The following is a 57671-nucleotide window of genomic DNA, read 5'->3' on the forward strand; positions in this document are numbered from 1 at the left end:
GTGATGTTATGGAAGATTTGATAGAGAAAAAGACACTGACTAAATATTATTGGAAGGCTCGTTATCCTTATTCTCGGAAGGATGACGGTTCTATTTCCCTGCAAAATGACGGAATTGAAGGAATTCCAGAACAGGCAATTGGTTATACCGAATTTGGTTCTGATTCTATTAATGATTTCAGTGCTAAAAATCAGAAAAATTTATTTACTATCACTATTTCTCTTGAGGGGCTTACAAAATGACTAGACCCAGCACTCAGCAATATGCCGCAACAGTCGCCCGTCAAAACATAAAGCCGTCTGCAAAAGGCAGGTTGGCTGTTTCCCGAGTGAGTTTATAATTAAGCCGTTTGAATGTTGTTCAGACAGCTTAATTATCCATTCATAAAGAAAAGGTGCTTTATGAAACGCATTGTTTCCCTATTAACTTTATCCTTATTATGCGCCGCAAATTTGAGTGCTTGCAGCGAGCCGGAGAATGGTATGAGTAGTATCCAAGAGCAAACGGAAAAGCGCTTTCAGCTAAATCCCCATCCCAAGCAGGCCTATCGGATTAAAATCAAAATCAACGATGCGCCCGGGCCATTGAAATTAATGCAGGATATGACTATCCGATACATGGCTAGAAACTGTTCATATATTATCAATAAATTTGAAGGAGCATCTACCGAACCAACAAAGCGTATTTCAACTAAGCTGCATCAAATTGGGCAGAATGAGTATGAAACGGTTGTTTACTTTGATGCAATGCAAGATGAAAATTATTTTGGACAAGGGGTGTGTCAATGGCAGCCAGATGGTTTCGGTACTTCGTTTAAAGCAACAGGCAAGCCAGAGGAAACGACATTTAATGTCAGTGATTTGATGGAACATCTGACAGAGAAAAAAGCGCTGACTAAATATTATCTTAAAGACCGTTATCCTTTTCCTATTACTCGTCAGTATGACTACACAGATTTTGGTAGTGGTTCAATTGATGATTTTAGCGCAAAAAACCAGAAAAATTTGTTTACTATAACGGTTTCACTTGAGGAGATTAAATCATGAGTAAGCCAAATGCCCAAAAATGTGCGGATCTTGCAGCAGATGCTTATAATCCGCGTAAGGAAACCACTGGTGACGATACAATTAAAATTGGTGGACATGAATATAAAGTTTTAGCTGTTCATAATAATGATAAAACAGGCTATTACGGTGCGGTTTATCAAGATGTTAAAACCAATGAAATTATTGTTGCCCATCGAGGAACACAATCTATTCGCGATGGTGCGGTAGATGGCGTTATGGTTTCCAGCCGTTACAACCTGCAAGCCGATGATGCAATCATATTAACTCGCAAGGCCATGGAGAAAGTAACAGAGATTCAGCAAAATAATCCTGATTTACCCAAACTCACCTTTACCCACACAGGCCACTCCCTCGGCGGTACACTCGCCCAAATCAGCGCCCATTATTTCAACCAGGAAGGCATCACCTTTAATGCCTACGGCGCTGCCAGCCTCGGCCGCCTGCCTAGAGGCGGCGATAAAGTCATCAATTATGTGAAAGCCACCGATGCCGTATCGGCCGCCAGCCCGCATTACGGCAAGGTGGTAACACTGGCGGATAAAAGCGATCTTCTGATGTTGACTAGCGCGGGCTATACCAACAGTAAAGTTGCCAATGCGCTGTTGCCGCATAATACGGTTGGCACGGCAGTTACTTCTGCTTTTTCCGCCCATTCGATTAGCAATTTTACCGGCCCCCATTCCATCTTATCCGATCCGAATGCGCGCAAGCTGGCTGAGGATAACAAAGTGCAGATTGATGCTTACCGTTCGGGTGTCGAGCATACCCGCATCGGCATCAGTATTTTGGGCATCTCGCCTAAGAATGTGGTTGATTTCTTCAGCCCCGAGCGGCGCCCGGGCGAGCCGGCTGAAAAAAACCTGCCGCCGTTAACGCAGGATATTACGCAGCCGCTGCCTAAAAATGCTTCGGGTCAGGAATTTACCGATTACGGCTTTGCCGCGCTGTTGTCGGATGATGACGATCACCGTTTCGCCGCTTTGGATAGCCTGATGGATTCGCAGGTTGGCCAGCAGCTACAACAAGACGCCCGCAATGCAGCTTTGGCTTTCGACCGAGAACAAGAGCAACTGCGGCAGCAAAATGCGCCGGTAATGAAAATCTGATTGGGATCGTTAGCCTCAAACCCGTCAAATGCCTGTCTGAAAACATTTTCAGACAGGCATTTGAATCTTCACATGTGCTGCCGCTTCATTTCTGCGCTTTGCCATAATTGTTGCCGTAGCCATTGGTGGCCGGCGCTATGGTGCGTGCGTTCATGCCATACCATCAATTTACTGAATCCGGGTACTTCCAGCGGCGGCGCGCATCGGAAAAGCCCGGGGCTATCCCATACCAAGCGCTCGGGAACCGTGGCAATCCAGTCGCCGGACCGCAGAATGTCAGGCAGAATGAGAAAGCTGCTTACCGAGAGGCTGACGCGCCGGCGTCTGCCAGATTTAGCCAGCATATCGTCGATCAGGCCGTTGAAAGGTTCGCCCTGATAAGACACCAGTGCGTGATCCGCCTCGCAAAAGCGGTCTAAATCCAAGCGGCCTGCCAGCGGATGATCCGCGCGCATCACGCAAACATAACGCTCGTCATACAAGCGGCGTGTGCGGAAATCGGCGAAACGCTCGTTCGGCGTAACCAGTGCCACGTCCAATTCGCCTTTACCCAGTTGCAACGATACGGCTTCCGAAGAACCAAGCGGCAATAAGGCGATTCTAATGTTCGGTGCATAACGTTTTACTACGGCCAGAAACGGAGCTGCGATGCTGTGAAAAGTTGCATCGGTTGCGCCGAGGTAAAACGTCATATCCGCTTCGGCCGGATCAAATTCCGGCGGCTGCCATAAATGATGAATATCGGCCAGTATTTGTTTTAATGGCTTTTGCAAGGCCAAGGTACGCGCCGTCGGCATCATGCCGTATTGCCCGCGCACAAACAGCGGCTCTCCGAAACATTCGCGCAATCTTGCCAACATGCCGCTCATTGCGGATTGGGTAACCGAGAGTTTTTCCGCCGCGCGGCTCACGCTTTGCTCGTCTATCAAGGCATCCAGCGCTTTGAGCAGATTTAAATCCAGCAGCCTCAATGGGGGCATGGTATTTTCCTTCTTTATTAACCAAATGATAAATAAAAGATATTCATATTTTTTATAATTTATATCATTTTTATCTGTTTCACAAATTTCTGCTGAAAGACGATAATCCTGCCATCGCGTTATCTAACGCTACTCTTTCATCTATCTAAGGAATTTAAAATGAGCAATCAACAACCCGCCATCATTTGGCCCGAGCAATATACCCCGGGAGAAACCGATAATTTCGCTTCCAATGAAGTCATCGTTAAAGGCTTGAGCGTAGCCGATGTATGGCCTTATTTAAACGATACCAAAGCATGGCCCGTTTATTATGAAAATGCTTCGAACATTGTGGTGGGCGACAGCAGCGACAGTAGGCTTTTTGCCGGCGCGCAATTTGTTTTCGATACGTTCGGTTTTCATGTTGAATCCGAAGTATTGGAATACCGGCCCGCCGAAGGTGGCAATCCGGCTCGGCTCGCTTGGCGCGGCGTATTCGGCGAAGGCGATGATTTTTGTGATGTTTATCATGCTTGGCTGCTGCAAGATTTGCCCGGCAACCGAGTGCGCATCCTGACTCAGGAATCCCAAATCGGCAAACCTGCGCAAGCACTGGCCAAAGCCACGCCCAATCCGATGATTAACGGCCATCAGGCTTGGCTTAACGGTTTGGTACACAGCGCGCAAAATCGTACGCCGTTTTGATTATCGACCGGCCGCAAAACCCTTTCCCCCTATAAAGAAAGTTAGGTCGTTTTCCCACAAATACGGCCAATGCCTGTCTGAAAACATTTTCAGATAGGCTTTTCCTTATCCTATCTCCGAAGCAAAATCACACGGTTTGTTCAGAAACCCGTCTCCTGTGTTAGAATACGCCCCGTTTTTCACTCCAAGTCCTGCGCAGAGGATGCAGGCAACCATCATGGACAGTCCCAGTTCATCACCAAAATCACATTTGCCTAACCTGTAATTCCCGTCTCGATACGCCCCGCGCGCCTAGGCGGGCGGAGTATTTATGAGCACCGAAAATCAACCTGAAGAAGCTGTTGAAACACTCGAACGCCAGCCGCTCGATATCGGCCATATCCATCATTTGGCCGAAGCGTTGATGCCGGCCTACAGCCAGATTGACGAACACGCCTCCCTATCCGACCCCGAGCTGAACCAAAAGCTGACCGAGCTAACCGGCATTCTGCGCGACTTGCACCCGGCCGACGTAGCCGTTGTGCTGGAATCCTTGCCGCCCAAAGAGCGGGTAATCGTTTGGAAACTGGCCGAGCCTGAAGACGACGGCGACGTTTTGTTGGAAGTATCCGATGCCGTGCGCGAAACCCTTATCGAAACGATGGATAAGGACGAATTGCTGGCGGCAGTGGAAGATTTGGATGCCGACGATCTGGCCGAGTTGGCGGAAGACCTGCCGCAACACGTTATCGCCGAAGCCTTGCAAACGCGTGATGCGGAAGAGCGCGCTCAAGTGCAGGCCGCCTTATCGTATGAAGACGACCAAGTCGGCGCCATTATGGACTTCGAACAAGTCAGCGTGCGCGCCGACGTGGCCTGCGAAGTGGTGCTGCGTTACCTGCGCCGTTTCGACAGCCTGCCCCCCCATACCGACAAAATCTTCGTGGTGGACGAAAACGATGTGTTAATCGGCGTTTTGCCGATTCGCAAACTGTTGGTTTCCGACCCGGAAGAAACGGTGGAAAACGTGATGGCCAAAGACGTCGTTCGCTTCAAGCCGACCGACGACGTGGAAGAAGCTGCCCAAGCGTTCGAGCGTTACGACTTGATTACCGCGCCCGTGATTGATGAAAACAAAAAACTCGTCGGCCGCATTACCATCGACGATATGGTCGACGTGATTCGTGAAGAATCAGAAGCCGACATGCTGAACATGGCCGGTTTGCAAGAAGAAGAGGATTTGTTTGCGCCGGTATGGGATTCGGTGAAAAACCGTTGGGCTTGGCTGGCCATCAACCTGTGCACTGCTTTCGTTGCCAGCCGCGTGATTGGCGCATTTGAAGGTTCCATTTCAAAAATTGTCGCACTGGCGGCGCTGATGCCGATTGTGGCCGGTATCGGCGGCAACTCGGGCAACCAAACCATCACCATGATTGTGCGTGCGATGGCCGTCGGCCAGATAACCAACCAGCAGGCGTGGCGGCTGTTGAAAAAAGAAATCGGTGTGGCGCTGGTTAACGGCGTGATTTGGGGCAGCGTGATGGGCGCCGTCTCATGGGTGCTTTATCACAGCATGGGCATCGGTTTGGTTATGGTGGCCGCCATGACGCTGAATCTATTGCTGGCCGCCATCGTAGGCGTATTGATTCCGGTGGTGTTGGAAAAAGCCGGCCGCGACCCGGCCTTAGGCAGCTCGGTATTGATTACCGCCGTTACCGATTCCGGCGGCTTCTTGATTTTCCTCGGCTTGGCAACGATTTTCCTACTGAATTAAACATACGTTTTCCTTGCCAACAAACCGCATGCCCGAAATATAGAAAGCCTGTCTGAAACCCATGACGCTCAAAGATTTCCTCCGCCAAACCGCATTACCCAAACACGAAGCGCGCATGCTGGCTCAAGCGGTAACCGGCTACAGCCGCGCCCAACTGATTACGCGAGATAACGAAAGCTTGTCTGAAACGCAGCTTGCCGAATTGCAAAGTCAAACCGCCCGCCGCGCCGCCGGCGAACCGCTGGCCTATATTCTGGGCTGGCGCGAATTTTACGGCCGCCGCTTCAGCGTTACCCCGGCCACGCTGATTCCCCGCCCAGAAACCGAACATCTGGTCGACGCCGTCTTGGCACGCTTGCCGCAGGGAGGCAAAGTGTGGGATTTAGGCTGCGGCAGCGGCGCCATCGCCGTTACGGTGGCGCTGGAGAGGCCGGATGCGGCGGTGTACGCCAGCGACATCAGCGCGGCCGCCCTGGCCGTTGCGCAAAATAATGCCCGCGCTTTAGGCGCTGCGGTTGGTTTTAGCTGCGGTTCATGGTTTGAGGCCGATAGCCTGTCTGAAAAACACAGCTACGATATTATCGTTTCCAATCCGCCTTATATCGAAGCCGGCGACGCCCATTTGGCGGAAGGCGACTTGCGCTTCGAGCCGCAAACCGCCTTAACCGATTTTGCCGACGGCTTAACCTGCATCCGCACGCTTGCTGCCGGTGCGGCCGACCGTCTCAAACCGCAAAGCTGGCTTTTGGTCGAGCACGGTTTCAACCAAGGCGCCGCCGCCCGCGCCATTTTTCAGCAAGCCGGTTTTTTGCAAGTGCATACTTTGCCGGATTTGGCCGGGCTCGACCGCATCACGCTGGGCCGTACGCCTTAACATCACTGCCCATCCAATATTGTCTTGTGCCAAAATCATAAAATGCCTGTCTGAAAATCTGTTTCAGACAGGCATCTGTGCAAACTCGCTCGGCTTTTATTTTAAGGTTTGAAATCTTCGATAACGTAACGCGAAGGCTTCTTCTTTTTCGCCTTGCCGACATCCGACATCACCAAAAGATACGATTGACCGCTTATCTGGATGGCGCCGGCCGCTTCCGCGTTTTTCATCTCATCTGAACCGCTGAACTCAAACGGACGTGCCGCCGCCTGCGGCTTACCATCCCACAGCCACAAGCGGGCGCGCGGTTTTTGATGTTTCTGGCTGTCCGTTTCGTTGGCAATCAGATAAGTCTCGGAGGCGGCCAGATAATCCAGCGAACGGATGCCCCCGCCGGCTAAATCCAACAAAGCCACTTCGCCGAACACCGGTGCGGCTCGATGCTCGAACAATGCTTTCGGATTATTGATGGAAATTACAATGGAATATTTATCCGCCAAAGGCTCGCGCAAACCCAGTAACAGCCGCTCCTGCTTAGTATCGTAAGCCATGCCTTCGATATTCAGCCGGTTGAAATCCACCCGCTGCCCGGTTTTATTCATAATGGCTTTTTGCACCGATTCAGCTTTCAGCAAGGCGGCTTTTAAGTTGACCGCATCTTTCATATCGCGCGCGCGGTTGCCCCGAATTTTAAAGCGCACCAACCGCTCCCGCTCAGGCAGGCGGCGGCCGTCTTTCAGCGTCGCGTAGGAAGTGGCGGCATAGATATAACCTTCTTTATCCATGGCCAAGGCTTCCAAATCATCCAGTTTGCCGTTAAGGCTCTGCATCAGGGTTTTACTGGCTTCTTCATCTGTTTTCAAGGTTCGGTCGGGCTTGACGCTAAGCAGGCTCAACGCGTGGGCAGCCTCGTCTTCCACCACCAGCAGGCGGCCGTCGGGCAGTTGTTGCACGGCGGAAGGTTCGTAAATTCCCGCCAGTTCGTGATAAACATACCGATCTTCGCCATACGGCGCAGCCAGCGCAAAAGCGGCGGCCATCGCAATGGGTATGGCCGCCCAAGCCAGAATTTTTCGTATGATAAACATAATACTTCCTCGTTAATCGCAAGAGACCTCAGGCATCATGCCTGTCTGAAAGACAAACTGGATGCTGCCGACGGTTCGTCCGGTTTGGCGGCACGGGCTTACAAATCGTTATAATCCACCAGCATGTATTTGGCGGAAAGCTTCTTAGTGGCATCGCCTTCGTCGCTCATCAACACCATGCGCGGCTGGCCGTTAACCATTACCGAATCGACGGCTTCAACGTTAGTCATATGGCGCAGGTTCGGCAGTTCGACAGGTTTGGGCGCATCTTTGGGATTGCCGCTCCAAGTCCAGAGCTGGGAAAATTTGCTGCCGTCGTCATCTTTCACTTCATTGGTCAGCACAAACGTTTTCAGCACCGGATCGTAATTCATCGAACGAATGCCGCCGCCTTTGATGTCGATGAACGCCACCTCGACAAAGTTCGGCTCCGCCTTCTGCTCAAATACGTCTTTCTGATTGTCAATCGATGCGACAAGCGAATAATTGTTGAATTCAGGGTCGCGGAAACCCAGCATCAGTCGGTTTTTAATCGGGTCGTAGGCCAAGCCCTCGATATTGATGTTTTTAAATTCCAGACCGGTGCCGATTTTTTCCTTAATCAGCGCCTGCAATTTTTCCGATTTTTCCAGCACGTCGGTCAATTCGTCGAACGAGCTCAAATCACGCACGTCGTTGCCTTGAATTTTAAAACGCAGCATATGCTCGCGGTCGGGCCGGCGCTGGCCTTGGCGGTTGCGGGCATGGGAAGTAATCGCATAAATATAGCCGTCTTTGTCGCGGGTCAGCCCTTCCAGATCACTCAGCTTGCGCTTCAAACCGCGGATGATGCGCGCATCCACAGCTTCATCTTCTTTCAAACTGCCATCGGAAGCGAAAGTCAGCAGGCTGGCGGCACGGGTTGCTTCGTCTTCCACCACCAGCAAGCGGCCGTCGGGCAGTTGTTGCACGGCCGAAGGCTCGTAAACGCCCTTAAAGGTGTAAATGCCGAAATCACGCAGCTTGGACGCTTCCTGCTCGGCCTGCATCGAAGGAATGATGCCGGGCAGCGTTTTCACGCCGATAAAGGCAATCACCGAAGCCAACAAACCCCAGCGGAAGGCGCGGTAAGACATGTTCAGATATTTGAATTGCTTGTTTGCCATCAAGCCGAGCCAATAAAGCTCGTCGCTCATTTTCTGGTAAACCTGCTCGCGGTCGGCCATGATGTCCTGCATCATTTCCCAGAAACGCTCTTTGGGAATTTTAACCCTGTCTTCATAAATCAAGATATTGGGCGACTCACCGAAAAAATGGCCTTCCGGGCGGTTAACGCGTGTTTTAAAATCGCTGAAGGTGGCTCGCCGGCGGATAAAGTCGCCCAGCCATTGCCATGCGGCGCTGATTTTACCAACTCGGTCGGGCGAAGCCGAAAGCAGTGCAAACACGATGGAAGCGGCGGCGGTTACCATAAAAATGCCGGCCGGTATCAAAAATTCGGGCGACGATGAAAAAATGAACGCCCCGGAAACCATCAATGCCGATACAATAAATCCGTTTAAGGAAATCATGATATTGGCTTTGGTAGCTGCCAACGCCAAAAGCTCCATCTCAGTGCGAAAAGCATTGCGAAACATGGTTTCCACGCCTTTAGCCGTACCTAATTGGCCGAGGGTAGTGGCTTCGGCTGAATTTGCGCCGGTGTTTTTTTTCTGCTTTTTCTTCTTTTTGTTGCCTTTCTTTGATGGCTGATTGCTATTTTCTTCCGCCTGCTCTTCAGGATTGGCAGCGGCGGCCGAATCGGCGGGCATCAGGCCTTCATTCTCGCCTTCTTCATCCGGCAAGCCGGTTAACACGATTTCAGGCTGGAGCATGGGCACGCTATGCTGCGAAGCGGATGGCTGCGGCGTATCCTGATTCCCTGATTCTGCAAGAGTTTCTTCGAAAGGGGGGTTGTTTTCGGATTCTGAAGTCATTATTTTTCCTGTGTGTGGTATTAAAAGAAAACAAACGGGACGGCCTCGAATTTGTTTTTCTTAGTATTCAAATGATTTAAAGCTGTATTTATAAGCAATTTGGACTGTTACTTTGGAAGAAAAGTTTCAAAAGTCATTTAATATGAAAATAGGGTAAAAAATAGATGATTCGATTCGGGCGAAAATCGGTTTCGACTTCAGACGCTATGGCGGGCGTTTTGCTGTTTGTTATAGCCGCGTCAACTGCGTGCTTGCAAACAAAATGCCTGTCTGAATGTTTTCAGACAGGCATTTTCAGCAGCCGCACTCGGGAGCGCATCTAATCTGTATGTTCGGCCAGAAAGCCGCCGCTTTGGTGCGCCCATAATTTGGCATACAAACCGTTTTTCGCCAACAATTCGGCATGGTTGCCTTCTTCTACGATGCGGCCTTTATCCAACACAATCAGGCGATCCATCGCGGCAATGGTCGACAACCGGTGTGCAATCGCAATCACGGTTTTGTTTTCCATCATTTTATCCAGACTCTCTTGAATGGCGGCTTCCACTTCCGAATCCAACGCGCTGGTGGCTTCGTCCAGCAATAAAATCGGCGCGTCTTTCAACATGACGCGGGCGATGGCAATGCGCTGCCGCTGGCCGCCGGAAAGTTTCACGCCGCGCTCGCCCACATGCGCATCATAACCGCGCCGTCCTTTGGTATCGTATAAGTTAGGAATGAAATCGGCCGCTTCCGCCTGCTGTGCCGCCTGTATCATCTCCTCATCGCTTGCTTCAGGGCGGCCGTAAAGAATGTTGTCGCGCACGGAGCGGTGCAACAGGCTGGTATCTTGGGTAACCAAACCGATTTGCGCCCGCAAGCTCTCTTGGGTGATGTCATTGATGTTTTGACCGTCGATGCAGATTTTTCCGCTTTGCGGCTCGTAAAAGCGCAACAGCAAATTCACAATAGTGGATTTTCCGGCGCCGCTGCGCCCGATTAGGCCCACTTTTTCCCCGGGCTTGATGGTCAGGTTGAAGCCATTAAGCAAAGGTTTGCCCGATTCATAAGAAAAATCAACGTGCTCGAAGCAGATTTTTCCTTCCGTAACGTTCAGCGGCAGCGCACCGGGCTTGTCGAGTATGGTTTGCGGTTTTGAAAGCGTGTTCATACCGTCGCTGACCGTGCCGATGTTTTCAAACAACATGGCCGATTGCCACATCACATATTGCGACAAGCCGTTTACCCGCAGAGCCATGGTGGTGGCCACCGCAACCGCCCCAACGCCGACTTGGCCTTTCAGCCACAGCCAGATGCCCAGCGCCGTAGTGAAGAAAACCAGCATGGCATTGACGGCAAACGAGCAAAAGTCGAGCAAGCTCGCCAGCCGCATCTGGGCATGCACGGTTTGCATGAATTCCTGCATGGATTCTTTGGCATAACGGGCTTCCCGCGCGCCATGCGAAAACAGTTTGACCGTTGTGATGTTGGAGTAGGCATCGGTAATGCGGCCGGTCATCAGCGAGCGGGCGTCGGCTTGGCGCTGCGCGGTTTTGGCCAGCCGGGGAATCAGCAGCCGCATGGTCAAACCGAACAACACAATCCAACCCAGAAAAGGCACCAGCAACCAACCGTCGAGCGCGGCCAAAATCACACCGGTGGTTAAAAAATACACCAGCACGTAAACCACCATATCCGCCAGTGTCATCACGGTTTCGCGGATGGCCAAAGCGGTTTGCATCACTTTTGCCGACACGCGGCCGGCAAATTCGTCTTGATAAAAACTGAGCGACTGGCCAAGCATCAAACGATGGAAATTCCAGCGCAGGCGCATAGGAAACACGCCTTGCAAAGTTTGCAGGCGCACATTGTCGGTTAGAAAACGCCACGCAATAAAAAACAGCAGCATCAAGCCCATGCCCGCCAAAGCCCAGCCTTTTTCGGCAAACAGGTTTTGCGGCGTATAACGGGTAATCCAATCAACCACTTTACCCATAAACTGAAACAGCAGCGCTTCCATGATGCCGATGCCGGCCGAACACACCGCTAATATCACAATCCACTTGCGCATCCCTTCGATGCTGCTCCAGATAAAGCGCCACAAGCCTTTTTCAGGCGTTTTCGGGGCGGTATCGGGATAAGGTTCGATACGGCTTTCAAACCAGTTGAAAATTTTCTGAATCATGATGTCTTTCGTAATATACGGTTTCACAGAAAGAAACGGCATACGGCGCGCATCCTCGGCAAACCAATCCAATAATAGTGAAATTTTACTGAAAAAAGGCACTTGCATAAACCTGATTCTAGGAAAGACGGTTTTTCCTGAGCCGATTCACAAAAGAGCAAAAGCCCGAGGCAGCCTGTTGTCAAAAATAAAAAAGCCTGTCTGAAAATCTCATGTTCAGACAGGCTTGGTTTTAGTGGAAACACGCTTCATAAAGCGGCTGTAAAGCGCGTATTTGTTGCACCGTCCATGCTACGCAGTCGGCCTGATTCAGCGTTTGCCGCTCAATATGTTTACCGATGCAGAAAAAATCTTCATCATCCCGCAGCGTCAGTCCGCCCGCAGCATAAGTCTGCGCAACGCTAAAATAATCCGCATATTCGCTCTCATCGCCGTGCCATATCTCGAAATCGGCATATTTATCCGCATCCAAATCGTTCAACCACTGATTGTATTGCGGCAGCGCAATGGGCGACACGCCGGCTTTATAACAATGCCAGTCAAGGCTTACAGTCAGCCGACGGCGGTTGAGCAACAAGGATAAAATCGGCGCCGATTGTGCGTGTTCCGCATATTTGAAAAACGCAAAAAAATGCGCACGAACTTGCCAGCCGTTGCACCAACGTTCGATATGCGGCGCATCAAACGGCGCACCCAACAACGCAGAAACCTGCAAAACCATTTGCTGCCATACTCGCCAAGCCGCCTGGTAATCCGCTTTAATCTGCGGAATGCTTTCCGGTTGGTATTTTTTCAACTGAGCAAACTGAAAAAACGGTAAGTTAAATACATCGCAATGTTGTGAAGTCAGCATGTCATACCTCAAGGGCGCGTTTTAGATTGGAACAATGGATTTCCCCCATTATTAACCGTTTTATTTCCGCAGGGCGATGCCTTTTCTTCGGAGGGCTAATAAGTTCCATATGCTCAAAATATATCGCATTTCTCAATAATATCAGCCCGTGAAACTACTCCTTCTCCGCTTCACATCCTCGAAGCGGTTGCGTTCCATATCGATTAAGCAGCAAAGCATCGTTTTCAGACAGGCATTAAGGTTGTTTCAATACCCGTTTCATTGGTAAGATGGAGCAAGGCTATTTTATTCAAAAAGGAGCAAACATGAATACCCTTCTTTTGGCGCATTACGCATTGGCCGCATTGGGCGGCTTGATATTGGGCATACTTTTTACTTGGCTGGCGATGCGTGGCAACAAAACCCTCATTCAAGAAAAAACACGTGAAAACGAAGCACTATCGCAACAATTCAACGAATACCGCAGCCAAGTCGACCGCCATTTCGTCGACACCGCCGAAGCGGTCGACGAGCTCAACCGCAGCTATCAGAAAGTGGTGCAGCATCTAAGCAACGGCGCCCAAAGCCTGATGGGTAAAGAAGCCCTGCAAGAGCAACTTACCCTGCGCAGTAACAAAGCAGTTACCGTAGCCTACCTGGCCGACGCCGCAGAACTAGAGCAAACCGAGCTTCAAGCAGATATTATCGAAGAAGCCGCTCCCACAACCGAACCCCTCCAACAAGAAACGCAGCCTGTCGAAACACCCGAGCAAGAAAGCGAAGCACAGGTCGATGAAATATCTAAAACAAATGGCTCCTCTCAAACTTAATAAACTTATCCTCAAAACAAATTCCTAATTAAGTAAAAAATTACTTTACCAGCCCTAGCATCAGCTGAGATTAAATCTTATGAAAACAAGATGCCTGTCTGAAAATTTTCAGACAGGCATCTTGTTTAATCTATGAAATTAGAAACTGTAGAATAGCGTTTAGCTTAAAATGTTTTTAAAAAAACATTTTGTCTCGTTCCGGATCAATTGCCAATGGCTGAATCTCATCTCCACTAATTAGAATACATATATTTTTAGCTCCTTTGTTCTTAAGCTCTTCAAAATCTTGATTTGGATTCAGATTTCTTCGCGGGCAAAACAATTTTTTTTCACCTAGATTCCAAGCCATATAACCGTAAAACCAATTATCTTGGGTACTTATCTTTTTCATGCAACTATACTCTTTACAGTCTTTATCTTTTCTTTTAGTAAAATCATTCCTTAAATTTAGAAGGTATTGTTTTGGTAGATCATTTTTTTCAAAAAACGATTTATTAATCGTATACCATTGGGCATCATTAGATGATTCTACAAAACCAATGATTGTTAATGAAAGCTGTGGCATTGATATATTTGAAATAGCTAATATTGTCATGAATAAGCAGAGAGGTATCAGAATAAGGGATAAATATCTTTGCTGCGTTTCCATTTTCTCAAAATATTTAAAAAAATAAACAGAAAAACAAATGTTTATAAAATTAACGAATTGCAATAAGGCATATATCCCCCATTGCCTATATTCAGAGAGTTCCCTTGATGCAAGGAATAACGGAAATAATCCATAGAAAATATTAATTAAAAAAACGATCAAGAAAATAGTCAGTAAATCATCAAAGCATTTTCTTTCTTCTTTATAAGTCCATCTCCAAAATAAAAAAGAAGGAGGAATAAGAATATAGATAATGAGAATGATGAAATAACAATAGTCTGAAATCCAGCTTGTCTGATATTTGTTTTTAAGACACAACAAAATAATCGTTAATATTTGAGGAACAATTATTAAATATGACAAAATATTCTTCGAGAGATATTTTATAAAATCTAAAAATGCCCTTATATGATTAATTTTTTCACCATCAACTTTCCTAGAATGATACCATAAAAAAGAAAATGCATAAGGCGAAGCATATGAAAGAAATATAAGAATAAAAAATATCGAAAATATAATTGCCAATGCAAAAGTTGGAGAGGTAAGTATATTAGATATTAACCGAATTTCTTGAATTGATTGAAGATAATAAAATATAATTGCAGTCCCTGATATAATACCAATAGATATCACCATCGTTATTAACTTAGGGAAAATTTCTAATATAGGCATAGACGATAATTTCTTAATCAATTCTTCCATTCTAGCTTCCTCAAAATCAAAAATACTTATTTAAAAAAAGTATACCATCCTTTTATATTAAAATAATGATATTTAAATATTAATGCGTTTTAATTTGCTTCCCCATGATTTAACGTCATGCAAAGTCTTGATAGTGAATATTTAATATTATTTTTCAGAAAACAAATTTTCCCTTTAATAATTATATTTCACAATATAACTAAATATGCTATTGTCTTTCCCGTCATTTCTTCCGCAGAAAGCCCACTATGGCAGAAAAAAACCATTACGAAATACTCGGCGTTGCCAAAGACGCTTCCCTAGACGACATTAAAAAAGCCTACCGAAAATTGGTACGCCAATACCATCCCGATGTCAGCAAAGATCCCGATGCCGACAAAAAAACCAGCGAAATCAATCTGGCTTACAACACTTTGAAAGACCCGGAAAAGCGCGCCGAATACGACCAAATGCTGGCCAATCCGTTTGCCGGCAAAGCGCAAGGCTCAGGGGCGGGCGGATTCGATTTCAACCCTGATCAACAGGGCGGCTATCAATATTACGATTTTGACAGCAGCCGCTTCGGCGACGGTCAACCTTTCGGCAGCGGTGATTTTCGGTTTGACGACATCTTCTCCGCCTTCGGCCATGCCCGCACACAGAGAGCCTCACGCCCCACCGGCCCAATACCAGGCGAAGACCAACATGCCGAATTGAGCATCGACATTGCCGCCGCCTACGAAGGCAGCGACCGCAGCCTAAGCATCGACATGCCCACGCTCACACCCGAAGGCGAGATGACCTACGAGCACAAAACCTTGCATGTCAAAATTCCCAAAGGCATCGTCGAAGGCCAACAAATCCGCTTGCGCGGCCAAGGTCTGCCTGGTTTTAACGGAGGAGGAAACGGCGATTTATATCTGAAAATCCGCTTCCGCGAATCCGAAAACCTATATGTGAAAGATAGAAAAAACGTTTATCAGCGCATCGAAGTCATGCCGTGGACGGCAGCCATCGGAGGTAGCATGGAAGTCAGCACCCCGGCAGGCCGGTTAAACATCAATATTCCCGCCAATAGCCGCAACGGACAAAACCTACGCCTCAAAGGCAAAGGCATTCCAGCCAAAGAAGCAGGCGACCTCTACCTAACCATCCAAATAGTATTGCCCCGAGCAGAAAGCGAAACCGATAAAACAGCCTGGCAAAATCTGGCGTCACACTATGGAGCGAAAGGATAAACATCATGAACCAAGAACACGATCAAGACATCCGTTTAAGCTTCCAAGAAATCGTACATGCCTGTGATAACGACACAGAATGGCTCGTCAGCATCATAGAAGAAGAAGTTGTCAGCATCAGCGGCAACCCGCATGAAACCAGTTTTAGCGGCTTCCAATTGGCGCGCATCCGCCGCGCCCGCCGCATCAGCCGCGACTTCAACGCCAGCGCCGCTGCGACTGCGCTAATTCTCGATTTGCTCGACGAATTGGAAGATTTGCGCAAAGGCTAAAAATGAAGGAAACGAATATACCGGCCAATGGTATATCTGATTAAATAATACTGTTTGTTAAGAAGATGCCTGTCTGAAAGTTTGTTCAGACAGGCATCTTATTTTTACTAAAGAACACAGTGATGTTAAAGCTATCGAAAATAATAAAGAAATGCTGAAGGCTGCCTGAAAATTTTCAGACAGCCTTTGTTTATCCGATTTACGCTATAATTCACTCTTCAATTCTTTAGTTTTTTCAAAGCACAAACCATGACCCAACGTAAAATCCTCGTTACATCCGCCCTACCCTATGCCAACGGCAGCATCCACCTCGGCCATATGGTCGAGCATATCCAAACCGATATCTGGGTGCGCTTTCAAAAACTACGCGGCCACCAGTGTCATTACTGTTGCGCCGACGATACCCACGGTACACCGATTATGCTGGCGGCGCAGAAGCAAAACCTGTCGCCTGAAAATTTGATTGAGAAAGTACATGCCGAACATTTGGCCGACTTTACCGGCTTCCTTATCGGCTACGATAATTATTACAGCACGCACTCACCCGAAAACAAACAGCTTTCCGAGCAAATCTATCTGGCCTTAAAAGCCAATGGAAAAATCGAAAGCCGCACCATCGAGCAACTTTTCGACCCCGAAAAACAAATGTTTCTGCCCGACCGCTTTGTTAAAGGCGAATGCCCCAAATGCCACGCGGCCGACCAATACGGCGACAACTGTGAAGTATGCGGCACCACCTACGCTCCCACGGAGCTGATTAAGCCCTATTCCGCCGTATCCGGCGCCACTCCGGTGTTAAAAACGTCCGAACACTTCTTTTTCAAACTGGGCGAATGTGCGGATTACCTCAAAAACTGGACGTCCGGCCATACCAAACTGGCCGACGGCCGCATTCAAAGCCATCTTCAACCCGAAGCGCTTAACAAAATGAATGAATGGCTGGGCAACGGCGACAACGGCGAAACCACCCTGTCTGACTGGGATATCTCGCGCGACGCCCCTTATTTCGGCTTTGAAATTCCCGGAGAAGCCAATAAATACTTCTATGTCTGGCTCGATGCGCCGGTGGGTTACATGGCCTCGTTTAAAAACCTGTGCAGCCGCATCGGGTTGGATTACAACGAATACTTCAAATCAGGCAGCGAAACCGAGATGTATCACTTTATCGGCAAAGACATCTTATATTTCCATGCCCTATTCTGGCCTGCCATGCTCCAATTCTCCGGCCACCGAGCACCCACCGGCATATTCGCCCACGGCTTTTTGACCGTTAACGGCCAGAAAATGTCTAAATCACGCGGCACTTTCATCACAGCCCGCTCATATCTGGACAGCGGCCTGAACCCCGAATGGATGCGCTATTACATCGCCGCCAAACTCAACAGCAAAATCGAAGACATCGATTTGAATTTGCAAGATTTCATTTCCCGCGTCAACAGCGATTTGGTCGGCAAATACGTGAATATCGCCGCCCGTGCCGCCGGTTTTATTACCAAACGGTTCAAAGGCTGTCTGAAAAACGTTTCCAACAGCCCATTGTTGGCGAAACTGGCCGCAGAAAGCGAAGCCGTTGCCGCCGATTACGAAACGCGCGAATACGCCAAAGCCTTGCGCGACATCATGGCGCTGGCCGATACGGTAAACGAATACGTCGATGCCAACAAACCTTGGGAACTAGCCAAACAAGAAGGGCAAGACGAACGCCTGCACGAGGTTTGCAGCGAGCTTATCAACGCCTTCGCCATGCTAACAGCCTATCTTGCTCCCGTTTTACCTGAAACGGCACGCAGCGCCGCCGCATTCCTCAACCTACCCACCATCAACTGGGAAAACACCCGCCGCCCATTAGGCGATCACACCATCAACCCGTACCAACATTTAATGCAACGAGTGGAGCAAAAACAAGTGGAAGACTTAATCGAAGCCAACAAACAAAGCATTGCCGCCGCACCTGCCGCTGCCGAAACCGCAACACACACGCCGGTAGCCGAACAATGCGCTTTTGATGATTTTATGAAAATCGATATGCGCGTCGCTAAAGTATTAAGTTGCGAAGCAGTGGAAGGCAGCACCAAACTATTGAAATTCTCGCTGGATTTCGGTTTTGAGCAGCGAACCATTTTCTCAGGTATCGCCGCTTCCTACCCCAATCCGGCCGAACTAAACGGCCGCATGGTTATTGCCGTTGCCAACTTTGCACCGCGCAAAATGGCCAAATTCGGCACTTCCGAAGGCATGATACTGAGTGCCGCCACCGCAGACGGCAAACTCAAATTGCTGGATGTCGATTCAGGCGCGCAGCCGGGCGATAAAGTCGGCTAAACCAAGCCTGTCTGAAACACAAACTGCACCCGTCAGATTGAGCATATTTGCTCTTTCTGAGTGGGTGCAGTTTTTTCATATAAGGCAGCATAGCAAGCACGCTTAAACGCAAACCAAGAGCCTCGGTCGTATACTTTTTAAGGTAGTTAAGCCGGATACACCAAAATGGAATGATTTGCGCCGGATTCGTCTGGTAGGGATTATTGCGCATTTAAAAATTAATCGGATTCGATTTCCCCGAAACAAAGAGCAGGTCGGAATAATATATTCCGACCTGCTCTTTGTTTTAATCTGGTGGAGGTAAGCGGGATCGAACCGCTGACCTCTTGCATGCCATGCAAGCGCTCTACCAACTGAGCTATACCCCCTTGAATGGTGGCGAATCAGGGACTCGAACCCCGGACACAAGGATTATGATTCCTCTGCTCTAACCGACTGAGCTAATTCGCCTTGTTTGAGACCGCGTAATTTATCGGTTTGCCCGGCATTTGTCAAACAATATTTGATTGAAATTTTTCTATATTTTGATTTTATTGAAAATAATGCCTGTCTGAAAACCATTTTTCAGACAGGCATATCAATATCACATCACAATTTGTGGCAAATATCACCGTAAGTAAAACCCGCCCAATCCACTTCGATTTGCTTGCCGAAAGCAATCACTTTGAATAACTCGCCCATTTCATGCTGCGCAGTAAGCTGCTGCAAAGCGGCCGCTTCTCGAACGTATTCCGGCGAGCCGGTGTGCTCGGGCGAAAATTGCTCGGCCAAAAGCTCGGTAATACCTAAATTCAATAAAAACGCCGCTTGGTTGGCATAACCGATTAAATCCAAACCCACCTCGGTACCTGCTTGGGCAATATCGGTGAAATTAACGTGGGCGGTCAAATCGGCCAGTCCTATCTGAAAAAACGGATCGTGCACGGTATGGTGCCGGTAATGGCCGATGAGTGTGCCGTCGCTGCGTTGCGGATGGTAATACTGAGCCGCATCAAAACCATAGTCGATCAGAATCACAGCACCGCGCTCCAGCTTTTGCCCGAGCGTGCGAACAAAACCGTGCTGCTCTGGATGCAGTTCGCTGGTATACCCTTCTTGCGGCGGAATATATTGCATAGCGGCTTGCAACAGACTCTCATCTCTTAACACACGGGGTTCCAAAACAAAATGCCTGTCTGAAACAGCAACACCTATCCGCTGATACTGCTGGCTGCTGTAGGCAACTCGTTCGCAAGGCATGGCATCCAGCACTTCATTGCCTATAACAACACCATCCAAAACTTCCGGCAAAGTCTCGAGATGGACGACCTTGTGAACATATTGCGGCACCCGACTGGCTAAGCACGCTCGCTGGCGATCTGCCAATTCAGGAGAGAGCTCGATAATGTAATAAAACTGAATTTCAGGGCAGCTTGCCAGCAAAGACGCAGCCAAATCGCCCGTTCCCGCGCCAAATTCGTAAACATTGCCCGCAGTTTGCGGCAGCAAGCGGGAGAACTGCCTAGCCAAAGCACGGCCGAACAACGGAGTCAACATCGGCGCGGTAACAAAATCGCCGGCCGCACCGATTTTATGAGAGCCCCCCGTGTAATAGCCATATTGCGGCGCGTAAAGCGCCAGCGTCATAAAACGGGAAAACGGAATCCAACCGCCGCTATCATCAATTTCTTGGCGAATAAGGCTTTGCAGCTTCTCACTGGAAACCAGAGCTTCGGCAGAAGGAGACGGAAGTGTTGTTTTCATAATGTTAAAATATGTAAAAAAATAAAGTTGTTTTCTTTATTATACCGCGCATCGCATCATCGCATGCAAATGCTTCAACGGTGGGCTTTCAAACCCATTTCCTGCCTATGTGCCCATGTCTATTGGGTTTTTCGGCAAAACAAGGGGTGTAAGAATAAGCATAATCTTAGTAATTCAAGGTAAGTGCTTGTGCAAACGGTTGTTTTCTAAGACAGCATGCGTTTGACCTTAAAAGGATTTTTTTTTATAGTGTGCAAATGTGGGGCAGGATGTATTAAAGTGTGCCTAAATCCCAAATCTTAAACAATACCACTTTGGAGTAACAAATTTTGTTTGGCGGCGTTCATGAATTAAGCATAGACAGCAAAGGACGGTTGGCAATTCCTGCCAAGTTCCGTGAGCGTCTGCTGCGCCGCTATACACCTTCTGTTGTGGCCACATTGGATTCGCGCCTCCGCATACTGATTTATCCGGAAAGCGTATGGGAAGGTGTTGCAAACCAGCTTCTGGCTTTGCCCGTCGCAGGAAAGCCGGTTTTACAGCGCTACCAAAATCTGCTTTTACACAATGCGGACACTCTGGAATTGGATGCTGCCGGACGTATTCTTCTCCCTGCAAATCTGCGCAAGCGCGTTGATTTCGATAAGGAAGTGACTTTGGTCGGCCGTGCCAACCGCCTTGAGCTATGGGGCAGAGCACATTGGGAAGCTGAAATGGATCAGGCTTTGGATGCCGATCCTGAAGATTTGGAAATGGAATTGGCTCAAACGGAACTGCAATTATGACCAGCCCGTCAACAGGGCGGCACATTACCGTATTGTTAAACGAAGCGGTAGATGCATTGCTCATACGTTCGGACGGAATCTATGTAGACGGCACATTCGGTCGGGGCGGGCACTCCCGCTTGATTTTATCCAAACTCGGCGCAAACGGTCGCCTGATTGTGTTCGACAAAGACCCGCAAGCCATTGCAGCGGCCCGTGATTTAGCCCTGCAGGATAACCGCCTAAGTGTCATACACAACGGTTTCGCTTCATTCCACGCCAGCCTAAAAGAGCTGGGTATAACAGGAATAGACGGCGCTTTGTTTGATTTAGGTATTTCCTCGCCTCAGATTGACGATGCGTCACGCGGCTTCAGCTTCCGCTTCGATGCCCCGCTGGATATGCGGATGGATACCACACGCGGCCTGTCGGCGGCTCAATGGCTGGCCGGCGCCGATGAAAACGAAATTCATGAGGTGATTAAGAATTATGGTGAAGAGCGGTTTAGTCGCCAGATTGCGCGCGCCATTGTTTCGCAACGCGAAGAACAACCCGTTGATACAACCGGCAAGCTGGCGAAGCTCGTGGCACAAACCGTCCGTACTCGTGAACGCGGTCAAGATCCGGCGACGCGGACGTTCCAAGCCATTCGGATTTTCATCAACCGTGAGCTTGAAGAAATAGAAGCGGTGTTGCCGCAGGCGGTAATGCAGCTGAACAAAGGCGGCAGGCTGGCCGTGATTGCTTTCCATTCCTTGGAAGACCGTATTGTTAAACAGTTTATCAAACAGCATTCAACCCACGCCCCACTGCCCAAATGGGCTGCGATTCGCGAAGCTGATTTGCCTCTTCCACCGCTAAAAGCAATAGGCAAAGCCATCAAGCCTTCGAAAGAGGAAATCGAATCGAACCCGCGCTCAAGGTCGGCGGTTTTACGGATAGCGGAGCGGACAGGCGGCATTTTTAGCCAGTCGGACAACCTATAAAGCAGTCAGCTTCGGTTTAGCCGAATGCCTGTCTGAAAAAAGATATGAATAAGTTGAACATATTGTTGTTGTTGCTTGCTTTGGTATCGGGCTTATCTGTAGTAGCCGTACAAAACCAGTCGCGCCAGTATTTTATCGCGCTGGATAAAGCGCAAAAAAACAAAGTAACGTTGGATCAGGAATATGCCCGCCTGAAATTCGAGCAGGCGAAACTATCCAATCACAAGCTGATTAAGGCAGCTGCGCAGAATCAAAACCTGCGGCCGCCCGAATCAGGGGATACCCAAATTGTAGAAGTGAAATAATTTAGCAGTTAAAGAGAACCGTTGCATGTTAATCAAAAACGAATATAAACCCAAAATGCTGGCCAAACAGCCCAATGCGCCCAAAACAATCGGCACAAACGGGCGGATTTTGTTTGTGCTCGGCGGTTTGGCAGTGGCATTCTCCGCCTTAGTCGGCCGGGGAATCTACCTGCAAACCAGCGAACATGCTTTTTTAAAAGATCAAGGGGATCGTCGGTTTGTGCGCACGGTGGCGTTAAACGCCTCGCGTGGTACGATTTCTGACCGCAACGGCGCCACACTTGCTTTAAGCGCGCCCACCGAATCGCTGTATGCCATACCTTCCGCAATGGACGAAATGCCCAGCCAAGCTCAGATGGCCAAACTAGCGCGTCTTCTCGGCATGAGCGAAAGCGAAGTTGAAGCAAAACTGGCGAAAAAAGACAAAGATTTCGTATACATCAAGCGCCAATTGCCGCACGAAACGGCCAAGCAGATTGAAGCATTGGGCATCAAAGGCTTTGCCTTTCAGAAAGAATCCAAACGGCAATATCCGATGGGCAACCTTTTCGCCCATGTTATCGGTTTTACCAATATTGACGGCAAAGGTCAGGAAGGGCTCGAGCTTTCCCGTGAAGATGAACTGCGCGGCATCAACGGCGCAAAAGTGGTTTTGCGAGACAACAAAGGCAATATCGTCGACAGTTTGGCTTCTCCGCGCAACAGCGAACCGAAAAACGGCAACGACATCGTCTTATCCCTCGACCAACGCATCCAAACCCTCGCATACGACGAACTGAACAAAGCCGTTGCATATCACCATGCCAAAGCCGGCAGTGCCGTTGTTTTGGATGCCAAAACCGGTGAAATTTTGGCTTTGGTTAACAGCCCTGCCTATGATCCCAACCAACCGGCCCAAGCCGGCAGCGAACAGCGCCGCAACCGTGCCGTGACTGACATGCTGGAACCGGGCTCCGCTATGAAACCGTTCCCGATTGCCAAAGCCATTGATGCAGGAAAAGTAAACGAAAACTCCTCATTCGATACCCGCCCGTATGCCATCAATGGCAACATCGTGCGCGATACCCATGTGTATCCTACATTAAATCTGCGCGGCATTATGCAAAAATCTTCCAACGTCGGCACCAGCAAACTGTCTGCCATGTTCGGCGCACAAGAAATGTATGACTTTTATAGCAGCGCGGGCATCGGTAAACGCATGCATTCTGGTTTCCCGGGAGAAACCGCAGGCATTCTGCATAACTGGAAACGCTGGCAGCCTTTCAGCCAGGCAACCATGTCTTTTGGCTACGGCTTGCAAGTCAGCCTATTGCAACTGGCGCGCGCCTATACCATCTTTACTGCAGACGGCCGCCTGCTACCGGTTAATTTTGAAAAACAACTGACTGTACCCAAAGGGGAGCAAGTCATCAAACCGGAAACCGCACGCACCATACGCAGAATCATGGTCTCCGTAACCGAACCGGGCGGCACTGGCGTAGCCGGCGCGGTAGAAGGATATAATGTTGCGGCAAAAACCGGTACGGCACGCAAACTGGTCAACGGCCGTTATGCGGATGATAAACATATGGCTACCTTCGTCGGCTTTGCTCCCGCTGAAAACCCGCGTGTCATCGTAGCAGTAAACGTAGATGAACCGAGCAAAAACGGCTACTACGGCGGCACGGTTGCAGGCCCTGTATTCAAAGGCATTATGTCGGGCAGTCTGAACATTCTGGGTGTGGCGCCGACCAAACAGCTAACCAATACAACCACCATCCACGTGGCCCAAAAATCAAATTGAAACATATGATTTAAACAGATAAGAGAAGTATTCAATATGTTCAGCGACCTTATTCCTCCAGCTGAAACCAACCTGCCGTCCCTGCTGTGCGAAAACGCAGCAGGGCGTTTGTTGCATTCGGACAGCCGTAAAATCCAACCCGGTGATATCTTCATCGCCTGCCAAGGCGAGTATGTTGACGGCCGAGCTTACATTCCCGCTGCGATTGCCAACGGCGCGTCTTTCGTATTTTGGGATGATGACGGTCAATTTACATGGAACCCCGAGTGGAACATAGCCAATCAAGGCATCAAAGATTTGAAATTCTGCGCCGGCATAGTGGCGGCACAAGTGTACGGCAATGTTTCAGACAGGCATTCCAATGATTTGACCATATGGGGCGTAACCGGCACCAACGGCAAAACCTCGATTACACAATGGCTGGCACAAGCCGCAGATATTTTAGAGCATCCCACCTCCTGTGCCATTATCGGCACCGTCGGCAACGGTTTCTGGGGAAATTTGCAGGAAGCCACTCATACCACGCCCGATCCCGTTGCCGTACAAACTCTACTGCATCAGTTCAAACAACAGGGCGCATCAGCCGTTGCCATGGAAGTATCCAGTCACGGGTTGGATCAATTCAGAGTTAACGGCGTAGCGTTTCAAACTGCCGTCTTAACCAATCTGACCCGCGATCATCTCGATTATCACGGCACCATGGAAGCGTATGGCGCCATCAAATCCCGCTTGTTTTATTGGCAAGGTTTGCAACATGCCATCATCAATGCCGACGACCAATACGGCTTGGAACTAATAGGTCGTCTGAAAAAAGACTGCCCTCAACTCGCAGTATACGGCTATGGTTTTAACGAGCAGGCTGATATACGGATTACTCATTTCGCAGCTTCCTCAAACGGCATGGAGATCACGCTCCACACATCTTGGGGAAGCGGACAATGCACAACCCGCCTATTGGGTCGGTTTAACGCGCAAAACCTGGCCGCTTGTGTTGGCGTATTGTGTACCAGCGGCTATCCGCTCGAACAGGTTTTAAACGCTTTGACTCAAATCAAACCGGCCACCGGTCGCATGGATTGCATCATGAATCCGGGCAAACCGTTGATTGTCATCGATTACGCCCACACGCCCGACGCGCTTGAGAAAGCGCTCGCCACCTTGCGCGAAATCAAGCCTCAAAACGCCAACCTCTGGTGCGTATTCGGCTGCGGCGGCAACCGTGATAAAGGCAAACGCCCGCTTATGGGGGCGGCTGCCGTACGCAACTCAGATAAAGTTATCGTGACCAGCGACAACCCGCGCATGGAAGACCCTCTCGATATCATTAACGACATTCTGCCCGCCGTACCGTCACCAGAACACGTTGAGGCCGACCGCCGCGCAGCCATCGAGTACGCGATACGACACGCCGCCAGCGACGACATTATTCTGATTGCCGGCAAAGGCCATGAAACATATCAAGACATACAGGGCATAAAACATCATTTTTCGGATTTTGAAGTAGCCGAGGAGGTTTTATTGCAAAGATAAATAGCTTTTCACTCAGAATCAAAATTAGTTAATCTCCGTCTGAGATAAATGGCTTAGACCAATCTTTGATATTCATTAATAACAGTAAAGCTTTAATTCTAATTTCATCAAAAATTATGAGAAAAAAAGATGTCCAAACAATTAAAACCGTGGCTTGATTTTCAAGATCAGGTCAAACTTTTACAACGCAGAGGAATGACAATCGAGGATGCCGAACGTGCAGAAAAATATTTACGCCGTATCGGTTACTACCGTTTAAGTGGATATTTCCACGTTTTACGACAATGGGACCAAGGGCAACAGGTCTTGTTAGACCAATTTATATGTGGAAGTGATTTTGAAATCGTATTATCACTTTATCTATTTGATAAAAAACTACGTTTTTTAGCTTTAGACGCATTAGAACGGATTGAAACTGCGGTTCGAGTGGATATTGTGCATATCTTAGGGAAACGTGATCCAATGGCACATACGAAACCTAATCTTTTTCATGGTAACTTTGCAAAGAAAGTGAATCCAATAGATGGTAAAACCGAACATAACAAATGGCTAGAAAAATTCAATATTTTGGAACAACGAGCTAAAAAGAGAAATTTACCGTTAGTAAAACACAATATAGATACATATGGGATGCTACCTATTTGGGCTGCAAGCTGTCTATGGGATTTCGGCCTAATGTCTTGGCTCTTTAAAGGTTTAAAACACAATGATAAAGATAATATTGCGAAAAAATATGGCGCTGTGAATGGAAATACCTTTTCCAAATGGTTAAATAGTTTGAATGAAATTCGGAATATCGCAGCACATCATGATCGGCTGTGGAATATAAGCGTATCCCGTACATCCACACCAATAAGCCAAGATCAATACTGGGCAAGACTTGATCATACAAAACCATTTTTCTATTTTTGTATCATGCAGCAAATGATGAAAGCACTATGTCCTAATTCAGGATGGGCTTCACGGTTTGAGAGTTTGTTGGCTGAATTCCCTCAAGACAACCACAATAGTAAAGTTAGTTTAAAGAGATTCGGACTAATTACAGAACTAAGTAAATATGATCAAAACGGGGATTTTACGAAATGGGATCTTAAGCAATGGGATTTATGGAAAAGATAAAAACTACTGCGTACACAGTTAATGTGCAGAGGCAGTAGTCATGTCACTCAGAATATTACGCATAAATTTTGTGAAAATCAACCAAAATTTTTAGGCAGGCAGATTTAAAACTATGGTTGTCTAGAAAAGAAAACAAATATCAATCATGAAACTTTTAGATTTAAACTTTATCTGCCAAACCCTCGGCTTATCGCTTCCACTCGAAAACCGTGATGTGGCGCGCATTGTTACCGACAGCCGTGATATACGGCCGGGCGACGTATTCTTTGCCTTGGTTGGAGAACGCTTTGATGCGCATGATTTTGTCGCGGAAGTATTGGCAAAAGGTGCGCTGGCAGCCGTAGTATCGCGCGAAGATTGTGCGGCGTTGCCAGGCGCATTGGCGGTAAACGATACATTACAGGCTCTGCAAACGCTGGCGAAAGCATGGCGCTCGCATCGAAATCCGTTTGTTTTCGGTATTACCGGTTCCAGCGGGAAAACGACGGTCAAAGAAATGTTGGCGGCGGTGCTGCGGCACAATTTCGGCCATGATGCGGTACTGGCTACGGCCGGCAATTTTAACAACCATATCGGTTTGCCGCTGACGCTATTGAAGCTGAATGCTCAACACCGTTATGCCGTGATTGAAATGGGCATGAACCATTTCGGCGAACTGGCTTTATTAACCCGCATTGCCCAACCTAATGTCGCTTTGGTTAACAATGCTTTGCGGGCGCATGTCGGTTGCGGGTTTAGCGGCATCAACGATATTGCCAAGGCCAAAAGCGAGATTTACCAAGGTTTGAATGCAAACGGTTTGGCGCTGATTCCGATTGAAGATGCCAATACGGCCACCTTTCAAACCGCTGCTCAAGGTCTGGAGCAGCAAACTTTCGGCATCAATCACGGCGATATTCATGCTGAAAACATCGTGCTCAAACCGCTTTCAAGCGAATTTGATTTGGTTTGCGGCAACGAGCGTGCGGCGGTTACACTGCCTGCTCCGGGCAAACATAATGTTTGCAATGCGGTGGCCGCCGCCGCTTTGGCGCAAGCAGCCGGATTGCGGCTGCAGCAGATTTCAGACGGCCTTTCCGGTTTTGCCAATATAAAAGGCCGCCTGCAAATCAAACGGGGCATCCGAAACGCCACGATTATTGATGACACGTACAATGCCAACCCCGACAGCATGAAAGTGGCCCTTGATGTATTGGCCCAACTGCCCGCGCCGCATGTGTTTGTAATGGGCGACATGGGCGAGCTCGGGGAAACCGAAGCGGCCGCCATGCACGCCGAGGTGGGCGCTTATGCGCGAGAAAAAGGCATTGAAGCCGCTTATTTTGTTGGCGAAAACAGCGTTGAAGCGGCGGAAACATTCGGTGCGACCGGTTTGTGGTTTGCCGATAAAGATCCACTGATTCAGGTGCTGAGCCATGATTTGCCGGAAAAGGCGAATGTCTTGATTAAAGGTTCGCGCTTTATGGCGATGGAGGAAGTGGTTGATTCCCTGATTGAGAAAGATGAAATGCCTGTCTGAAAATCAACCAAAGGGAAACCAGTAACCTCGGGATTCCTACAAAACAACCGTTTTAAATAACAAACACCAACCAAGAAGGAAGTATCAATGCTTTTATGGCTTGCCCACTTCAGCAGCTGGATTTCAGCGCTGAATGTTTTTCAATACACCACGTTTCGTGCGGTTATGGCTGCGCTGACCGCTCTGGTGTTCTCTCTGCTTTTAGGGCCGTGGACCATACGCAAACTTACTGAGCTGAAAGTCGGCCAAGCCGTACGCCACGACGGGCCGCAAACCCACTTGATTAAAACCGGCACGCCGACCATGGGTGGCTCGCTGATTCTCACCGCGATTACCGTATCGACACTGTTTTGGGGCAATCTGGCCAACCCGTATATCTGGATTCTGCTGGCCGTGATGCTGGCCACCGGCGCGCTGGGTTTTTATGACGACTGGCGCAAAGTGGTCTACAAAGACCCTAACGGCGTTTCGGCCAAGTTTAAAATGGTGTGGCAGTCTTCCGTGGCCATTATTGCCGGGCTGGCCTTATTCTATTTGGCCACCAATTCCGCCAACAACATCTTGATCGTGCCGTTCTTTAAACAAATCGCCCTGCCCTTGGGTGTGGTCGGTTTTATGGTATTGGCTTACCTAACCATCGTCGGCACTTCGAATGCCGTTAACCTTACCGACGGTCTCGACGGCTTGGCCGCCTTCCCCGTCGTACTGGTGGCGGGCGGGCTGGCGATTTTCGCCTATGTCGGCGGCCATGCCCAATTTGCACCCTATCTGCAATTGCCGCATGTACCGGGGGCAAACGAAGTGGTTATTTTCTGCACCGCCATGTGTGGCGCCTGTTTAGGCTTTTTATGGTTTAACGCGTATCCCGCCCAAGTATTTATGGGCGACGTCGGCGCGCTGGCGCTGGGCGCAGCTTTGGGCACGGTTGCCGTGATTATCCGTCAGGAATTCGTGTTGGTGATTATGGGCGGATTGTTTGTGGTAGAGGCCTTATCGGTCATGCTGCAGGTAGGCTGGTACAAACGCACGAAAAAACGCATTTTCCTGATGGCGCCGATTCACCACCATTACGAACAAAAAGGCTGGAAAGAAACGCAGGTGGTGGTGCGATTCTGGATTATTACCATTGTTTTGGTGTTAATTGGTTTGAGCACGCTGAAAATCCGTTGATAAGGTGCTGTGATGGTTGTTTCCGTTTAAGCAACCTGTACCTGTAGGGAAATCACTATGCAAATTACTGAAACTTTAGCGTTAGCAGATTTAACAGCCGTATTTTCTGCAGCGGTGGCCGCCACTGTGGCCGTTACCAGCTACAGAAGTACTCGTCATAGTGCCCGCCAAACTTTTGACAATTTTACGCTGCGCTTTATTGAAACAGAAAACGCCGATAATCGTTTGCATCAAGCTCGCTTATGGGTGGAGCACGCCTCAGAAGATCCGCAACAAGCGCTTGCTTTGTATGCCGATATCGGGCGCTTTTTTGAGTATCACGGGCAAGCCGAAGCCGTGCATATTTCGCGTGATGCCTCCGGCAACGTGCTGCATTACCATACCGACGGCAGTGAAGCCGCCTCGGTTTTGCTACAAAAATATCTATATGGCAAAGAACAGCTTGCCACTATAGTTGAAGCGCGTAATACCGCCGCCGAAGCCTTGCTGCACGGTCTTTTGGAAGAGCAAGCCTATCGGCTGATGCGCCGCCGCGCTTTTACCAACGATTATCACCGTTTGCACGATTTTCTTCTCGCCCGACAAAAAACGGACCCTACTTACGGCCAAGCGTTTTGCCAACTGATCACACGGTGGAACGAATCTGCTGCCTAAAAAAAATGCAGGATAAGGTAAAATGGGAAATCAGGCGGCTATGAACGCAGCATGGCATAAGGAATAAAAAATGAATTGGCAAAATCAGAAAATTTTAGTCGCCGGCTTAGGCGGCACGGGCGTTTCCATGATTGATTTTCTGCGGCGGCAAAATGCGCAAGTCGCTGCTTACGATGCCTGTCTGAAACCTGAACGCGAAGTCGAATTACAGCAGCGTTTCAGCGACTTGCCATGTTACAGCGGCAGTTTGAACGATGCGCTGGCGCACGGTTTCGACATGCTGGCGTTAAGCCCCGGCATCAGCGAACGGCAGCCTGAAATCGAAGCGTTCAAGCAAGCGGGCGGCTGCGTGCTGGGTGATATTGAAATCTTGGCCGATATTGTTAATCAACGCGGCGATAAAGTGATTGCTATCACCGGCAGCAACGGCAAAACCACCGTAACCAGCTTGGTCGGTTATCTTTGCCAACAATGCGGGCTGGATACCGTTATCGCCGGTAACATCGGTACGCCTGTTTTAGAAGCCGAATTGCAGCGCCAAGGCAAAAAAGCCGATGTATGGGTGTTGGAGCTTTCCAGCTTTCAACTTGAAAATACCGAAAGTCTGCGCCCAACTGCTTCCGTAGTGCTGAATATTTCGGAAGACCACCTCGACCGCTACGACGATTTGCTTGATTACGCCCATGTGAAAGACAAAATCTATCGGGGCGAAGGCGTGCAAGTGCTCAATGCGGATGACGTTTTATGTCGCGCCATGAAACGCAGCGGCCGCTGGATAAAATCATTTTCGCTGCAACAGCCTGCCGACTATTGGGCGGATACGCAAAATGCCTGTCTGAAAGCCGGCTCGGACGATTTGCTGGACGCTGCCGCCATTCCGCTGCAAGGCCTGCATAATGTGGCCAATGTATTGGCGGCGCTGGCTTTATGCGAGGCAATCGGTTTGCCGCGCGAAGAATTGTTGCAACATGTGCAAACCTTCAAAGGTCTGCCGCACCGGGTGGAAAAAATCGGCGAGAAAAACGGCATTGTTTTTATCGACGACAGCAAAGGCACCAATGTCGGCGCCACTGCAGCGGCGATTGCCGGTTTGCAAAGCCCGTTGTTTGTCATTTTGGGCGGCATGGGTAAAGGGCAGGACTTTACGCCGCTGCGCTCCGTGTTGCACGGCAAAGCCAAAGCGGTGTTGCTTATCGGCGTGGATGCGCCGCGAATCCGTCATGATTTATCAGAATGCGGCGTCGAATTAATTGACTGCGCCACGCTACCGGAAGCCGTGCAAACCGCCTATGGCCGTGCGCAAAGCGGCGACGCGGTTTTGCTTAGCCCCGCCTGCGCCAGCTTTGATATGTTTAAAGGCTATGCCCACCGCTCGGAAGTGTTTATCGAAGCGTTTGAGGCTTTGTAACGTTTTCAGACAGGCTTTTATCCTGAAATGCCTGTCTGAAAACGATGATGTGAAATAAATGAAACTGTTTTAATGATTACCGAATCCAAACTCCTTGACCGGAAAATCCTGAAAAAAGGCTACCGTTACGATCAGAATCTTATCTGGGTCGTGGTTTTGATGACCACGTTCAGCCTGATGATGATTTATTCGGCATCAATTGCCTATGCCAAACACGACGGCGGCACCGAATGGCATTATCTGGTACGCCAGTTGGTTTTTGTCGGCATCGGCTCGGTGCTGGCATGGGTTACGGCAACGCAAATTCCGATGCGTTTCTGGAAAAAACTGACTCCTGCACTATTGCTATTCAGCCTGTTGTTATTGCTGGCGGTGCTTTTCGGCCGTGAAGTCAACGGTGCCAAGCGCTGGATTGGCGTCGGGCCTTTCAATATCCAACCCTCGGAAGTATTCAAGCTCACCACCGTGCTGTATCTCGCCAGCTTCTTTACCCGCCGCTCGGAAATTCTGCGCGATTTGAAAAAAGTGTGGTATGTCGGCCTGCCGGTAGCGCTCGGCTTGTTTTTACTCATGCTGGAGCCCGATTTCGGTTCAACCGTGGTGGCCTCGGTCATTTTTCTCGGCTTGGTTTATCTGGCCGGATTGCCATTGCGCTGGTTCGGCGTGATTGTATCGGTCAGCATTATCGGCATGGGCGTGCTGATTATCGCCGCGCCTTACCGCATGGCTCGAATGACTTCATTTCTCGATCCGTTTCAAGACCCGATGGGAAAAGGCTACCAATTGGCCCACGCTCTGATGGCGATTGCGCGTGGCGAATGGTTCGGTGTCGGGTTGGGCGCGAGTTTGGAAAAGCGCTTTTATCTGCCGGAGGCGCATACTGATTTTATTTTAGCCGTTATCGCCGAAGAATTCGGCTTTTTCGGCATGCTGGCCTTAATCTGCTGCTATGGCTGGCTGGTGGTGCGCGCGTTTTCCATCGGCAAACAAGCGCGGGACTTAGAACTTTATTTCAGCGCGTTTGTTGCCAAAGGCATCGGCATCTGGCTGGGCATTCAGAGCTTTTTCAACATCGGCGTCAACATCGGCCTGTTGCCGACCAAAGGGCTGACGCTGCCTTTAATGTCTTACGGCGGCTCTGCGGTGATTGTCATGTTGGTGTGCATGGCGCTGCTGGTGCGGGTTGATTTCGAAAACCGGCGCAAAATGCGCGGCTACAAAATAGAAGGATAAACCTATGGGCGGAAAAACTTTTCTGGTAATGGCCGGCGGCACCGGCGGTCATATCTTCCCCGCTTTGGCGGTGGCGCAGTCGCTGCAACGCAAAGGGCATCGGGTTGTCTGGCTGGGCAGCGAAGGCGCCATGGAAACGCAAATTGTGCCGCAGCACCATATACCGTTAGAAACTTTAGCCATCAAAGGCGTGCGCGGCAACGGCCTCAAGCGCAAATTGGCTTTGCCATTCACTTTGATGAAAACGGTTGCGGCGGCCAAAGAAATCATTAAAAAGCACGAAATCAACTGTGTGATTGGTTTCGGCGGTTTTGTTACCTTTCCCGGCGGCCTCGCCGCCAAACTGCTCGGCATACCGTTAGTGATACACGAGCAAAATGCCGTGGCAGGTCTGGCCAACAAAGTGCTTTCGCGCTGGGCGCGACGCGTTTTATACGCATTTCCCAAATCGTTTGATGCGCCCGACGGCTTGGTCGGCAACCCGGTGCGCGCAGAAATCGCGGCGCTGCCCGATCCGCAAACGCGCTTTGCCAAGCGCAACTGCCGCTTAAAAGTGTTGGTGGTGGGCGGCAGCTTGGGTGCTCAGGTGTTAAACGATACCGTACCCGCCGCCATAGGCATGTTGCCGCCGGAACAACGACCGATTGTTTACCACCAATCAGGGCGCAACAAGCTGGCCGCCTTGCAAGCGGCATATGCCAAACACGGCGCGGAAGCGGAATGCCGCGAATTCATCGACGATATGGTTAAAGTTTACAGCCATGCCGATGTTGTGATTTGCCGCGCTGGCGCGCTAACGATTGCCGAATTGACCGCAGCCGGAGTCGGCGCATTACTGGTGCCCTACCCTTATGCGGTAGATGATCATCAAACCGCCAATGCCCGCTTTATGGTGAAGGCCGACGCCGGTTTGCTGCTGCCGCAAAACGAGCTGACCGCAGAAAAACTGGCCGATATCTTGAGCGGTTTAACGCGTGCACGATGTCTGACCTGGGCGGAAAACGCGCGTGCTTTAGCGCTGCCTCACAGCGCAGATGATGTGGCGGATATTGCGGCACAAGTGGCGAATTGATTTTATTCACAATCAGATACACCGTTCTTTAATGCGAAGGTACAATCAGGCCTTTAAAATGTTTCGAATAATCGAAAAAGCCTGTCTGAAACATTTCAGACAGGCTTTTCGATTCTTTTAACATGTTACGACAAGCTCATCCCGCGCGATTGGCTTTGCACCATTTGCCGATTCTGCTCTTCCTGCTCCGTTTGCTGAATGCGGTTGACACTCTCCTCCACCGGCATAGTTATCGCTCTATCTACCTCCATCGAGGCCGTTATCAAACCCGGATTACGCTCGCCAATCAAAAACTGCCTGTTCTTAAAATTAAACAAAGGAATATCACTCATACCCTTTTCATAGCCCAAAGCAGTCAGCGCCATTGCCGCATTGTTCAAACTCTCTTCGCTATAAGATTGATTGTTTTTCTGATAGAAGGCTTCCAGATGCGCCTTGCCCGAATGATAAATTCTTTGCGCATTTTCAGGCAGGCTTTCCAACGAAATCTGCTGCGCAGGCGCCGCTTGCGCCAGCGCGATGTCTTCTCCCGATATCCGTTGCGCTTCAGCATGAAGAACGGCTCTTATCTGCGTGGCATGCTTAATCCAGAGTTGTGCATCTTTACGATCCTGTTCGTCAACAGAACGTATATCGCCACGCTCGCCGTAAATGGGTATTTGGTAAGAAGTCTGCGGGCCTAAAAAGGGGCCATTATAACGACCATTTTTATCAACGCTGATTACACCATCTGTAAAATCCGAAACCATTCCATAAAGCGCTAAACTTTCCACAATCGCAGCCGCACCCTCACCTTTCGTTTCCATCAGTCTTTGCCAAGCCTGATCCTGTGATTGCTTGCCATAGCCGTATTTGCCGGCCAGCTTCATCGGCTCTTCCAGTGTCCAGTTTTCAATACGTAATCCGTGTTTTACAAAAACTTGCTCGTGAAACGTACGCGCTTGAAAAAATGTAACATCGGTGTTGGTCTGCCCTGTCTTCTCCATATTGGCTTCCAAGGCATCCAGATAGCCTCCCGCCATATCAACGCGAATCGAGTTCAGCTCGCTTTCGCTGAAATGCCTGCCTGAAGAATCCTGCATAAACAGAATCGCCGCCTCGCCGGTAGGCGTATTACCTTTTGGCCACGCCTTTAGCCCAGCCGGCATAGTTATAACCCTTATCCAGCAGCTCGCTGTAAACACGGATAACGCCTTCCACGCCATGTTGCCGGATATCCTCGCGATAACGGGCAAGGTCATTTTGTTTAATGATTTCAGGCATCTTATTATCCTCTCATTTAATTTTAAAGTTTACGTTCAGGATGTTTGGCATTGTCGGCAAACTCCGCCAATATCGCCTGTACCCGCGCCTCTATCTTCCGCCAGTCTTTCAAACGATAACGGCTATACAATACATTGGTATAGACATAAGGGCTCATCTTCCAGAGAAATTTATGCATACAAGGAGGATTCGGCACATCATTATTGGAACACTTGATATAGCTGCTGACATTACCTTTCTTATCTCGGGCAATAAACAGCGTATCCGTAGAACCTGTATTGGGCTCTGGTTTAAGCTGGGTGTATACTTCTAAGCCATATTGTTTTTGCTTTGTATCACGAAACATCGGCTTTGCCCATCTTCCCTCCAAATCATCAATGAGCTTTTCACTAAAATAATCTGGGAGCAATGAAAAGTTATGCGCATAAAAACTGACGGAAGCCCACGGCGAATTCTTCATTTTCCGCTCCTCCGAACGATCGGAAAACGAATCCGTGCGGTTATCAAATACCTTCCCCGTATCCAGATTCACATCTATCCCAAAATCCCGAATCGGCGACTTCAGCGTACGCGGCGGACTTTTATAGTTTTCCCAATCCAGAGAAAATATTGTCGGCGTATCTTCATACGACATCGGGCCCGGGGTAATATATCCTGAGAAGCGGATGGGGATACCGCCCAAACTACCCACCCCATCATCGGCTGTCGGCCAATTTTCCGCTTGTTGTTGCGACGCCGAACCCGCCGCATTCCTCTGCGCCTGCGGGCAGGCCGCCAGCGTTAAAGGCAGCAAGCACAAGGCAATCAAGCGCAGCTTGTTGTTCATCAATCTATAAGGCATAGCATTTCCTTTCTTCTTAAAGGCAGCATTAAAGTTTACGTTCGGGGTGTTTGGCATTATCGGCAAACTCCGCCAATATTTCTTGCACCCGCGCCTCTATCTTCTGCCAGTCTTTCAGACGATAACGACTGTATCCTGCATTAGTATAAACATACGGGCTCATCTTCCAGAGAAATTTATGCTCACAAGGCGGATTCGGCACATCATTATTGGAACACTTGATATAGCTACTAACGTTACCTTTCTTATCTCGGGCAATAAACAGCGTATCTGTCGAACCGGTATTAGAGTCCGGCTCAAGCTGCTCATACACTTCCAAGCCATACTGCACTTCTCCCGTCTTCTTAAAAGTATATTCCGGAAGTTTGGGTTTAGCCCTCACATCATCGTCTAAATAGCTATTTAAAAAATCTAACACAGCCGTAGTATAAAAATTGACGGAAGCCCACGGCGAATTCTTTATTTTCCGTTCCTCCGAACGATCGGAAAACGAATCCGTGCGGTTATCGAATACCTTCCCCGTATCCAGATTCACATCTATCCCAAAACTATCAATCGGCGACTTCAACGTACGCGACGGGCTTTTATAGTTTTCCCAATCCGGCGAGAATATTGTCGGCGTATCTTCATACGACATCGGACCATGTGTAATATATCCTGAAAAGCGGATGGGGATTCCGCCCAAACTACCTATTCCATCCACCCCTTCATCGGCTGTCGGTTGGTTTTCCGCTTGTTGTTGCGACGCCGAACCCACATTCCTCTGCGCCTGTGGACAGGCCGCCAGCGTTAAAGGCAGTAAGCACAAGGCAATCAAGCGCAGTTTACATGTGATGACTAGATATCTCATACAGAGTTTCTTTTAAATGGGTAGTGTCTATCATATAACAATCGCATCAATTTTTTGTTAAATTTCTACCTAAATTTAAGCTATTGGGGAATAAATAAGCCATCTCTGCTCTGTTTTTTCCTGCCTGTTTCTTAACCGAAAAATATAAAAAAGCCTGTCTGAAAATGTTTCAGACAGGCTTTTTTACGCAATCGCTCTTTATAATTTACCCGAGCCTTCCACTTCGATTTCTACGCGGCGGTTGGGTTTGAGGCATTCGATAAGCTCTTGGCGTGGCAAGCTGCTGCACTCTTTAACCGGCTGGCTCTCTCCTGCTCCAACGGCGCTGACAACACCGGCCGGAACGCCTTTACCAACCAAATAACGGCGCACGGTTTCGGCGCGTTGCTGCGATAATTTTCGGTTGTATGCTTCATCGCCGAGGCGGTCGGTGTGGCCGGTAATGCGGATGGCGCTCAAGCGGTCGAATGCTTTGACTTTGTCGGCAAACGCATCAAGCTCCGCCCTGCCTGCCTCGTTAATGTCGCCGGAACCGCTTTTGTCGAATGCAAACAAGGCATCGGCCGCAATGGTGTAGCGGTGCGCATCTTCCGACGGTTTTACCGGTGGGCAAACTGCGTCTGCCGGATCAACGGCTTTCCAGTAGAAACTGCGGGCGAACTTGTCGCGGTCGTAAACGATTTTGAATTGGCAAGTGGTTACGTTGTCCGTACCTTGGCCCGGGGTGTGGAAATGAAAAACGTAATCCCATTCGCGCACCTGAAACATGCCTTCATTGAAATGCGGGCGCCCGAGCAATTTGTAAAACTGATCTTTGGTCATGCCGGCTTTGATTTGCGCCAATTCATCGGCCGTCGGGAATGTGCCGCGGTTGTGCGCAAACGACGGAGAAACATGTTTGACTTCGGGAAACACGGGATTATCGGTGGTGCCGTCTGATTTGACGTCGCTTTTGGTGGCGCAGGCCGACAATAATGCTGCCAGAATCAGGCCGCTTCCCGATTTGATGATATTTTCAAGTTTCATTACTTATCCTTTTCTGTTTTCAGACAGGCATGGAGAATGCCTGTCTGAAAAGGGTTTACGGTCGATTAATTACCACTGATAGCCTACACCGGCCGTTGCACCGAAATGACCGCGGGAGTTACCGCCGGCTGTACCTTTGATAATCCAGTTTCCGTTATCGGAAATGCTGGAATAACCAATGGCATAACCGCTCTCGCCTCGGTAGGTGCTGCCGGAAACGGCCATCATGCTCTTACCGGGCAGGTAAGCCTGCGGCAGACCGGCCATCGCCATGGCCGAAGCCGTACCTGCGTTGGCTCGTTGGCCGACATCATCAATTTTCTGGTTCAGCTGGTTGCCCAGATTGGCCGTGTAGTTGCCGATTTTGTTGATGGCTTCGTTGGTGTAATACAGCTGGCTGCCGTTGATGGCATCGGTACTGGTCGGTGCAACAACACCTGCCGCCACATTCTGCACCTGACGGGTTTTGCCTTCCGCACCAACGCTCACGACACCGACCACATCGTTTACGCCTGATACATTGGCATCATTGGCACCCGCATAGGTGTAATTGCCACCGCCGGCCGTCGTATGCACGGCGATAGCAGCAGACTGGTTACCCAGAATCACAGAATTAGCCAAAGTCTGCGTTACGTTGTTGCCGACCACGAAGGTATTGTTGGTGCTGACAGTATTGTCGTTACCCAACGCATAGCTGTCGCTGCCACTGATGGTATTCGGGTCGCCGATGGCACCGGAATTCTTACCGCTGACCACATTACCGGTACCGATGGCAATGGTATTGGTTTCCAAGGCTTGAGCACCGCTACCGATGGCAATCGAATTCTGGCCGCTCGCTTGCGTGCGCTGCGCTACCGTGTTGCCGCTGGCATCGGTGGTGGTATAAGTATTACCCATGGCCACCGCGCCATTGCCACTGGCCGAAGACTGATAACCGATAGCCGTAGCGTAAGCACCCGACGCGCTCGAATCCTGCGTATTATGGCCTTGTACAACTGGTTTGACGTTACCGTCGTTGGTATGGAAGAACTTAATACCTTGCTCGTTCATCTTACCGATAGCTTGAATCACATCGTTGGTAACGTAAGTGTTCTGGCCTTCCACGTTATAAGTGGTTAAGGTGTATTGGTTACCGCCTTTATCGGTAGCAACCGCAATCTTCTGATCGGTTTCCGTAGTCGTTGTTTTCGAACCGTCAGGATTGGTAACAACCGTTACCACCGTTCCGGCCGGTGTCGTATTGCCGCTGGCATCCGTATTGCTCGGCGCATCGATGGTGTTGATGTTGCTTCCGTTACCGCCTAGCAATTGGTAAACCTGATGCAGCTGACTACCGTTAATCGCATCTTTGCTGTTGGCAGAAACTTCTCCGGCGGCCACGTTGGTCAGTTTTTTACCACCCGCATCCACGCCATCAGAGGTGATGCTCGGGCCGTTGGCAATCGTCAAACCTTTGCCGTTCAACGTTGTATCGCCCGCAACCACGCTGTCCACTTTCAAATCTTTAGCCGTGGCGACGGTGTAGTTATTGCTGCCGTCGGCGTTTTTGTTTTGGGTAACCACAATGTTATCGCCGGCAGTAACCGTGGTTTTAGCTTGAACGGCAGCCTGATTAACCGCCTGTATCGCATCGTTTACATTGTTGGCGCCTGTTCCGCCCACATTGCTCATATTAATACTGCCGTCAGGATTAACTTGCGCATTACCGCCGAACACATTGGCAATAGAAGTCGCAGTATTATGCAATTGCCCGCCGTTAACAGCATCTTTGCTACCTGAAGCGATATTGCCGTCGGCCACATTGCTTACTTTCTTATTGTTGGCATTCAAGCCCGCGTCGGAAATGTAAGTATTGCCGCCTATGCTCACGCCAGCATCATCCAATGTAACCTGATTGGCGCCCTGACCGGCCTTAACACTGTCAAAGCCAACGTTTTTAGCCGTAGCCACCGTATAAGTGGTGCTGCCGTCGGCATTTTGATTTTCGGTCACTTCGATGTTGTTACCCGCTGCTACTTTATTACGCGCAGCAGCTGCAGCGGCATCCAATTGGCGTTTATTCACCGCATCGGTCGGCGCTTCACCATCAGCCACGCCGGTAATTTTGCCGTTGTCGTTAATGGTTACATCACCGAATTTCGGGCTTTCTGCCAGCTCAATCGTCATCACACCATTGTCTACCTTGGTGCGGATGTTGCGATCAGAAGCTGTTGCGCTTCCAGCCAGGCTTCCTTGAATGGTTAAAGTTTCGCCCAATTTTTTGGCTGTATTACCGCTGTTTCCGGCAAAAGTAATCGGTTTCTGGATTTCCGTACCGATATTGTCCAGCGCACCTTGAATGGTATCCGAACCGTCATACTTGCTGCCGTCGGCTTTGGTTACCACAAAGGTCGGCGCACTGATGGTACCGGTAGTCGGATCAACTTGTGTTCCCAATGCTTTCGCCAACGGCGTCAGTTGAGAGACGTTCACCGCATCTTTACCGTCTTTACCGGCCGCAACGTTGCTAATCACCTTGTCATTGGCATTCAAACCGTTACCGCTGATGTAAGTGTTGCCTCCCACTGTTACGCCGTCGTTACCCAATACCACTTGGTTATCGCCGCTACCTGCGGTAATGCTATCCACTTTCAGATCTTTGGCCAGATTGAAGGTAACGTTGTCAGAATCGGCTGTTTTGCTGATAACAATATTTTTATCAGTATTGTTCAAATCAACCGTATCGTTCGGCGCCACATTGCTGCTGTTTTGACCTTGTGCAGTCAGATTCCAACCTGCATTGGCAGTCGTATTGGCAGCTCTGATGGCTTCATCAATCGTCGATTTACCAGTTCCACCAATATCGCTCACGCTAACATTGCCACCGGTATTGGTCGCATTGCCACCCAAAATATTGGCCAGATTGCTTTGCGCTGCATCCAGTTGTTCTTCAGTAGCAGCCCTACCTGCGGCAGCAAAATCATTGCCGCCCAAGGTTTTGTTTTTCAGGCCGGTGATATCGCCGGTAGTACCGTCGATTACCGTATCACCCAAGGTTGCTTTCGTAAACTGAACCTCATCTTTCGTCGCAACGGTATAAGTGGTGCTACCATCGTTGTTTTTCTGCTCGGCAACTTCGATGTTTTTACCTGCAGCCACTTTGTTACGGGCCGAAGCAGTAGCAGCATCCAATTGACGTTTGTTAACCGCATCAGTATCCGCAGCGCCGTCCGCCACATTAGTAACCTTATTACCGCCATTATCTAAGCCATTTGTGGTCAAGCTAACCGGTTGGCCGGCCGCGCCGTTTTCGATGGTAATGCCTGCACCGTTTACCGTTGTGGTATGGCCGGCAGCATCTTTAAATTGCGCACTGGTCAGGTCGGTCAATTCTTTCGACAGTTTTACATTCAGCGTATCAGTACCGTCGGAAACCACGCCGATATTATTGTCAGACAGTTTGGTTTCATCCGCACCACCTTTGACATTAACTTTAGTACCTAATTTGCGGGTAAACTCATTGCCGCTATCGCCGCCAAAAGTAATCGGTTTCTGAATTTCCGTACCGATATTGTCCAGCGCACCTTGGATGGTATTTGCACCGTCATATTTGCTGCCGTCGGCTTTGGTTACCACAAAGGTCGGCGCACTGATGGTACCGGTCGCAGGATCAACTTGCGTTCCCAACGCTTTCGCTAATGGCGTCAGCTGAGATACGTTGACCGCATCTTTATCTGTCTTACCGGCCGCAACATTGCTGATTACCTTGTCATTGGCATTCAAGCCGCTACCGCTGATGTAAGTGTTGCCACCCACTTTCACACCTTCGCTATCCAATACCACTTGGTTGTCGCCGCTGCCTGCGGTAACTGTAGCGGAAGTGACGCTGTTAAAGTTCACATCATCTTTAGTCGCGATAGCAATCTTACCGGTTTCTTGAGTCAACTTGATGTTTTTGCCTGCTTCGTAAGTCAACGTTTCATCCGGCTGAATCTGATCACCTCCGCTAATCGGAGTTACTTGTTCACCATCGGCAGTAGCAGTAATCGCAGCTTTCCAGCCTTTATTCAGATGAGCCACAGCCTCTTCTACCGTATTAGCACCAGTACCACCGATATTCGACGTAGTTACCTTGCCTTCAGGTGTTACGGTCGCATTTCCGCCCAATACGGTTTTGATGCTGTCGGCCGTATTGAAGAGTTGCGAGCCGTTAACCGCATCAGTGCTATCTGCTGCGACCGTGCCAGCAGCAACATTGGTAATTTTATTGCCGCCGTTATCCAAGCCGGATTTAGTCAACTTAACTGGATTGCCTGCTGCACCGTTACTAATAGTCAAACCTTCTGTATTCAACTTGCTGTCGCCGGCAGTAATGCTATCCACATTCAAGTCTTTGGCCAGATTGAAGGTAACGTTGTCAGAATCAGTTGTTTTGCTGATAACAATATTTTTATCAGTATTGTTCAAATCAACCGTGTCGTTCGGTGCTACATTACTCTTGTTCTCACCCTGTGCAGTCAGGTTCCAGCCCGCATTGGCAGTAACATTCGCTGCTTTAATGGCTTCATCAATCGTTGATTTACCGGTTCCGCCGATGTTGTTGTTTGTAAACGAGCCATCAGTAGGGTTGTAGACAGTATCGCCACCGATAATGTTTTTCACACCTTCGCCTTGAGCATTCAGCTGACCGCCATTAATGGCATCTTTACTGTTTGCTTCAACAGTTCCGTCGGCCACACCGGTAATCTTATTACCAGCATTATTCAAGCCACTACCGCTCAATACCGGGCCGTTTCCGTTGACGGTAAAGCTGTCTGCTTTCAATGTATCAGTTGTAGCGACGGTTAGATTTTTACCGTTTTGGGTAATCTTGATATTGGTGCCATCAGTAAATTTAACGGTATCACCCAAACCGACTTTCTCAGCTTCGGTATCGTTCGCCTGAACTTTCCAACCGGTTTCTGCCAATGTTTTAACTGCATCTAGCTGCGATTTATTGACCGCATCTTTCGGATTTTCCCCATCAGCTACATTAGCAATTTTATTGCCGCCATTATCCAAACCGGCTTTCGTTAAGCTCACAGGATTATTAGCCGCGCCATTACTAATAGTAAGCCCGTCTGAAACCAGCTTGCTGTCGCCTGCGGTCACGCTGGTCACATTCAATTCCGGATTCAATTTCACTTGGATGCCGTCTGCCGTTGCGGCAGTCGTAATATTAGAATCCCCTGTTACAGACAGGCTTTCACCCAGCTTTTTAATGCCGGTTGTCGTATTATTGTCAGCAGTAAAGGTAAGGCCTTCAGTATCCACTTTATCTTTGGCTTGCGAACCTTTTTCGATTTTGGCTTTCGCCTCATCAGTTAGATCCACTGCATAATTGGTTACATCTTTGGCATCTTTGGCTCCTGCGGTAACCTTCACGTCTCCTGTGCCGCTAACCGTGGTTTTTTCGGCGTTCACAGTGTAAGTAGTGGTTTTGCCATTAACCGAGCTGTTTACCGAAGTGTTATTCCCCGCTTCAACAACAGTAGATTTAGCCGCACTATTAATCGCAGTAGCAACATCTTCTGCGGTAGCAAAATTGTCACCACTCGTGCCAGCCTCAACAGTGCCATCTGAACCCACGCTCAATGTCGATTTGTTTACAGAGAATTTAACAGTAGAACTTACACCATCTGCAGCCGTTTCAACCGCAGCCGTGGTGCCCGTTCCATTCACAAAATCAACTGCATCATTTTGTTTGACCACGTCTTTTTGCGAACCGTTACCTTTCAAATTCCAACCGCCGTTTTGCACTTCAAACAGTTGTTTGCCATTGACCGCATCCGTGCTGGTTTCAGAAACAACACCATCGGCTACATTGGTAATTTTTTTATCATTGGCATTCAAACCACCATTGTTGATGTAGGTGTTACCGCCTACTTTCACGCCTTCATTTCCCAAGATTACTTGGTTATCACCGTTGCCTGCCGTGACCGTAGTTGAATTGACGCTGTTAAAGCTGACGTCGTCTTTGGTTGCAACAGTAATTTTGCCGGTGGCTTGAGTTAACTTGATGTTTTTATCAGCTTCGAAGGTCAGCGTTTCATCCGGCTGAATTTGATCACTTTCTGCCAATGGGCTAGCCTCACCATTCGAAGTATTGGTTACAGCCGCTTTCCAGCCTTTGTTGACATGTTTAATAGCCTCATCAACAGTATCTTGATTGGTTCCGCCGATATTGCTCATCGAAAGATTACCCGAGCTATCTAATGCAGCATTACCACCCAAAATATTTTTAGTCGAACCAGCTACATTGCCGATGACATTCTGAGTCTGATAAAGCTGGCTGCCGTTGATGGCATCAGTGCTGCCTGCCTCAATACGACCCGCCGCTACATTGGTTACAGTGCGTTTAACTGTACTGCTACCTACGCTGACATTGGCCGTAGGGCTATTACCAGCAAAGCCGCCATAATTGATGCCATTAACCGTAGCAGAAGACGTACCTACTGCGGCTTCACTAACTGATTCAGCACCTAAAGCAACGTCTTTGAAATTAACAGCTCTGCTGTTTGCGCCCAAAGCAGTCGACTGTTCGCCTGCTGTTGCTGCACCGTAGCCGATAGCCGTTGTATTGGCGGCAGAAGCATTAGACAAATGACCCAATGCAACAGCTTCACTGGCAGCTGCTTTGGCAGTATTGCCTAAAGCAACCGAACTTACGCCAGAGGCGACAGCATTAATACCAATGGCTTGTGCGTATTCACTGGATGCATTGGCGTGACTGCCGACAGCAATTGTATTAGTTTTACTAGCAGAAGCTTCATCACCCAAAACTAAAGAATAATCGCCTGCGGCACCGGAAGCATAACCAAACGCTACAGAGTGTCTGCCACTGGCCGCAGCTTTATAACCTACGACAGTGGAATTCTCACCCGAAGCGGCAGCATCACTACCAAATGCAGTTGCCCTTTCCCCCGAAGCAGTAGCGCCAATACCGGCAGCCATTGCATTGAGACCAGTCGCACCATCGTTATTGTAGTTACCACCCTGAACGCCATTATCATTAACGCTATAATAATGAGTTAGTTTATTTTGAAGCTGATTGGTAACGGAATACAGTTGACTACCGTTAATGGCATCTGTGGATTCTGCAGTAACCGCCCCCGGAGCTACATGCTTGATTTGACGCTCGAAACCAGTATGTCCAACAGATATCAAGTCTCCATCCGATACATCTCCAGCTCCTGCAAAGTTACCATACGTGATTCCATTTATGGTGGCAGAAGTTTCTGTAGTTGCTCCTTTTTCCGTTTTACTACCTGCGCCCAATGCTACGGCATTCTCTTTAGTTGCAGTTGCACCTACACCTAGTGCAGTTGAAATATCCGCTGTTGCTTTAGCTTTAGTTCCCAGCCCTGTCGACAATGTACCACTTGCCTGCGCAGCTACACCAATAGCTACAGATGCATGGCCCGAAACAGTCGAGATATATTGAGTTTCATGACTAGTGTAATCAACCAGTTGCTCACCAGTAAGCCTATGATAAGCAATCGCTGTTGTAGATTGATTATCATTTGCAACTGTATTCAAGTCATCACCACCAATAGCAATAGATGAATCACCCAAACTAACAACATTATTTCCCAAAGCAGTGGATTGATCACCTTTTGCTTGAGCATTACTACCAATTGCTACACTCTGAACTTGATATGCTTGCGCTTCATAACCGACAGCAACTGCCTCTCTTCTAAGGGATTTGGAAGCATTACCAATCGCGACCCCTGCCCTCTCTTCTGCAACGGAGCTATGACCAATAGCAATAGTTTCTTCACTTTTTGCATTAGCATCATAACCTGTGGCTATTGCATATTCACCACTTGCTTTGGATTGATTACCAACAGAAACTGACCTAGAACCTCCAGCTTGGCTTTTATCACCTACAGCAAGAGCCTGCGAACCATTAGCTGAACTCTCAATACCCAAAGCGGTAGCACGCCAACCAGATGCATTTGCACCATTACCGGCAGCAAGAGCACCGTCTCCAGATGCGCGAGCAGACGTACCCAGTGCCGTTGACACACCACCAGATGCATTAGCGCCTTCACCAAATGCCGCCGAAGAAGTTCCGGTTGCTTTAGCTGCATGCCCTACAGCTGTAGCATTTGCACCTGCCAGCGTGTCATTACCTATCGCCGTAGATACGGCACCTGCCGCATTTGCTCCCGCCCCGAATGCTGAAGCTGCACTAGCACTGGCTTTACTCAAAGAACCGATAGCAATAGCATTGGTGCCCGATGCCCCTGAGTTTTGACCAACGGCCACAGCACCATCAGCCGTACTTTGCGCCTTCACACCCAAAGCCAGCGTATGATTCTTATTGGCAACAGCTTCATTACCGATAGCCACAGCCGCTTTTCCGTCTGCAGACGAGCTTAAACCAACCGTAATCGCACCGGTAGAATCACCTACTGTTGTGCCGATAACAGCTTTATCACCAATAGCAATCGTACTGGCTGCGGCGGCTTGTGCACTATTCCCAACAGCCACAGCATTGGTACCTGCCGCCGTTACATTTACCCCAGCTGCCAACGCATTGGCCCCTGTGGCACCGTCATTGTTATAGTTCCCCTCCGTTGTAGTCTTATTATTCACACTATAAAAATGGACTTTGGTATCTTCCAGCGTAGTAACACTGTGCCCTACGCGAACCAATTCTTTAGCTACGGAATAAAGCTGGCTACCGTTAATAGCATCCGTACTGCTCTCAGAAACCACGCCCGGCGCCACGTTTTTGAGCTGGCGTTCAAACCCTGCCGCACCAAATGAAACTTGGTCGCCAGCAACCAGCGTGCTGCCACCACTAAAATTAAAGGTAACGCCATTAATGGTGACACTTTGAGGAGCCGTAGCATCTACAGCAGTAGTCGAACCGGCACCGATGGCTACAGCATTTTCCTTACTTGCCGTTGCGCCCACCCCCAGAGCAACAGAAGCCACACCGGATGCAACCGCCCGCGTACCAAATGCCGTGGCCAAATCATCTGATGTTGAAGAAATACCTACTGCAACAGCACCGCTTTTCGTTGCAGTCCCACTATAACCTTTGTATAAATTATCACCTGTTAATTCATTATATTTACGAGCGGCTTCTGTAGTATTCGTTGCTCCTGCTACCGCTCTTAAATCGTCACCACCAATAGCAATAGAGTTATCACCTGTAGCCTTAGTATCTCCGCCTATCGCAATGGATTGCTTACCGCTAGCATTAGAATTAGGCCCAATAGCAACACTTTGGTCAGTACTTGCAACAGCACCGTATCCGCACACCATATTGTGCGCACCAGTCCTAGGTTGGCCCGTAGTAGTATTAGCGGTTGCCGTACCCTCCCATGTACAAACCAAATTTCCATTTGCTGCGTTCGCAGAAACAGACACCGTCATCCCCAATGCCATCATCAATGATAAGGCCACGGCATTCCAAGAAAAGATTTTCGTGCTGGAATGCGCTGCCGTTTTCCGGCTGCTTGAAGGCTTGCCTTTGGCAGATTCGATTTCAGAAACGGCAACCCATGCTTCCAAGGCGTCATTCCATATTGTGCGATAGCTTTTGTTCATAATTATTAACTCTCTTTACGAAAATAATTTTAATATTGTTAATTCTTAATAGAAATAATGATTTTCTATAATATTTTTTAGAAAATAGCCCTTTTTGTTACAAACTGACAATTTGTGTCACTGGGTAACAAAAAATACTGTTTTAACACCTGCACAAATCAGCATTGTTTTTTACACTTTTCTTGTAACCAGCAGAAAAATCAAAAGCCGATTATCTTAAAAACCAACCAAAGTATAAAACACAGGTCATTAAAAATTTAGAGCAATCCCTTTTAAATAGATTGATTCACCAATACACAAGCAAAAACTATGCCAAATATTTATTTTCATACTTTATTATTCCAATCTAATATCAAATAACAACCGTTCATTTAAAAAATAATCCGAAAAATCAAAACGCTTTACAAAGAGAAAGCCTGTCTGAAATTTTCAGACAGGCTTTCTCTTTGTTTTTTAAATATGCGGAGCAACAATATAATCCGGCTGCAAAGCACAATGATCTAGATTTTGCACTTCTGAAAACAGAATTCAGCGCTTTGTTCCTATAAAAATTACGGCTACATTAAAGTAGCAAATATTGAAAAAACGATTGGATGCAACTGCTTGGAATCATTTCATGATGACAAAAATGCCTGTCTAAAACTATTCAGACAGGCATTCCAGTAATGCGAATTTAAACTGTAAAACGAGGGAACAAACAGATAAAGAGCCTTACGCGGTGCGCGCCAATACTTCCTGAGCCAAGGCTTCATATGCCTGTGTGCCTTTGGCTTTAGCGTCATATGCCAAAATCGGCATGCCATGGCTCGGCGCTTCGGCCAAACGGACGTTTCGGGGAATGGTGGTCACAAAAAGCTGCTGCCCGAAATGCGCTTGCAACTGTTCCGACACATCCTGCGACAAACGGCTGCGGCTGTCATACAGCGTGCGCACGATACCGAGGATATCGAGCTGCGGATTAATGGCCTGGCGGATTTTTCTTACCGTGGCCACAAGATCTGAAATACCTTCCAAAGCATAATACTCACATACCATCGGAACGATTACGCCATTGGCGGCAACCAATCCGTTCAAAGTCAGCAAGGTCAGCGTCGGCGGGCAATCGATGAGCACGAAATCATAATCGTCTGCTACGTTTTCAAGCGCATTTTTCAATCTCATTTCTCGGGCGATTTCCTGCACCAACTCTACTTCGGCACCGGCCAGCGCACGATTGGCCGCCAATACGTCGTAACGGCCGCTTTCGCTTCGGATTACGGCTTCTTTTACGCTCGCATCACCCAGTAAAACGGCGTACACGCCGCTACTGATGCTGTTTTTCTCAATTCCGCTGCCGGTCGTGGCGTTGCCTTGCGGATCCAAGTCGACCACCAGCACGCGACGGCCAGCAGCAGCCAGCGAGGCAGCCAGATTGACTGCGGTGGTGGTTTTGCCCACACCGCCTTTTTGGTTGGCGATAGCAATGACGTTTATGCTCATAATAGTGGCTGATAAGTTGGAATGGGTGAAATTGTACCTTATATTCGCTGGAAAAAGGTATGCTCGGTCTAGGCTTCCGGCTTCATCAAAACCATATGGCGCTCAGCATCGAGCATAGGTACTTCCAGTTTCTGCACTTGAATGATTTTAACGCCGGCCGGAACGTGTTCTAATTCTTCATACGGATAAACGCCTTTCATCGCTGCCCAATAGCCGTTTTCATTTAACAAGTGTTTGGTCAGAAAAATGAAATCGGCTAGTTCGGCAAAGGCGCGGCTGGTTACAACATCGGCTTTCTTATCGTGTAATGCTTCTACCCGACCGCTGGCTACGGTAATGTTATTTAACCCTAATTCGATTGCCGCTTGCTGCAGAAAAGTGGTTTTTTTAGTGTTGGCATCCAATAAAGTAATCTGTAAGTCGGGGCGGCAGATGGCCGCGGGAATCCCCGGCATGCCGCCACCGGAACCGACATCCATCATGCTGCTGGCATCCTTAATAAAAGGCAGCAAGGTTAGACTGTCTAAAATATGGTGGCTGATCATAGACGCTTCGTCGCGCAAGGCGGTCAGATTGTAGGTGCCGTTCCATTTTTTCAGCAATGCCACATATTCAAGCAGCAGCAATTGCTGCGCGGTCGTCAGCGTCAGCCCCATTTGTTGCAGGCCAATTTGTAATTTTTGTTTGTTGTCCATGGGTTTTCCTTATTTTGATTTGCTCGTAATGGTAACGGAAAACAATCGATTCAGGGCGAATTGTTTGAATGCCTGTCTGAAAAAACACCATCCGTATTTTCAGACAGGCATCATTTAAAAATAGAAATAATAATCATAAATTTTCCTAACCAGCCGACAAAACAGTTATATTTCGATTTTGCAAAGCTTAATTCCTATATGTAAAAAGATTCATGAGCACACGGCATTAAGCATATAAACCAACAAATCCGACGACACATCACAAAGAATCAGTATGAAAGCACAACGCACCCCGATAAACGATATCGAGCAAAAAACCGATATTATCGAGCATATCAACGAAAACCACCCCGAGGCCGTGCTGAATCTGGCGCTTGCATACAGCAGCGAACAGCCGAAATCCGCCCGTCTTTTGGATATTTTCAAAGAAGGTTGCCTGCTGGAAAGCCTAAATGCCGAACAGAAAACCCAAGAATGCTTCATCCCTTTTTTATTGGAAAGCGACAATATCGGCGAGCAGATGCGCTATCTGATTTTCGATGCAGCAGCTCGGCAAGGCAAGCCGATAGGCAGCGGGAAAATCCAATATTTCACCGTATTGGCAACCAAAAAAGCCAGCTTACACATGCAGCGGCTGATCTTGCAAAGTGCATTGCCGATACCCGAAAACGAGCCCGGTTACGCCTGGTATTTCAACCTCAAAACCCATGCCAAACTGCCTGACAATCCGAAGCAAGTGCATCTCTCTGAAACAGAAAAAGCACAACAACAAGCGCTAATCCAACAAGCGCGCAATGTTTCGGCTGAGCAGCGCTGGCAATTATTGGATAAATTGTTTGAAGGCATGCGCTATTACACCCTGCGCAGCAGCAGTAAAAGCCGACCAGACCTAACCTTTAATGACACGGCAGTAGTTGACGTATTCCTACACGGCCAAACCGAAGGCAGCCTGTGGGCGGAGAATCTGAAACCGGGCGACATCATCCGCAGTAACACCGATTTCCATGAAAGCACCGGCCATCTGCATAGCGGGCAAGCCATACTCATCGGAGACGAAACCGCCCTTCCCACCGTAGCCGCCTTGTTGGAAAACTGGCAAAACCCATGCCCGCCGATTGTTTTCAGCATCACAACCGATGCGGCAGACCAAGCCTACCTGCCCGACAGCTTATTGCCTTCCGGCAGCGTATTGCACCGTATCAGCGGCTCTGCCAACATCGCAGAAGAACTCATCGGCCGGCTCAAAACCCTGCCTGAAATCAATGCGGCATGGGGCGCTCTGGAAGCCCAAGCGGCCGCCAACGTGCGCAAATACCTGCGCAATGAAGTCGGGCTGGACAGCAAAACATGCCGAATCAAAGGCTATTGGCGCAAAGCAGAAACCAAATAACCACACACAACACGTTATGCAAGCCGCTTGATAAGCCTGTCTGAAAACAGGTAAGATGATTTTCCCTCCATTTTTAAAACCCCCGTCATGATGAAAAAATCTTTAGTTACCACCGCCGTCGTTTTAGGTTTGAGTGCCTGCGCAGCCAACCAGACTTCCGTTTCTTCTGTCGCCGCCCAACACTATGATTTAAACTTCGGCAAACAAAGCGGCCAAGCCCAAAGCGCCGAAATCAACGGCAAAACCATCCAATACCGCGCTTACGAAGGCATCGTATACGTTCAAAACCCCGTCGACACCCGCTATCAAAGCATGAATGTTTATGTACCCGAGGCATACTATCAAAACGGTTCGATAAACGGCTTCACTGCCGACAACGCACCAATCTTTTTCCCTAACCAAGTAGGCGGTTACATGCCCGGCGAGCCCGGCAAGCCGGAGCTGGATAAGCGCCAAAACAACCAACCCAACTCCATTTTAACCGCCTTATCCAAAGGCTACGTGGTCGCCTCGCCCGGCGCACGCGGCCGCACCTCAGCCAACGGCAAAGCACCCGCGGCGATTGTCGATTTAAAAGCAGCCGTACGCTATCTGAAAGCCAATGACCGCGCCATGCCCGGCGATGCCAACAAAATCATTTCCAACGGCACCAGCGCCGGCGGCGCCCTTTCCGCTCTACTCGGCGCCAGCGGCAATGCCTCTGAATATCAGCCTTATCTGAAAGCCTTGGGCGCAGCCGATGCAGGCGACGATATTTTTGCCGTATCCGCCTATTGCCCGATTACCAATCTGGAAAATGCCAATGCCGCCTACGAGTGGCAATTCAACGGCATCAACGATTACCAAAAAATGAACATCACCCAGCTCGACTACCATGTTGAACGCAAGCTGGTTCCCGGCACGCTGACCGATGCGCAAATCAAACTTTCCGGCCAACTCAAACCCTTATTTTCAACGTATATCAACAGCCTGCATCTGAAAGACAGCAGCGGAAAAACATTGCAACTCGACAAACAAGGCAATGGCAGCTTCAAAGATTTGGTTAACCATTACATCATGCAATCGGCACAAACCCAGCTCGACCAAGGCAAAACCCTTACCGACCGCAAATGGCTCACCGTTAAAAACGGCAAAGCCGTTGCCATGAATTTTGCCGCTTACGCCAAAGCTGCCGGCCGCCAAAAAACACCGCCGGCGTTTGATGCCGTGGATCTCAGCTCGGGAGAAAACCAGCTTTTCGGCACCGAAACAGTCGATAAGCAGCACTTTACTGCATTCAGCCAAGCCAACAGCACGGTGCAAAACGCCACCCGCGTTGATGAAAAAATTGTCAACATGATGAACCCGATGCACTACATCGGCCGTGCCCAAAGCCCGCAAAACTGGCGCATCCGCCAAGGCACCAACGATCGCGACACCTCGCTGGCCATTCCCGTTATCCTTGCCACCAAGCTGCAAAACGAAGGCAAAACCGTTGACTTCGCTCTGCCTTGGGATCAGGCTCACGGCGGCGATTACGACTTGGAAGCTTTATTCGACTGGATGAAACAAGTCTCCACTCAAAAATAGAAAATCATTTCTTCCATAAACAATGCCTGTCTGAAAACACTTTCAGACAGGCATTGTTTACTTTTATTCGGTATTTTATTTAAACACCCTGTTTCAAACTGGCTTCGATAAAGCCATCCAAATCACCATCCATCACGGCTTTGATATTGCCCACTTCATGGCCGGTGCGCAAATCTTTGATGCGGGAAGAATCAAACACATACGAACGGATTTGATGCCCCCAGCCCACATCCGACTTACTGTCTTCCAACGATTGCTTTTCTTCGTTGCGCTTGCGCATTTCCAATTCAAACAACTTGGCTTTCAACATATCCATCGCCGCCGCCTTGTTGGCATGTTGCGAACGGTCGTTCTGACATTGCACCACGATGCCCGTCGGTTCATGCGTGATGCGCACAGCGGAATCGGTTTTATTGATGTGCTGACCGCCCGCGCCCGATGCGCGGTAGGTATCAATACGCAAATCGGCAGGATTGATGTCGACCTCGATGCTATCGTCTACCTCGGGATAAACGAATACGGAAGCAAACGAAGTGTGCCGCTTGTTATTCGAATCAAACGGCGAGTAACGTACCAAGCGATGGATGCCGGTTTCAGTGCGCAAAAGGCCGTAGGCATATTCTCCCTCCAGCTTGATGGTCGCCCGGTTAACACCGGCAATCTCTCCTTCGTCTTCCTCCAAAACTTCCAGCTTGAAACCTTTGCGCTCGCCATAGCGGCTATACATGCGCAAAAGCATGCCAGCCCAATCTTCAGCCTCAGTGCCGCCGGCACCGGCGGTAATGTCGATAAAGCAGTTGTTCGCATCGGCCGGCTGATTGAACATGCGCTTAAATTCCAAATCGGCCATCTGCGCTTCCAATACCGCCACATCCTGTTGCACGGCAGCAAACCCGGCTTCGTCGTTTTCCTCCACCGCCATCTCAATCAACATGCGATTGTCTTCGATACCGTTGCCGATATTGTCCAGTGTGAGCACGATACCTTCAAGAATTTTCCGCTCCTTGCCGATTTCCTGAGCCTTTTTCGGGTCGTTCCAGAGCTCAGGGTCTTCGGAAAGCCCAATCACTTCCTCCAAACGGTCTTTCTTGCCCTGATAATCCAAATAAACGCGAATGTCTGCGCTGCGCTGCTCCAAATCGTTTAAGGTATTGCTAAGCTGATTGATGCTTTCGGCTTCCATGATGTTCTTTTTCTCTTGAAATTTTAGGGGCGTATTGTAATAGATTGACGCGTTTTTTTCCATGCAAAGCCTGTCTGAAAACTTTCCATTCAGGCAGGCTTTATTAACCCGACACCGCGCCACGATAAGCTCATGCGGCAGAAGCATTAGCATGATTCACGCCAATCCACTAAAATCCGTTTATCATAAATATCAACCAGAACCCACCATAAACCATGCATTTAATTTACCTTCTCCTATCTCCAAGATAGCCTTATTAAACAATCGCAACATAGAATTACGGTAAAATATTTGGCTTTGATAAATAAATAGCGCCGCTTGAATAAATTGCCAAGCCAATAGCAAACTAAAGACATCACAAAATACATGATAAACTTCTTTACTATTTTTGCAGAATCAATTTAAACCGTCGCATCCATTAAAGCTCGGTTTGGTCGGGTAAGCAAAATAATTATATTGATAGTAATTCTCATTTATTTTATGATAGTAGATTAGCCGGTTACTTTTATCATTCATTATTTATGGAGAAACGAATGCGCCAATTATTGCCTGTGTTCTATATGCTCATCGCTTTAACCGCAACGACATCGGCTTATGCAAAATTAAAAGTCATCACAACCTTTACCGTGATTCAAGATATTGCTCAGAATGTTGCCGGCGATGCGGCCACGGTAGAGTCCATTACCAAGCCGGGAGCGGAAATTCACGATTATCAGCCGACACCGCAAGACATTGCCAAAGCACAAACCGCCGATCTGGTTCTGTGGAACGGTTTGAATCTAGAGCGTTGGTTCGAGCGTTTTTTTCAAAATGTGCGCAACAAACCGGCCGTCGTGGTCACACAAGGGATTGCGCCCATCTCGATTCACGAAGGCCCTTATCGCGGCATGCCCAATCCTCATGCTTGGATGTCTACCCGCAACGCCTTAATCTACGTAGAAAATATTAAAAACGCACTGATAAAATACGACCCTAAAAACGCCCCTATCTATACCAAAAATGCGGCGGCCTACGCCCAGCGAATTAAAAACCTCGACCGCCCGCTGCGGGAAAAATTAATGCGCGTGCCTCAGAATCAGCGGTTTCTGGTTACCAGCGAAGGTGCTTTCAGCTATCTGGCACGAGATTACGGTTTCAAAGAAGTTTATCTATGGCCTATCAACGCCGAGCAACAAGGCACACCGCAACAAGTGCGCAATGTGATTAATGTGGTCAGGAAAAATCATATTCCCGTGGTGTTTAGCGAAAGTACCATTTCGCCTCGCCCCAGCCAGCAGGTTGCGCGCGAAACGGGCGCGAAATACGGCGGGGTGTTATACGTAGACTCTCTATCGGCCAAGAACGGGCCGGTACCGACTTATCTGGATTTGTTAAATACAACGGTTTCTACGATTGCCAAAGGGTTTGAAAAATAATGTCTGAGCAAGCCACTGCCTCTATCAGTGTCGAATCGGTTACCGTTCGCTATAACAACGGCCACACGGCCATTCATGATGTTTCTTTTATGCTGGAAGGCGGCACCACTTGCGCTTTGGTGGGCGTCAACGGCAGCGGCAAGTCCACCTTATTCAAGAGCCTGATGGGATTGGTCAAACCGCGGCAAGGCAGCATCCGCCTGTGCGGTTTGACCGTATCACAAGCGCTTAGGCGCAACTTGATTGCCTATGTTCCGCAAAGCGAAGAAGTGGATTGGCAATTTCCGGTATCGGTTTATGATGTGGTGATGCAGGGGCGTTACGGATATATGAACTTCCTGCGCTTGCCCAAAGAGGCCGACAAACAGAAAGTACGCGAAGCGATGCGGCGGGTAGACATCGAGCATTTGGCCAAACGCCAAATCGGCGAGCTTTCCGGCGGGCAGAAAAAACGGGTTTTTCTGGCACGCGCGCTGGCACAGCAAAGCAAAGTCATCCTGCTGGACGAGCCGTTTACAGGGGTAGACGTCAAAACCGAAGATGCTATTGTCGAGCTATTGGGGCAACTGCGCGCGCAAGGCCACCTGATTTTGGTTTCCACGCACAACTTGGGCATGGTGCCTGATTTCTGCGATCAAGTGGTTATGATTAATCGCACCATACTGGCTTCCGGCGCAACGGCTTCCACCTTCAACCAGCACAATTTAGAGCTGACTTTCGGCGGCGTTTTACGCCACTTCCGCTTATCCGGCAGCGATCTTCATGAAGACGGCGACCAACGCGTCGTTACCGTTTTGACCGACGACGAACGCCCCGCCGTCTTCTACGGGCAAACCAAAAACGATCCTCCGGCCGCCAAATACCCCGAGCATCCTCCGGAAGCCGAAAAACAAAGCAAGGGAGGAGATGCCTCATGCTAGCCACCTTGCTGGAGCCGTTTACTTACCAGTATATGGTCAAAGCCATTGTTCTGAGCGCCGCCGTGGGCGGCATCTGCGCTTTCTTATCGTCTTATCTGATGCTGAAGGGCTGGTCTCTAATCGGCGACGCTTTGTCGCATTCGGTGGTGCCCGGCGTGGCCATTACCTATGCGATTGGCCTGCCCTATTCAGCCGGAGCCTTTGTATCGGGCATATTGGCGGCCCTGTCGATTTTATGGATTAAATCGATTACCCATCTGAAAGAAGATGCCGTCATCGGCTTTATTTTCACCACGTTTTTCGCTGTCGGGCTGTTTGTCGTTTCCGTTAATCCAACCTCGGTTAATGTACAGGAAATCGTATTGGGCAATATTCTGGGGATTTCCGACGAAGACATTTTTCAGGTAGCCATTATTATCGGCGTATGCCTGTTTTTTTTACTGTTCACATGGAAAAACTTGTTGCTGGTTTTTTTCGATGAAACGCAAGCAGTAGCGGTTGGCCTCTCGCCGATACGTTACAAGGTCTTGTTTTTCTGCCTGCTTAGCGCTTGTGTCGTATCCGCCTTGCAAACGGTCGGTGCCATTTTGGTTATCGCTATGGTTGTTACGCCCGGCGCAACGGCTTATCTGCTAACCGACCGCTTCGGCAAGCTGGTGTTGATTGCCGTGGCGTTGGGTGTTCTGACGAGCGCCATCGGTGCTTATGCCAGCTATTTTCTCGACGGCGCCACCGGCGGCATTATTGTCTGCCTGCAAACCGCCCTGTTTCTGCTGGCTTTCTTGTTTGCACCCAAATACGGCCTGTTTCGGCAAAAATCTCTGAATGCGGCGCTGGATGAAGCAGGAGAAGCCAATCATGTCTGAAATCATCAACTGGTTTGCCGAACCGCTCAGCTTCCCGTTTATGCAGAATGCGCTGCTGACTGCCATGATTGTCGCCATTACCTGCGGGCTGCTTTCCTGCTATCTAGTGCTCAAAGGTTGGTCTCTGATGGGCGACGCGGTATCGCATGCCGTATTACCCGGCATCGTGCTCGCCTTTCTGTTCAGGCTTCCGCTGTCGGCCGGCGCGTTCGTATCCGGCCTGTTTTGCTCAATCGGCGTAGGTTATTTGAAAAACAACAGCCGCTTAAAAGAGGATACCGTGATGGGCATTGTCTTTTCCGGTATGTTTGCTTTGGGTCTCGTACTGTTTACCAAAGTGGAAACCGACCAGCATTTGACCCATATTCTGTTTGGCAATGTTCTGGGGGTAAGCCGTGAAGAATTAATTCAAACGCTTGCTATCTGCACCGTCGTTACCTTAGTGATTCTGTTGAAACGGCGTGATTTCCTGCTCTACTGCTTCGACCCGGTTCAAACTCGTATTGCCGGGCTACGCCCCCAGTTTCTACACTACGGCCTACTGATTTTGCTCGCCCTAACCATCATCACCGCCATGCAGGTAGCCGGCGTCGTATTGGTGGTTGCGATGCTGATTTCTCCCGGCATTACTGCATTTCTGCTGACGAAACGCTTCGATCGCATGATGCTGATCGTTGTCTCCGCCTCAGTGCTCACCAGCATATTCGGTACCATTCTCAGCTACCACATTAATGCAAGCACCGGCCCTTGTATTGTCATATTGCAGGCTGTATTGTTTCTGCTCGCTCTCACATATTCCAAACTTTCCCAC

43 protein-coding genes, 2 tRNA genes and 3 pseudogenes (1 of these 48 running past the window's edge) are annotated in these 57671 nt (G+C 49.0%); 28 read left to right on the forward strand and 20 right to left on the reverse strand.

Annotation, left to right across the window (positions count from 1 at the left end):
• From Q4A84_RS08495 to Q4A84_RS08505, 3 genes and pseudogenes are all read left to right on the forward strand, one after another.
• Positions 1-242 (forward strand): annotated as a pseudogene (locus Q4A84_RS08495) (hypothetical protein); the annotation flags it as partial.
• Positions 243-401: 159 nt separating this feature from the next.
• The gene (locus tag Q4A84_RS08500; protein ID WP_303088501.1) at positions 402-1046 is read left to right on the forward strand and encodes a hypothetical protein; all 645 of its coding nucleotides are present in this window, start codon (positions 402-404) and stop codon (positions 1044-1046) included.
• Positions 1043-2173, forward strand: a complete 1131-nt coding sequence (locus Q4A84_RS08505) for a lipase (protein ID WP_303088502.1) — start codon at positions 1043-1045, stop codon at positions 2171-2173. The genes Q4A84_RS08500 and Q4A84_RS08505 overlap by 4 nt, the downstream gene beginning before the upstream one ends.
• Positions 2174-2241: 68 nt before the next feature.
• On the opposite strand, the gene Q4A84_RS08510 is transcribed toward Q4A84_RS08505, so the two are convergent.
• Entirely contained in the window at positions 2242-3153 is a 912-nt protein-coding gene (locus Q4A84_RS08510) for a LysR family transcriptional regulator (protein ID WP_303088503.1), read from the reverse strand.
• A 159-nt stretch (positions 3154-3312) separates the two neighbouring features.
• On the opposite strand from Q4A84_RS08510, the gene Q4A84_RS08515 reads away from it, so the two are divergent.
• The 3 genes from Q4A84_RS08515 (at position 3313) to prmC (ending at position 6464) form a co-directional block, all read left to right on the forward strand.
• Positions 3313-3837 (forward strand): SRPBCC domain-containing protein, encoded by a 525-nt coding sequence (locus tag Q4A84_RS08515; RefSeq protein ID WP_303088504.1) that lies wholly within the window; start codon positions 3313-3315, stop codon positions 3835-3837.
• Positions 3838-4147: 310 nt separating this feature from the next.
• Positions 4148-5590 carry a magnesium transporter gene (gene mgtE, locus Q4A84_RS08520; RefSeq protein WP_303088505.1) on the forward strand — a complete coding sequence of 481 codons (1443 nt, stop codon included), beginning with the start codon at positions 4148-4150 and terminating at the stop codon, positions 5588-5590.
• A gap of 61 nt (positions 5591-5651) precedes the next feature.
• Complete coding sequence (gene prmC / locus Q4A84_RS08525) at positions 5652-6464, forward strand: peptide chain release factor N(5)-glutamine methyltransferase (protein WP_303088506.1); 813 nt, start codon at positions 5652-5654, stop codon at positions 6462-6464.
• 101 nt (positions 6465-6565) lie between these two features.
• On the opposite strand, the gene Q4A84_RS08530 is transcribed toward prmC, so the two are convergent.
• The 4 genes from Q4A84_RS08530 to Q4A84_RS08545 all read right to left on the reverse strand — a co-directional run bounded on the left by Q4A84_RS08530 (position 6566) and on the right by Q4A84_RS08545 (position 12524).
• Positions 6566-7552, reverse strand: coding sequence for a DUF3616 domain-containing protein (locus Q4A84_RS08530; RefSeq protein WP_303088507.1), 987 nt, complete (start codon positions 7550-7552; stop codon positions 6566-6568).
• Positions 7553-7650: 98 nt separating this feature from the next.
• Positions 7651-9342 carry a DUF3616 domain-containing protein gene (locus Q4A84_RS08535; RefSeq protein ID WP_303088544.1) on the reverse strand — a complete coding sequence of 564 codons (1692 nt, stop codon included), beginning with the start codon at positions 9340-9342 and terminating at the stop codon, positions 7651-7653.
• 484 nt (positions 9343-9826) lie between these two features.
• Entirely contained in the window at positions 9827-11671 is a 1845-nt protein-coding gene (locus Q4A84_RS08540; protein ID WP_303088545.1) for an ABC transporter ATP-binding protein, read from the reverse strand.
• 232 nt (positions 11672-11903) lie between these two features.
• Positions 11904-12524 carry an HI_0552 family protein gene (locus Q4A84_RS08545; protein ID WP_303088508.1) on the reverse strand — a complete coding sequence of 207 codons (621 nt, stop codon included), beginning with the start codon at positions 12522-12524 and terminating at the stop codon, positions 11904-11906.
• Positions 12525-12829: 305 nt separating this feature from the next.
• Between Q4A84_RS08545 and Q4A84_RS08550 the strand changes: the two genes are divergently transcribed.
• Positions 12830-13333 (forward strand): DUF1043 family protein, encoded by a 504-nt coding sequence (locus tag Q4A84_RS08550; protein WP_303088509.1) that lies wholly within the window; start codon positions 12830-12832, stop codon positions 13331-13333.
• Between the two features lie 175 nt (positions 13334-13508).
• Here the strand turns inward: Q4A84_RS08550 and Q4A84_RS08555 are convergent, their stop codons facing one another.
• On the reverse strand, positions 13509-14684 hold the full coding sequence (locus tag Q4A84_RS08555; protein WP_303088510.1) for a hypothetical protein: 1176 nt from the start codon (positions 14682-14684) through the stop codon (positions 13509-13511).
• Positions 14685-14932: 248 nt separating this feature from the next.
• Between Q4A84_RS08555 and Q4A84_RS08560 the strand changes: the two genes are divergently transcribed.
• From Q4A84_RS08560 to metG, 3 genes and pseudogenes are all read left to right on the forward strand, one after another.
• Complete coding sequence (locus Q4A84_RS08560) at positions 14933-15901, forward strand: DnaJ C-terminal domain-containing protein (RefSeq protein WP_303088511.1); 969 nt, start codon at positions 14933-14935, stop codon at positions 15899-15901.
• Positions 15902-15906: 5 nt separating this feature from the next.
• Complete coding sequence (locus Q4A84_RS08565) at positions 15907-16173, forward strand: chaperone modulator CbpM (RefSeq protein WP_303088512.1); 267 nt, start codon at positions 15907-15909, stop codon at positions 16171-16173.
• Between the two features lie 246 nt (positions 16174-16419).
• A pseudogene (gene metG, locus Q4A84_RS08570) lies at positions 16420-18495 on the forward strand (methionine--tRNA ligase); the annotation flags it as partial.
• Between the two features lie 292 nt (positions 18496-18787).
• Here metG and Q4A84_RS08575 read toward each other — a convergent pair.
• The 3 genes from Q4A84_RS08575 to Q4A84_RS08585 form a co-directional block, all read right to left on the reverse strand.
• Positions 18788-18863: transfer RNA gene (locus Q4A84_RS08575), tRNA-Ala, on the reverse strand.
• A 5-nt stretch (positions 18864-18868) separates the two neighbouring features.
• Positions 18869-18945 (reverse strand) — tRNA-Met (locus Q4A84_RS08580).
• Between the two features lie 138 nt (positions 18946-19083).
• Positions 19084-20238 carry a class I SAM-dependent methyltransferase gene (locus tag Q4A84_RS08585; protein ID WP_303088514.1) on the reverse strand — a complete coding sequence of 385 codons (1155 nt, stop codon included), beginning with the start codon at positions 20236-20238 and terminating at the stop codon, positions 19084-19086.
• Between the two features lie 329 nt (positions 20239-20567).
• Between Q4A84_RS08585 and mraZ the strand changes: the two genes are divergently transcribed.
• From mraZ to ftsW, 11 genes are all read left to right on the forward strand, one after another.
• Positions 20568-21023: a division/cell wall cluster transcriptional repressor MraZ gene (gene mraZ, locus Q4A84_RS08590; RefSeq protein WP_303088515.1), complete on the forward strand. Its 456-nt coding sequence runs from the start codon at positions 20568-20570 to the stop codon at positions 21021-21023.
• On the forward strand, positions 21020-21988 hold the full coding sequence (rsmH, locus tag Q4A84_RS08595) for a 16S rRNA (cytosine(1402)-N(4))-methyltransferase RsmH (RefSeq protein WP_303088516.1): 969 nt from the start codon (positions 21020-21022) through the stop codon (positions 21986-21988). The genes mraZ and rsmH overlap by 4 nt, the downstream gene beginning before the upstream one ends.
• Before the next feature lie 44 nt (positions 21989-22032).
• Positions 22033-22293, forward strand: a complete 261-nt coding sequence (gene ftsL / locus Q4A84_RS08600) for a cell division protein FtsL (protein WP_303088517.1) — start codon at positions 22033-22035, stop codon at positions 22291-22293.
• 25 nt (positions 22294-22318) lie between these two features.
• Positions 22319-24076, forward strand: coding sequence for a penicillin-binding protein 2 (locus Q4A84_RS08605; RefSeq protein WP_303088518.1), 1758 nt, complete (start codon positions 22319-22321; stop codon positions 24074-24076).
• A 36-nt stretch (positions 24077-24112) separates the two neighbouring features.
• A complete protein-coding gene (locus tag Q4A84_RS08610) occupies positions 24113-25606 on the forward strand; it encodes a UDP-N-acetylmuramoyl-L-alanyl-D-glutamate--2,6-diaminopimelate ligase (protein WP_303088519.1) in 1494 nt (497 codons plus the stop codon).
• A gap of 129 nt (positions 25607-25735) precedes the next feature.
• Positions 25736-26725: an Abi family protein gene (locus tag Q4A84_RS08615; protein ID WP_303088520.1), complete on the forward strand. Its 990-nt coding sequence runs from the start codon at positions 25736-25738 to the stop codon at positions 26723-26725.
• A 145-nt stretch (positions 26726-26870) separates the two neighbouring features.
• Entirely contained in the window at positions 26871-28244 is a 1374-nt protein-coding gene (gene murF / locus Q4A84_RS08620) for a UDP-N-acetylmuramoyl-tripeptide--D-alanyl-D-alanine ligase (RefSeq protein WP_303088521.1), read from the forward strand.
• Positions 28245-28331: 87 nt separating this feature from the next.
• The gene (gene mraY / locus Q4A84_RS08625; RefSeq protein WP_303088522.1) at positions 28332-29414 is read left to right on the forward strand and encodes a phospho-N-acetylmuramoyl-pentapeptide-transferase; all 1083 of its coding nucleotides are present in this window, start codon (positions 28332-28334) and stop codon (positions 29412-29414) included.
• 57 nt (positions 29415-29471) lie between these two features.
• Positions 29472-30068 carry a hypothetical protein gene (locus Q4A84_RS08630; protein WP_303088523.1) on the forward strand — a complete coding sequence of 199 codons (597 nt, stop codon included), beginning with the start codon at positions 29472-29474 and terminating at the stop codon, positions 30066-30068.
• Between the two features lie 70 nt (positions 30069-30138).
• Positions 30139-31476 carry a UDP-N-acetylmuramoyl-L-alanine--D-glutamate ligase gene (murD, locus tag Q4A84_RS08635; protein WP_303088524.1) on the forward strand — a complete coding sequence of 446 codons (1338 nt, stop codon included), beginning with the start codon at positions 30139-30141 and terminating at the stop codon, positions 31474-31476.
• A gap of 72 nt (positions 31477-31548) precedes the next feature.
• Complete coding sequence (gene ftsW, locus Q4A84_RS08640) at positions 31549-32709, forward strand: putative lipid II flippase FtsW (RefSeq protein ID WP_303088525.1); 1161 nt, start codon at positions 31549-31551, stop codon at positions 32707-32709.
• Here the strand turns inward: ftsW and Q4A84_RS11010 are convergent.
• Positions 32627-32809, reverse strand: a complete 183-nt coding sequence (locus Q4A84_RS11010; protein WP_368389570.1) for a BTB/POZ domain-containing protein — start codon at positions 32807-32809, stop codon at positions 32627-32629. The genes ftsW and Q4A84_RS11010 overlap by 83 nt on opposite strands.
• On the opposite strand from Q4A84_RS11010, the gene murG reads away from it, so the two are divergent.
• Positions 32732-33781, forward strand: a complete 1050-nt coding sequence (murG, locus tag Q4A84_RS08645; protein WP_368389571.1) for an undecaprenyldiphospho-muramoylpentapeptide beta-N-acetylglucosaminyltransferase — start codon at positions 32732-32734, stop codon at positions 33779-33781. The two genes, Q4A84_RS11010 and murG, sit on opposite strands and share 78 nt — an antisense overlap.
• 125 nt (positions 33782-33906) lie before the next feature.
• On the opposite strand, the gene Q4A84_RS08650 is transcribed toward murG, so the two are convergent.
• The 9 genes and pseudogenes from Q4A84_RS08650 to rsmG form a co-directional block, all read right to left on the reverse strand.
• Positions 33907-34929, reverse strand: coding sequence for a hypothetical protein (locus tag Q4A84_RS08650; RefSeq protein ID WP_303088527.1), 1023 nt, complete (start codon positions 34927-34929; stop codon positions 33907-33909).
• On the reverse strand, positions 34895-35044 hold the full coding sequence (locus Q4A84_RS08655) for a hypothetical protein (protein ID WP_303088528.1): 150 nt from the start codon (positions 35042-35044) through the stop codon (positions 34895-34897). The genes Q4A84_RS08650 and Q4A84_RS08655 overlap by 35 nt, the downstream gene beginning before the upstream one ends.
• A 22-nt stretch (positions 35045-35066) precedes the next feature.
• On the reverse strand, positions 35067-35885 hold the full coding sequence (locus tag Q4A84_RS08660) for a hypothetical protein (RefSeq protein WP_303088529.1): 819 nt from the start codon (positions 35883-35885) through the stop codon (positions 35067-35069).
• Between the two features lie 28 nt (positions 35886-35913).
• Complete coding sequence (locus tag Q4A84_RS08665) at positions 35914-36735, reverse strand: hypothetical protein (RefSeq protein ID WP_303088530.1); 822 nt, start codon at positions 36733-36735, stop codon at positions 35914-35916.
• A gap of 198 nt (positions 36736-36933) precedes the next feature.
• Positions 36934-37290, reverse strand: coding sequence for an OmpA family protein (locus Q4A84_RS08670; protein WP_303088546.1), 357 nt, complete (start codon positions 37288-37290; stop codon positions 36934-36936).
• Between the two features lie 48 nt (positions 37291-37338).
• Positions 37339-37761 (reverse strand): annotated as a pseudogene (locus Q4A84_RS08675) (outer membrane protein assembly factor BamE); the annotation flags it as partial.
• 69 nt (positions 37762-37830) lie between these two features.
• The gene (locus Q4A84_RS08680) at positions 37831-47343 is read right to left on the reverse strand and encodes a YadA-like family protein (protein WP_303088531.1); all 9513 of its coding nucleotides are present in this window, start codon (positions 47341-47343) and stop codon (positions 37831-37833) included.
• 711 nt (positions 47344-48054) lie between these two features.
• On the reverse strand, positions 48055-48822 hold the full coding sequence (locus Q4A84_RS08685) for a ParA family protein (protein ID WP_303088532.1): 768 nt from the start codon (positions 48820-48822) through the stop codon (positions 48055-48057).
• Between the two features lie 68 nt (positions 48823-48890).
• Positions 48891-49517, reverse strand: a complete 627-nt coding sequence (rsmG, locus tag Q4A84_RS08690) for a 16S rRNA (guanine(527)-N(7))-methyltransferase RsmG (RefSeq protein ID WP_303088533.1) — start codon at positions 49515-49517, stop codon at positions 48891-48893.
• A gap of 274 nt (positions 49518-49791) precedes the next feature.
• Here rsmG and Q4A84_RS08695 point away from each other — a divergent pair, with 274 nt between their 5' ends.
• Both Q4A84_RS08695 and Q4A84_RS08700 read left to right on the forward strand, forming a co-directional pair.
• Entirely contained in the window at positions 49792-50907 is a 1116-nt protein-coding gene (locus tag Q4A84_RS08695; RefSeq protein ID WP_303088534.1) for a siderophore-interacting protein, read from the forward strand.
• A gap of 87 nt (positions 50908-50994) precedes the next feature.
• Positions 50995-52476 carry a subtype B tannase gene (locus Q4A84_RS08700; protein WP_303088535.1) on the forward strand — a complete coding sequence of 494 codons (1482 nt, stop codon included), beginning with the start codon at positions 50995-50997 and terminating at the stop codon, positions 52474-52476.
• 79 nt (positions 52477-52555) lie between these two features.
• Here Q4A84_RS08700 and prfB read toward each other — a convergent pair whose 3' ends face one another.
• The gene (gene prfB, locus Q4A84_RS08705; RefSeq protein WP_303088536.1) at positions 52556-53659 is read right to left on the reverse strand and encodes a peptide chain release factor 2; all 1104 of its coding nucleotides are present in this window, start codon (positions 53657-53659) and stop codon (positions 52556-52558) included.
• Positions 53660-54192: 533 nt separating this feature from the next.
• Here prfB and Q4A84_RS08710 point away from each other — a divergent pair.
• The 4 genes in view from Q4A84_RS08710 to Q4A84_RS08725 are tightly spaced (each overlapping or abutting the next) and all read left to right on the forward strand, a layout consistent with a single transcriptional unit that may run on beyond the window.
• Positions 54193-55074: a metal ABC transporter substrate-binding protein gene (locus tag Q4A84_RS08710; RefSeq protein ID WP_303088537.1), complete on the forward strand. Its 882-nt coding sequence runs from the start codon at positions 54193-54195 to the stop codon at positions 55072-55074.
• Positions 55074-55994, forward strand: coding sequence for an ATP-binding cassette domain-containing protein (locus Q4A84_RS08715; protein WP_303088538.1), 921 nt, complete (start codon positions 55074-55076; stop codon positions 55992-55994). Before Q4A84_RS08710 ends, Q4A84_RS08715 begins: the two co-directional genes overlap by 1 nt.
• Positions 55988-56860, forward strand: coding sequence for a metal ABC transporter permease (locus tag Q4A84_RS08720; RefSeq protein ID WP_303088539.1), 873 nt, complete (start codon positions 55988-55990; stop codon positions 56858-56860). The genes Q4A84_RS08715 and Q4A84_RS08720 overlap by 7 nt, the downstream gene beginning before the upstream one ends.
• Positions 56853-57671: the 5' portion of a metal ABC transporter permease gene (locus Q4A84_RS08725; RefSeq protein ID WP_303088540.1), read on the forward strand. Its footprint extends 27 nt past the window's final position; the window shows 819 of its 846 coding nt (coding positions 1-819); the start codon lies at positions 56853-56855; the stop codon falls past the right edge of the window. Before Q4A84_RS08720 ends, Q4A84_RS08725 begins: the two co-directional genes overlap by 8 nt.

This window comes from Neisseria sp., assembly GCF_030527965.1.
In the GTDB taxonomy this organism is placed as follows: Bacteria; Pseudomonadota; Gammaproteobacteria; order Burkholderiales; family Neisseriaceae; genus Neisseria.

Excerpts from the sequence above, each read along its gene's own strand:
- Q4A84_RS08700 (WP_303088535.1), top strand. The coding sequence starts at position 50,995 with ATGATGAAAAAATCTTTAGTTACCACCGCCGTCGTTTTAGGTTTGAGT.
- rsmG (WP_303088533.1), bottom strand. The coding sequence starts at position 49,517 with ATGGACAACAAACAAAAATTACAAATTGGCCTGCAACAAATGGGGCTG.
- mgtE (WP_303088505.1), top strand. The coding sequence starts at position 4,148 with ATGAGCACCGAAAATCAACCTGAAGAAGCTGTTGAAACACTCGAACGC.
- ftsL (WP_303088517.1), top strand. The coding sequence starts at position 22,033 with ATGAATAAGTTGAACATATTGTTGTTGTTGCTTGCTTTGGTATCGGGC.
- Q4A84_RS08665 (WP_303088530.1), bottom strand. The coding sequence starts at position 36,735 with ATGAGATATCTAGTCATCACATGTAAACTGCGCTTGATTGCCTTGTGC.
- Q4A84_RS08720 (WP_303088539.1), top strand. The coding sequence starts at position 55,988 with ATGCTAGCCACCTTGCTGGAGCCGTTTACTTACCAGTATATGGTCAAA.
- Q4A84_RS08610 (WP_303088519.1), top strand. The coding sequence starts at position 24,113 with ATGTTCAGCGACCTTATTCCTCCAGCTGAAACCAACCTGCCGTCCCTG.
- Q4A84_RS08530 (WP_303088507.1), bottom strand. The coding sequence starts at position 7,552 with ATGTTTATCATACGAAAAATTCTGGCTTGGGCGGCCATACCCATTGCG.
- Q4A84_RS08685 (WP_303088532.1), bottom strand. The coding sequence starts at position 48,822 with ATGAGCATAAACGTCATTGCTATCGCCAACCAAAAAGGCGGTGTGGGC.
- Q4A84_RS08650 (WP_303088527.1), bottom strand. The coding sequence starts at position 34,929 with ATGCCGGCTGGGCTAAAGGCGTGGCCAAAAGGTAATACGCCTACCGGC.
- Q4A84_RS08540 (WP_303088545.1), bottom strand. The coding sequence starts at position 11,671 with ATGATTCAGAAAATTTTCAACTGGTTTGAAAGCCGTATCGAACCTTAT.
- Q4A84_RS08680 (WP_303088531.1), bottom strand. The coding sequence starts at position 47,343 with ATGAACAAAAGCTATCGCACAATATGGAATGACGCCTTGGAAGCATGG.
- prfB (WP_303088536.1), bottom strand. The coding sequence starts at position 53,659 with ATGGAAGCCGAAAGCATCAATCAGCTTAGCAATACCTTAAACGATTTG.
- prmC (WP_303088506.1), top strand. The coding sequence starts at position 5,652 with ATGACGCTCAAAGATTTCCTCCGCCAAACCGCATTACCCAAACACGAA.
- ftsW (WP_303088525.1), top strand. The coding sequence starts at position 31,549 with ATGATTACCGAATCCAAACTCCTTGACCGGAAAATCCTGAAAAAAGGC.
- murF (WP_303088521.1), top strand. The coding sequence starts at position 26,871 with ATGAAACTTTTAGATTTAAACTTTATCTGCCAAACCCTCGGCTTATCG.
- Q4A84_RS08500 (WP_303088501.1), top strand. The coding sequence starts at position 402 with ATGAAACGCATTGTTTCCCTATTAACTTTATCCTTATTATGCGCCGCA.
- Q4A84_RS08515 (WP_303088504.1), top strand. The coding sequence starts at position 3,313 with ATGAGCAATCAACAACCCGCCATCATTTGGCCCGAGCAATATACCCCG.
- Q4A84_RS08555 (WP_303088510.1), bottom strand. The coding sequence starts at position 14,684 with ATGGAAGAATTGATTAAGAAATTATCGTCTATGCCTATATTAGAAATT.
- Q4A84_RS08695 (WP_303088534.1), top strand. The coding sequence starts at position 49,792 with ATGAAAGCACAACGCACCCCGATAAACGATATCGAGCAAAAAACCGAT.
- Q4A84_RS08710 (WP_303088537.1), top strand. The coding sequence starts at position 54,193 with ATGCGCCAATTATTGCCTGTGTTCTATATGCTCATCGCTTTAACCGCA.
- Q4A84_RS08605 (WP_303088518.1), top strand. The coding sequence starts at position 22,319 with ATGTTAATCAAAAACGAATATAAACCCAAAATGCTGGCCAAACAGCCC.
- Q4A84_RS11010 (WP_368389570.1), bottom strand. The coding sequence starts at position 32,809 with ATGCCCTTTGCGTTGCAGCGACTGCGCCACCGCCAAAGCGGGGAAGAT.
- rsmH (WP_303088516.1), top strand. The coding sequence starts at position 21,020 with ATGACCAGCCCGTCAACAGGGCGGCACATTACCGTATTGTTAAACGAA.
- Q4A84_RS08510 (WP_303088503.1), bottom strand. The coding sequence starts at position 3,153 with ATGCCCCCATTGAGGCTGCTGGATTTAAATCTGCTCAAAGCGCTGGAT.
- Q4A84_RS08550 (WP_303088509.1), top strand. The coding sequence starts at position 12,830 with ATGAATACCCTTCTTTTGGCGCATTACGCATTGGCCGCATTGGGCGGC.
- Q4A84_RS08535 (WP_303088544.1), bottom strand. The coding sequence starts at position 9,342 with ATGCCCGCCGATTCGGCCGCCGCTGCCAATCCTGAAGAGCAGGCGGAA.
- Q4A84_RS08565 (WP_303088512.1), top strand. The coding sequence starts at position 15,907 with ATGAACCAAGAACACGATCAAGACATCCGTTTAAGCTTCCAAGAAATC.
- Q4A84_RS08545 (WP_303088508.1), bottom strand. The coding sequence starts at position 12,524 with ATGCTGACTTCACAACATTGCGATGTATTTAACTTACCGTTTTTTCAG.
- Q4A84_RS08630 (WP_303088523.1), top strand. The coding sequence starts at position 29,472 with ATGCAAATTACTGAAACTTTAGCGTTAGCAGATTTAACAGCCGTATTT.
- Q4A84_RS08585 (WP_303088514.1), bottom strand. The coding sequence starts at position 20,238 with ATGAAAACAACACTTCCGTCTCCTTCTGCCGAAGCTCTGGTTTCCAGT.
- Q4A84_RS08660 (WP_303088529.1), bottom strand. The coding sequence starts at position 35,885 with ATGCCTTATAGATTGATGAACAACAAGCTGCGCTTGATTGCCTTGTGC.
- Q4A84_RS08615 (WP_303088520.1), top strand. The coding sequence starts at position 25,736 with ATGTCCAAACAATTAAAACCGTGGCTTGATTTTCAAGATCAGGTCAAA.
- Q4A84_RS08715 (WP_303088538.1), top strand. The coding sequence starts at position 55,074 with ATGTCTGAGCAAGCCACTGCCTCTATCAGTGTCGAATCGGTTACCGTT.
- mraY (WP_303088522.1), top strand. The coding sequence starts at position 28,332 with ATGCTTTTATGGCTTGCCCACTTCAGCAGCTGGATTTCAGCGCTGAAT.
- Q4A84_RS08560 (WP_303088511.1), top strand. The coding sequence starts at position 14,933 with ATGGCAGAAAAAAACCATTACGAAATACTCGGCGTTGCCAAAGACGCT.
- Q4A84_RS08655 (WP_303088528.1), bottom strand. The coding sequence starts at position 35,044 with ATGCCTGAAATCATTAAACAAAATGACCTTGCCCGTTATCGCGAGGAT.
- Q4A84_RS08505 (WP_303088502.1), top strand. The coding sequence starts at position 1,043 with ATGAGTAAGCCAAATGCCCAAAAATGTGCGGATCTTGCAGCAGATGCT.
- murD (WP_303088524.1), top strand. The coding sequence starts at position 30,139 with ATGAATTGGCAAAATCAGAAAATTTTAGTCGCCGGCTTAGGCGGCACG.